The sequence below is a fragment of the Gardnerella sp. DNF01159 genome, assembly GCF_049244215.1.
In the GTDB taxonomy this organism is placed as follows: Bacteria; Actinomycetota; Actinomycetes; order Actinomycetales; family Bifidobacteriaceae; genus Bifidobacterium; species Bifidobacterium swidsinskii.
Genome location: NZ_CP058387.1, coordinates 980,415 through 1,038,085, shown reverse-complemented (window position 1 = coordinate 1,038,085; position 57,671 = coordinate 980,415). Strand labels below are relative to the sequence as shown.

Below are 57,671 nucleotides of genomic sequence, written 5' to 3'. Positions count from 1 at the left end.
AAGTACGTAAAGCGGCACATGCACAGTTACGCCGTCCAAAGGATTAGCTGGATCATACACATAACTTAAACGCAACCTTATAATCTGACCATCTGTACCAACTGTATCCCAATGGTCAGGGTAGTCAGCTAAATCAGTACTTTGCGTAGTTTGTAAACGTTCAACTTCATCGGGATTAAAGTCTAACTTGTGTGGATTTTCTTCGCGGTTATCTTTCCACCATTTTGCAAGAGCTGCAATAGTAGTTGCTTCTTGAGGAATGCGAGTGTCGTAAAAAGTAAATAAATCTTCGTCGTTTACAGTTTCGCTTATTTGACGAGTGCGATTTGCTTGATTATCTGCATCTTCAAGCACATTGTGATTATTTAAAATAAACTCATCGTGTGCAAAACGCTGTTGCACATCTGCTTCAACTAAGCCTTGACGAATCATAATCGTTCGAGCTTCGTAAGGATTAATTCTAGTCCATTGAACTGTGCGATCTTGAACAATAGGCAATCCGTATAGTAATACTTTAGATTTTGCTACAGCAGCACCTTTAGAAGCACTCCAATGAGCGTCAGAATACGTGATTCTAGTAAGATTTTTAGCAAGAGGCTCGGCCCAAGCAGGATCGACTTGTGCGCAATATCTTGCCCAAAGTCTAGATGTTTCGACTAATTGCGTACACATAACCCATGAAGGAGTTGTTTTCGAAACAGATGAAGCTGGGAATATTGCGAATCTTCCTCCGCGTGCGCCTTGATAGTCGTTTTTAGCCATTTTTTGAGCGCGTTTCATAGCTCGAATTTTTGCTGATCCATGCAAATTAGCAAAATCTGAAGCTTTTGGTTCACGCACTACTTGCATTCCCAACATAGAAAGCAATCCTGCAAGCATCGACGAGTGTATTCCTTGCGAATCCCAAGAGCAGCACAAGCTGTGAGCAGCCTGTTGATTATTAGGAAGTTGACGAATTTCCAAAGATACTCTTTTAGATGGAATAGGCTCGCCAACTTTATAATGCAACTCTTTACACAAGTCTTGAAGTTGATTAACTAAATCTTTCCACTGTTTTAAACGCAAAAAGTGGAAGAATTCCGCTTTACAAAGTTTGCGAAGAGCATTATTGCTCATACTTCCGTCTGCTTGGAAAATATAATCCCAAATATTTAAAGCAGTTAAGAAATCGCTTGTTTCATCCGCATAACGATTATGAAGTCTATCCGCTTCTTCACGCTGTTCTTCAGGGCGCTCGCGAGGATCTTGCAAACTCAAAAACGCAACAATTACCAGCACAGCTGCAAGAGTATTCGGAGTTGTTTTACGCGCCGCTTCAATAATCATGCGTCCTAAACGAATGTCAATCGGCAATTTAGAAAGCTCGCGGCCAATATGAGTTAAAGTGATGAAACCTGATTTTCTACTTATTGCGCCAAGCTCATTAAGCTCATTAAAGCCGTCGCTTACTGCTTTCATATCAGGAGGGTCAATAAAACCGAAATTTGTAATATCTTCGCCAGTTTTAGCAACTCCTACTGAAAGCATGTGCAATACTACTGTTCCAAGCGAAGTGCGCAGAATCTCAGGATCGGTAAAACGAGGGCGAGTTTCGTAATCTTCGCGCGAGTAAAGTCTAATAGCAATTCCGTCCGCGATTCGTCCGCATCGCCCAGAACGCTGATCTGCGCTCGCTTGAGAAATTGGCTCTATAGGAAGTCTTTGCACTTTTGCAGACTTAGAATATCTGCTAATTCTCGCAAAACCAGGATCGACAACGTATCGAATCCCAGGAACAGTAAGCGAAGTTTCAGCAACGTTCGTAGCAATAACAATGCGTTGATGAGAGTGATGTTCAAATACTCGATGCTGATCTTTTGCAGAAAGACGCGCAAAAAGCGGCACTATTTCAATAGCATCAGCTCGCTTCATATCACTTGCTCGAGTGCCAAAATATGAGCGTAATCCTGCTTCAAACTCTCGAATATCGCGCTCGCCAGAAGCGAAAACCATAATGTCGCGCGCGCCTTGCTCGTGGCTTGAATGAATCACTAATTGAGCACATGCGCGAGTTACTGCAGATGTCATATCTTCATCTGTAATATCGTCTCGATTGCTTTCGTTAGATTGGCTTTCTGCAACAGTTTCCTCATCCATTGTTATGTCTGCAAAGCCGGGGACGTGTTGCATAAGTGAAGGAGCGGATCCAAGTGGTTCATAAAGAACTCGCACAGGGTAAGTGCGTCCAGAAACTTCAATAACAGGAACTTTTATGTGTAAAGCTTGCTCAAAATGTTCACGGAATTTTGCAGAATCTATTGTTGCTGAAGTAATAATCAGCTTCAAATCGCGTCTTTGCGGAAGTAAAGTCGTTAAATATCCTAGCAAAAAGTCAATGTTAAGACTGCGTTCGTGAGCTTCGTCAATAATAATCGTGTCGTATTTAGTAAGAAGAGGATCTCGCTGAATTTGCGCAAGTAAAATACCGTCAGTAACAATTCGAAGCTTTGTTTTAGGTGAACTTTCGTCGGTAAATCGCACTTGATAGCCGATTTCTTCGCCTAGTTTTACTTCCATTTCGTTTGCGATTCGCTCAGCAACAGTGCGTGCAGCTAAACGGCGAGGCTGAGTGTGCACGATTTGCTTACCTCTTCCGCCTCTTCCAAGCTCAAGCACCATTTTTGGGATTTGCGTAGTTTTACCGGAGCCAGTCTGTCCGGAAACAATCACGACTTGTGAAGACTTAATTGCTTCTATTATTTCGTCGTGTGCTGCGCAAATAGGAAGCTCAGCAGGGTAGTCGAATTTCATAGTGTATATTTCTTTTCGTAGATTTTTGCTTTTTAGTACTTCTCTAGTATTAGTACGTTTTATTATTTCGTTTTTATTACTTCTATAATTCGGTATCCTTTAGAACTTGCATATTTTTCAACTATGTAGTTTTCGCCAAGATTTTCAGCAAGCCAAGGAATAAGTGAGTCTGAGCCAAGATTTTTTTGCACAACTAAGTAAGCTGCTCCTCCTACTGTTAAACGCGGAATCCAAGTCATCAAAATGTCGTGCAGCATTTCTTTTCCAACGCGAATTGGGGGATTGGACCATATGAGATCAAAATTATTAAATTCCAAAGTATTATTTTCTTTTAAAGCGTCATCTACTAAAGAAGTGCGAATATGCTTTAAGCCAGCGTTTTTTGCGTTTAGTTCAGTAAGCTCTAGCGCTCGCTCATTTACATCTACAGCTACAATTTCAGCTTCTGGAGATTCTAAGCCCATTGCAATGCTTATAGGACCCCATCCGCATCCAATATCAAGGAATTTGCCATTTTCTGGTGGTTTTGGAGCATGTTTTAGTAGCACAGACGTGCCTAAATCAAGCTTAGAAGCACTAAATACTCCGTTTGAGACTTGTACAACAGTTTCATGATTTCTCAAAGTTACATGTAACGTTCTTCGCTCATCGCAAGATGATGGTGTTGCAGAAAAGTATTGTTCGCCACTGATTTTTTGCGTTTTTTCTGATTTTGGTGATTTGGTTTTATCGTATTGTTTAAATTGTTGATGACTGTCCATGATCTCGCTCAAAAATACCGTATTTCGCCTATAAATTTAGATTTATTAATATACTTTTTTCTATTGTATCTTTATTTACATATCATACATATATGTTGTGTTCATATATTGTCGTCTCAAGTTACCATAATAAGACAAACGTTGTAAAACGCTATTTACAATGAAATAGAGGAGGGACAGTTGGCGGATAGTAATGTGGCATCCGAGCGAGATGATGTGCTTAATTCAAACGATTTTTCCTCCCTCGAGAATGATTCTAATAATATGAATGAGCATAATCTCACCAATAATGCAGTGCTTTATGCTCATTCGGATGTGCTTCTAGACACTACTTCTGACAGTGAAAAGCATGATGAAGTTTGGCAGGAGCGTGAATCTCGTAATGCTTTAAAGCGAGTAGCTGGTCTTGGCGAATTACAAGATGTTACCGAAGTTGAGTATAGAAAGCTTCGTCTTGAGCGCGTTGTGCTAGTAGGAGTGTGGTCTAGCGCAAAAGGAACTCTTGCTCAAGCTGAAGAATCGTTGCGTGAGCTTGCAGCGTTGGCGCAGACTGCTGGTGCTGTTGTTTGCGATGGCATGTTGCAACAAAGATATAGGCCGGATGCTGCAACTTATGTTGGTTCAGGTAAAGCGCGTGAGCTTGCAGCAGTAGTTGCTCAGCATGATGCGGATACGATTATTGTTGACGATGATTTACCTCCTAGCCAGCGTAGAGCTTTAGAAGATGCAACCAAAGTTAAGGTTGTCGATCGCACTGCTGTTATTTTGGATATTTTTGCTCAGCACGCTACAAGCCGTGAAGGTAAAGCTCAAGTTGAGCTTGCTCAATTGCAATATATGCTACCTAGGTTAAGAGGCTGGGGTGCTGCTCTTTCTAGGCAGGCTGGTGGTAGAGCTGCAGGAGATGCTGGTATTGGTTCTAGAGGTCCTGGCGAAACTAAAATCGAAATGGATCGTCGAGCTATTCGCAATCGTATTTCTAAACTTCGTCACGATATTGCGAATATGGCACCTGCGCGCGATGTAAAACGTGGTTCTCGTAGACGACAAGATATTCCAACTGTAGCTGTTGTTGGATATACGAATGCTGGCAAGTCGTCTATTATAAATCGCCTTACTGGTTCACAAGAATTAGTAGAAAATGCACTGTTTGCAACTCTTGATACTGCAGTACGTCGTTCTCAAACTCAAGATGGTAGAAGCTATACTTTGGTAGATACTGTTGGTTTTGTTCGCAGACTTCCAACTCAACTAGTTGAAGCATTTAAATCCACTTTGGAAGAAGTTGGACAAGCAGATGTTATTTTGCATGTAGTTGACGGTTCGCATCCAGATCCTATTTCGCAAATTAATGCAGTAAACGAAGTTCTCGCTAATATTTCTGGTGTAGAAGATATACCTCAAATTATGGCATTGAATAAATCAGACATGATGAGTGATGCTGCGAGAGAACGTTTTTCTTCTCTTTATCCTGATGCTGTTATTGTTTCTGCATTTAGTGGCGAAAATTTGCAAATATTGCGCAATCGTTTAGAAGAATTGTTACCGTCTCCTCGTGTTCGTGTAGATGTAACTTTGCCGTACGAGTTTGGTGGATTATTATCAAAAGTTCGTGAAAATGGTGTAGTTGAAAAAGCAGAATATGTAGATTCGGGGGTTGAACTTATTGCTTGGGTTGGACCATCGTTAGCTGCAAAACTTATGAAAGTAGCGTTGTAATAATAAATTCCGGTGGTGCGATTAGAGTAAAGGTGTTCATACCAAAAGCTCTTAATGTGAGAGCAGCCCTTAGTAATGCATAAATCGTGGTATTTTGTGTGCTTATAAGGGTGTGATAGGTTGTTGAAAAGAGGTTTTTACTCATGGTGAGTTCGCAGGTTAAGCCAACTAAGCTTGCAATTATTGGTGCCGGCGCGGTCGGATCTACTCTCGCTTTCGCTGCTGCTCAGCGTGGTGTTGCGCGTGAGATTGTGCTTGAAGATATTGCTAAGGAACGTGTTGAAGCTGAAGTTTTGGATATGCAGCATGGTTCTAGCTTCTATCCTGCAGTTTCTATTGCCGGTTCTGACGATGTGGAAATTTGCCGTGATGCTGACATGGTCGTGATTACTGCTGGTGCTCGCCAGAAGCCAGGTCAGACTCGTTTGGAGCTTGCAGGTGCCACTATCAACATCATGAAGTCAATCATTCCGAACGTTGTGAAGGTTGCTCCTAACGCAATTTACATGTTGATTACTAATCCTGTTGATGTTGTTACGCACGTTTCTATGAAGCTTTCTGGTCTTCCAGCAAACCAAATGTTTGGTTCTGGTACCAACCTTGATTCCGCTCGTCTTCGTTTCTTGATTGCTCAGCACACTGGCGTTAATGTTAAGAACGTTCACGCATACATTGCTGGCGAACACGGTGACTCTGAAGTTCCACTGTGGGCTTCTGCAACCATTGGTGGTGTTCCAATGTGCGATTGGAACGCTCTTCCAGGTCATGAGCCACTTGATGCTGCTAAGCGCGAAGAAATCCATCAGGAAGTTGTTAATGCTGCTTACAAGATTATCAACGGTAAGGGTGCAACAAACTATGCTATTGCAATGTCTGGTGTAGATATTGTTGAGGCTGTTCTTCGCGATACTAACCGCATTCTTCCAGTGTCTTCTTTGCTCGATGACTTCCACGGCATTTCTGATGTGTGCATGTCTGTGCCAACATTGCTTAATCGCAATGGTGTAAACTCTCGTCTAAACACTCCAGTTTCTGATCGTGAGTTGGCTGCTTTGAAGCGTTCTGCTGAAACTTTGCGCGAAACTGCTGCTAAGTTTGGTTTCTAGTTTTAAAGAGTAATTTATAAATTATTAAACCGCTTCTTCTTTTAATTGAGGAGGAGCGGCTTTTCTTATTTAAAACAACAACATACCTCACAGAATTTTCTGTGAGTTCGATATATTATTGCATTATGGCTGATTTTTCTAACATTCTTGCTACTCGTCCTGATTTTAATGACAGTGATCGTGAGTGGCTTCACCATTTGGTGGTCGATTGGCAGGTTATTGCAGATTTGAGTTTCGCAGATTTGCTGCTGATTATTCAAAATGGTGACGGTGATTATGTTGTTGCTGAACAATGTCGTCCTTCAACAGCTATTACTTTGCGTACTGATGATTTGTTAGGTAAAAAATTAGATGATTCTTTAGTACCTGAGCTTAATGAGGCGATGAAATCTGAGACAAGTTTCCACTCTTCGACCTTACGTTCTATTGGTAGAGCTACTGTATGCTACGTTTATGCTCCAGTTCGTCATAGGGGTAAAACTCTCGGATTGGTTATGCGCGAAACTAATTTGGCAACGCGTGAATCTAATGGTCGTTATGAAACTGAAAGTATTAATGCTGGTAAGACTTTATTTGACATGATTCCTCGTGAACAATTCCCATATCGTGAATCTGTATTAAATCAACGACATAATGCTCGAGTATCCGATGGTTTTATTGTGCTAGAAGACGATGGAATAGTTCGTTATGCTTCCCCTAATGCCATTAGTTGTTTCCGCAGACTTGGCGGATTAAACACTATGCAAGGTGAATATTTAAGCGAATTTGGCACTAGGTTGTTGCATACGAACGATAATGTTCCCGAAAGTTTACCTCTTGTATTAACTGGAAAAGCTGATGTAGATTGTGAACTTGAAGCGAACCATTCTATAGTTTCCATGCGCTCCTTGCCTCTGTGGGGTCCAAATAATCGTGTTGGAGCTGTAGTATTATGCCGTGATGTTACTGAAGTTTTGCGGCGCGAACAAGAATTGCGTACTAAGAATGCCACTATTTCTGAAATACATCATCGCGTAAAAAACAATTTACAGGCTGTTTCTGCTCTTTTGCGTTTGCAAGCTCGTAAAACAAAATCTATTGAAGTTAGAAAAGAACTTGAGGAAGCTCAACGTCGTGTGCAAACTATAGCACTAGTTCATGAAGGCTTGAGTCAAACTGCTGACGAAATTGTTGATTTTGACAAAGTTATTTCGAGTTTGTTGAAGATGTCAATTGAGTTGGCGTCTCAGAATCAAAATATTGATATTGATTTTGTTGGAAAATTTGGCAGATTAGCAGCTCAGGATGCTACACCATTATCTCTTGTTTTAACTGAGCTAGTGACGAATGCAGTTGAACATGGTTTTGAAGGTCGTGAAAAAGGTCATATTCGTATTGCAGTTGGTAGGGGCGGAGACAATCTTAATATTGTCGTTGAAGATGATGGAGATGGTATAGATAGTGAGTCTTCTCATGGAATGGCTAAACCATCTGGCTCTGGCCTTGGAACGCAGATTATAAACACATTTGTCACTAACGATTTTGGTGGTACAGTTCGTTGGTCTCCTCGAAGAGAGGGCGGAACTAGGGTAGTGTTAGACATTAAATTGCGCGTATCTGGTATTGAGTAGCTTTAGTAAAAATTGTTTTCCAACGTGCATTAAATGTTATACATTTAGTGTAAAAAGTACAGGAACAATTAAAATTGCTAATAAAGATGCAAAATACCTTGAAAAAACTTTCTTTTCATGATTTCCTTACATTCAGGGGAACTTCTAAAGCTCACCGTTGTAGGTAAGAAATGAGGATAATAATTCATGAGCAACTCGTTTGATTGGCGCACAACAGCAGCATGTAGTGACAAAGATCCTGAACTGTTCTTTCCTCTTGGAAGTGCTGGTACAGCAGTTCAACAGCTTGAAGAAGCAAAAGCAGTATGTCGCTCATGTGATGTTGCAACAGAGTGTTTAAAATGCGCATTAGAAACTAACCAAGATTACGGTGTGTGGGGAGGATTAAGCGAGGATGAGCGTAGAACTCTAAAGCGTCGAGCAATGCGCGCACGTAAGAATCAAGATGCGTCACTATAGATAATTTTATTCTAGGTGCACTATTTGAGTTAAACTTGCTGATCCTGGAGTGATTAAAACACATCGTCCTGGAAGTTGATAGTCTTCAATATCAAAACTTTTAGATAAAGCAGAAGGTATTCCAAGCATTGTATCTGTGCCCACATCTCCTGTTGGAAATATTATCCTCACTGGTGCTTGCTCAGGTAAACGTAAGTAGCGAGAAGTGCTAGTGCTCATAATAACTGGGCATTGTTTACTATTTAATCTTTTTTGAAAAGCAATAGCAGTTTGTCTCGTATTTAGCGGATCAAGCAATTCATCTGCATCGTCAATAATGATTGGCGTATTTTCGTTGTAAATGTTATTAATGTTTTGTTCATATAGTGATTTTCCTGAATATATTGGCAGGTTTAAAGTTTTAGAAATTATTTTTAATATTGTTGTTTTGCCTTGTTTCCTACTACCAATAACAGCTATATTCCCAAGGTGAATTGGTAATAGAGCAGGATATAAGTGTATGGTATCGTCTTGTAACCCAATAATAATATGCTTCGTATAAAATTCTTGAGTACGTAAACTTTGAGATATTTTTTGCTCCGAATTTTTGTATTTGTAATTATTTGAATACTCTGCAAGTTGTTTTGCTGAAAGAATCGACGGCAATGGTTTGCTAAATAATTCTGGAGAATGATCATGATGGCAGAATCTACCAGCTAACTGTATTGCTCGTACTAAATGTGCAGGATTGCTGCTTTGAGCACATCGCAAAGCTTCTACTCCTTCTCCAATATTGTAATATGCGGCTCCTGGCGTATTTGGGCTTATTCTAGCTGCATGCGCTGTTCCTAATAATTCTTGCGATTGCATTCCGTCTCTAACTCTCAAGCAAATATTAATAGAAATATTAGCTTTCATATCTGCGCTTACTTGTGCGAGTGGATTTTGAGTTCCAGCAATAATATGCATTCCCAAAGATCTGCCTACTGATGCAATTCGTATAAGACGAGGCATGTAGTCGGGAAGTTGATCTTTTAGAGCATGAAATTCGTCAATAACAATAAGCAATGAAGGTTCAGCTGGGGTTACTTGTGCAATATTATTACATCCATGATGAGCTACTAGTCTTTCTCGTCTATTTAGTTCTAGTTCGAGACCTTTTAGAGCGCGTATTGCGTGTTTAAGATTTAGATCTCCTACGTTTCCCATAGTATGTGGGAGTTTAGATAGTATGTCAAAAGTTGCTCCTCCTTTAAAATCCATAAAAACAAACCGTAGCTGCTGCGGACCGTATTGAAAAGCCAAAGCTAAACACCAAGTCGTAAGAAGTACTGATTTACCAGAACCAGTTGTTCCAGCAACTAAAGCATGTGGCCCATTGTTAATTAAATCTAAATAGCAGTAGCCATTATTACTTATTCCAAGTGGAGCTATAAGGTGTTTAGTTTTTGAATTAGGCAAGTAGTTATAAATATTTGTATTTAGATTTTCCTTCATACTATTGGATTTGTTTTTTATGTCGTATGTTCCTGCATTTTTTAGCCATGTTTGCAATACTTCTTTCCAGTGATGTTGCGTATTAGAAATTGCATTTCTTCTCATAAGTAATGTTTCTAAACTTACTGGTGTAATAGTATCTGGCAAACTTTCTACAGTTTGTTGATTATAAGTTACGTTATTTGACGATTGCGTAGTGTTTAATAATTGAATTTGCTGATTTTGTTGAACATTTTGAACAGAATTTTTCTCAGATATGTATTGAAAAATTTGTGGAATAAGACTTGCTATGTACATCATAATGCTTGGAATAATCATGGTTAGCATCATCCAATTATCTTGCATCCATGCCATTATAGCCAATGCTACGTGAGCGAATATGGGAACTATACTCGCTGTCATCTGTACATGCATAAGTACTTTAGTTGTAGACATTCCTGTATTAGATTTGTTACTCATAAATGTATGAGACAATATTTTTGATTTTTGTGCAATACTTATGCAAGATTGTGGTTAAAAGATACGAGTTTAGTGCTTTCTAAGTTGTGGTATCTAATTGAAGTGTTGTTTACACAACAATACTTCGAAATTATTGTTGCTCTGCAAGAGTTCCAACTGATCCAGGTTTATGAGTTCCTGATGCAAGTTGGTTGAATAAATCTAAGTTTTTAGCATCATCGAGAAGCACGGATGAACCAACTCCTGGAACTTGATAATCAGGATTCGTCCAATATATTGTTCCGGATATGCCTGACGGTCCAGTTGCTTCTTTGAATGCTTGAGCCATTTCCCATAATGTTCCTGGATTGGTTTTCTCGTCAAAAATAACTGAAGCAAGTCCCGTTTCAGCAAGTTTTTTTACTTTTCCAAAATTCAATAAGGTATTGTGATCTAATGCTTTTTTCATAATAGCTGCAATAACCATTCGTTGACGTGCAGCTCGTCCAAAATCAGATTCTGGATCTGCGTATCGCATTCGCGAAAATGCCAACGCTGTATTCCCATCAACGTGATGGCATCCAGAAGTCCAATTTAACCCGCTAAACTTATCACTTACTGTACGGTTGTAGCATAAATCAATGCCATCTATAGCGTTAACAACATTAGTAAGACCGCCAAAACGTATTTCTGCAACATGGTCAATGCGATGACCTGTAATTTTTTCTATTGCTGCTGTTAATGCTTTATTTCCAGCTGCTTGCGCAACGCTATTAATTTTTACTTGTTCGCCATTTAAAGAAACAAGAGAATCTCGAGGAATAGAAATTAGAGAGCTGTGACCATTGCTCGGCTTTGTCAATACAAGAATAGTATCTGTTCTAAATCCTGTTATCTCTTTAGCTTCTTCGCCTTCTCGTTGATCAGAACCAAGAATAAGCCATGCTTTGCCTTGAGTGCTAGGAGTACTAGTAAGCCAAGTAGTGCGGTTAATTCTTGAGTCAACCCAGTTCCATGAATATACCCCAAAACCAGTTACACCTATTGCCAGAACAACAAAAAATGCAATAAATGCATGTAAAATTCTGTGCGGTTTGTGCGGTAGTATTTTTGCTGTACTTCCAACTGCTTTATTTATAGTTGTTGGAATACGCATTTGTGAAATAGAACTTGTGCGCGGTGCTGGTCTTGGTTGCAATTGCGATGTGTAAGAAACAGGTCTAGAAGAACATTGTTCTGGACTTTTTAAGATTCTTGTTCTTTGAGTTGTAGGCGCAAAAGACGGCGCTTGTGATGGAAGCGCATTAGACTCTATTTTGCCTCTTTTTACGCGTTTTGGAGTGAAACTAGGAGGCACGTTTGAGTTAGATGAATCGTTATTATGAGAAGGAGTGAAGATAGGTGGGTTTATATTATCTTCAGAAGGGTCCTCATACAATCTCGAATTCATTCATCCTCCAAAATAAGCATGTATCTTCAATGACTATGAATACATAATATATAAATTTTATGTTCGTACATTATATATTCATAGATTACATCTTGCTTAAGTGTTTATTTTTTTCTAGGCACAGCGCAAAGTACATTGTTTGCATACTTGTCTGCAAAGCCAACGTATTGTCCTGTTTGTGGATTGTGAATAGTTCCATTTTCAGGATTTACAATTCCTCCAGTATTTGGATCAATAAGTTGTCCTTGAGAATTTTTTATTAATCCTGTTTTTGGATCAACACGTCCCATCTTCTTTGGATCTGTAGTTTTATTAAGCTTGTCGTTTTCGTTTATATTGCTATCGTCATCCGTATCTTCATTGTCTTGATTATTCGTATTCTTAGACGAATTATTTGCATTCTTTTTGTTAGTGCCGTTAGTTTTATGATTTAGCGATAGCGGTTTATTTTCACGCATCAAATCCCAAATATTGTTTGCTTCATCAGACCACACAACACGATTTGGATCATAAGGATCTGGAATAACAGGAGTAGTACGAGCATAAATATGTGAAGAATCTAATTTACGCATGCTTAATGCCAAACCGACCAAAGTGGTAGGATTTGCCAAGCCTTCACTTATATTCAATGCTCCCAACGATGCTTTTGCAAGCTGGTAAAGCTCACTTGTCTGAGTAAATAAGTTTTTAGACAGTGCTTGATGTAAAAGCTGTTTAATCAAGTATTGCTGTCTTGTTGTTCGCATTATGTCAGAGCCATCGCTTGCTGTATCGTGACGCATTCTAGCGTATTGAGTAGCAAGTCGACCATTAAGATGCTGCATTCCTTGTTTGAAATTCACGCCCGTATAGGCATCGCGAGTTGCTGTTGGGATGCACACAGATACTCCACCAACTGCATCAATCATATTGCTTAATCCACTGAAATCAGCGACTATAAAATGATGAATATTTAAACCAGTAAGTGAATTAACAGCTTTTAACGAGCATGATGCTGCTGAAGCTAAATCTCCACCTTGCGCATATCCTAAGGCGAAAATTGAATTAAACATCACATGTTTTCTTGCAGGAATATGTCCTTTTGTAGTGTCGCATGCTGGTGCGTTTACCATAGAATCTCGTGGAATAGAAACGATATTCATGTATGATCTATCTGCGCTAATTTGAACTACCATAGTAGTATCTGACTGATGATCACCAGTTTCGCCGTCATGTGTAAAGCTCTGATTATTCCCATCTCGAGAATCTTGACCTAAAACAAGAAAAGTTACTGGTTTGCCTGCGTTAATATCAAGTGTTTGATTAGCTTCTGGATCTTTAGATATAACGTTTATGACTCTGTTACTTACAGCAGAAGAAAAATCTAACCACACTGCAGCTATGATTGTTGAAAAGAATGTAAGTACTGAAATAACAAACATGCACAGTATCTTGCGCGTGCGGTTAATCATTCTATAACCAAGACTATGATGAGGAGTTGAGTTCCAATCTTCGCCTGGTTGGTACCGCATGCCTTCAGGATACCGTGAAGTTGTCATCGTACCTTCTTTCTCAATAATGAGTAACCTTTTAGGTTGTGGCAATATCATTTCTTTTGTCATCAAATAAATCAATATTCAATGGACACATATAGCGTGTAATTATAGCATGCTGCAGTGAGATTTATGACATCTGGTTGTGTTGAATATTATTTGATATTTTAAAGAAAATTTTAATAAGTTTACGCAAATATTCTAATTAAATTTATATGAAGCGTACTGGTTAATATGAGCAAAAATAATTAATAAAATATGTATAAATTTATTTAGAATTACGACTTGTGTTTTGGCGGATACATACCCCCTGCGTAAACTGGTAAGTATGGATTCGATAACCGCTCATAATCTTACATTTGAAGACGAAGTTTTACAGGTGCTGTCATCTGCGAAAGATGCGCATCCTCATGATGTGGATTCGTCCATTATGGCAATGATGTGTGTGGAGCGAGATACTCGTTTTTATGCTGATACGTTACATGCAGTACTAAGTCAATCAATTCTTCCTGGAACTTTAGTAATAGTCGATTGTGCTAGTCGAGTAAAGCAGACTATGCAAACGAATTTACAAATAAAAATTAATTCATCTAAGCTTGCGGGAGCAATTAATACTAGGAAATCATTATTGCAGAATGCTAATAATATCGATTCCAATAATGCAATTGATAGCGATTCAAAATATAGACCAAATACTAATCGCGTAAATAATACTCGCGTAAACAATAGTGAAAATAAATCTGTACACATAATTATTATTCCTATTTCTTATGCTCATTCTTTTGGAGATGCAATAGAAAAATCTTTGCGCAAGATTTTGCCTTGTGCAGGAGTTTCTGCATTATGGCTTTTGCATGATGATTCTCGTCCTGCAGACTTCCATTGCTTAGAATATTTGCGTGAAACTTGGCGCAATACTCCGACTGCATCAGTATTGGGAGCTAAACAAGTTGATTGGCAAGGAAATATCTTGCATAACGTTGGAATGTATGCTTGGCGTCACGGTGTTCATACTCTTACTGTTGACGGCGAGCCAGATCAAGAACAGTATGATGGACGTGGAGATGTGTATGCAGTATCGCTAGCAGGTGCTTTAGTCACATTAACTGCATGGCAGACTTTACGCGGTACGCAACCATGGATGACAACTTTTGGCGAATCAAGAGATTTTTGTCGTAGAGTATGTCTATCTGGAGGTCGTGTTGTTGTAGTTCCTTCAGCTCGTATCGCACACAGGCGTGCAAGGTTAGAAGGTATCCGTACTCGTAACGGTGATGCTAGAAATCATAATAATTCAGGATCTAAGTATGGTGTAGCAGCTTCTCTCGTAGCTAAGCAGCGTTACAAATACACTGATATTAGTATTTTTTTGTGGCCTCTTATATGGATTCTTAGTTTGCCTGCTTGTTTCGTTGGCGCTTTGCATTCGCTGTTTGCTAAACATCCTTATATAGCGTGGATTCGTCTGCTTTTGCCATGGCTTGCTATTATGCAATTACCTAGAGCAGTTTTTGCTCGCAGAAGGGTTGCAAGGAATACTCGTGTTCCATTAAAACGACTTGTTCCTCTTATCGCAGATCGTCATCAAGTTGCACGTTGGCGTGATCGTAGTTCTGCTTTCCAAGCTCAACAGCATTTCGTGCTGTTGAGTCCTCTAGCGAAGCGGCATTTGCATATTCGAGTGTTGCGTAGGTGGAGTGCTGTTATTCTTGCGTCTCTTCTTCTTTTTGCAGTCATATTGAATTTATATGGCTCTCCATGGCGTGAAATTTTAAGTGGCGCTTCTTGGAATGCACAGCAATGGTTACCAACGGGTGCAGATTTCAATCAACTATGGAATTCTGCTATTGGTGCATGGGTTCCTGATGATGGTTTTGGACCTGCAATTCCTCCAGCACCATGGCTAAGTATTTGGGCAATCGCATCAATTGTGGTTGGTGCTAACCCGTTATTGGCTGTCACATTAATGTTCTTCTTAGCTGCTCCAGCTATGTGTTTAAGTTTTTGGGCTCTTGCTGGCGTATTTACGCGCTCGGATACTGTGCGTGTATGCGCTGGTATTTGCTGGACTATGATTGCTATTGCTTTTGGTTTGTTTGCACGCGGTGATTTGCCAATGTTAATGACTATGGCATTTTTGCCTGCAGCATTTGCTTTTGCGTTCCATGCTGTTGGAATGTACGTAACAGAAGATCCTGTGCGTCCTGTTAAATCCACTCAATGTGCAGCATGCGCAGCATTATGCTTTATGGTTCCAGTAGCTGCAGAACCGCAGCTTGTTTTGCCTCTTATTGTTATTTTTATTGCGTCGTTTATTATGGTGCGCTCTCATCGTATTATGTTCGCGCTTATGCCTATACCATCGATAATTGTTTTGCTTCCTACAATAGGAAGTGCTATTAGATATGGCGAATCTGGAATGTGGCGTCAATTGTTCTCTAGTATGGCTTTGCCATTGAGAAGTGTGCAAGGTGCTCCACGCGTAAGCGATTACGCTGATGTTTTGTTGCACGCTTTTAATATGGCTTCTCCTAATGTTGAAATTAATATGCCATTGATGAGCTTAAGAACAATAATAATGGTAATTTTTGCAATTCTAGCTGTTGTTATGGCTGTTACGTCATTAACTTTGCCTTTTGCTTTGCGAGTTTCTCGAATGATGTGGGTTGTGATTATTTCCGGAATGCTGTTATCTCTTATTGCCGCTCGTGTTGTAGTTGCATCCGATATTTCAGGACCTGTTGCTGCAAGCGTTTTGCCTGGAGTCGCATTATCTACTGTCGGCATTTTATCTTGTATGTGCATGGTTGCCGGTCAAGCTGTTCGACGCTTTGAGCCACTACGTACTTCGAAGGAATCTGAGTCTCAAATTTTTGATAACTATAAAACTCGTGCAAGTAGACGTGCTGCAATGCGTCGTTCTGCGGCACAATTGTTGCAGCGCATAATTCGCATAGCACGCGCTGTTCTTGCAAGTAGCATGTTGACTATGGCGGTTCTTTTGGGTCTTTTTGCTGTATTGAGCGGACCTGCTACATCTATTTGCGCAAATAACAATGAGCTCCCTATGGTTGTTTCTGATTATTTGCGAAAAGACGATACTCGGCGAATACTTGCTTTAAGAGCTCAAAGTAGCCATGATTTGTCAATCTCTATTATGCGAACATCTAAGGGAGATGCAATAGACGAATCTCCAGCACTTCGTGTTAGACAAGTAATGTTTGGTGATTCATCAAGCAATAAAGCAATATATCGTGCCTCAGCACAGTTGTTATCTCATGCAGATAATGGCGCAATTTCAACGTTAAAGCAACTTGGAATTGGTGGTATTTATATTGTTAATAGTTCAGAAAATAAGCAGGTTTCCCATAAAACTTCTATGTCAATACAACAATTGTTACATCCTTCTGTGCAAACTGTGAGTAATATTAACAAAGAAGCTACTGAACAATTAATTGCACACGTTAACGCTTCTGACGGTACACAATTGGTTGTTTCATCACCGCAAGGAACTTATTGCAGATTTGATGGTGTGCCTGATTCTAAGTCGTTGTCTTCTACATCTCCGTATTATCGATCTAGGCCTCTTGCGTGGAGAGTTCCTTGGATTATTGTTTCTTCTATGGTATTACTGCTGTACTGTATTGTTGCCGTGCCTCGATTTGGCAGACATGCAATGATAGAACGTTCAGATGACAGGCATGAGGAGGAATTAGATGAACTGGCATAAAAATCCTCATGAGGGCTCTAAGCATGGTGAAGTAAATGCGGATGTAGATATTAATCGCAAGAACAAAATAGTCAGTATTGTCTCACTTGCTATTTTTAGTGCAATAATACTTATTGCTTCTGCATGTGTTGTTGCATTATGCTTACCAATGCCTCACTTTGTAGACAATCCTAATACTCCATCTAGTGGCGTTATAAGTAGTGTTGGTTCTACTCGTTTGCAAACTATTTGTCCTATTCGATTGTCTCTTCCAGATTTGACTCAATATGGTGATAGCGAATATAACGAATCAGAAGGCGATTTACAATCTTCTGCTCGTTATGGTGCTTTTGGAGATGTGTATAGTTCTAGCTTGCGTAACATACGAGATAACAATGATCAATCTATTACGTTGAATTCAAAATCAACTGATGATGATACGTCAGCTTTTATTGCTAACAATAATGTAAATCATGACGCTCAAGTTCTAGAAGGACATTTGTCACGAGTTGGATCTGGCACTGGAATATCTGCTTCCATGGTTTCATGGGCTACTAAAGGTGACGTAAAAGGTTTATCTGCAACTACCTGTTCAATGCCGTCTATGAAACAGACATTCCTAGTTCCGGAATCTGCTGATGGAATTTCTATTCGTTTAGAAGCGTTTAATGCTGCTTCAAAATCCACTGTTGTTCGTGTTAGAGCTTGGTCTGCAGAGCATGGCAGTAATCAGTTAAATCTTTCTACAGGAAGTGCTTCTACTGTTCCTGCTCGTTCTCATGCATATTTTGATCTTGCTGCTGCCTCTCCTAAGACTTCTGGATTATACGTGCAAGTTGAAAGCGAGCAGACACCTATAGCATCATTTGTAAAAGTCATTCATATGAGTGGCTTATCTGTAAAAGGTGTAGATATTGTTCATGAATTAAGCACTCAATCTAATACAAATATTCTTTCAGGTATTAGTGAAGGCGATCAATCTAAGTTATATGTATGGCCAAATAAAGATGGTAATGTAACGCTTTCATGGATGAATGATACAGGTTCTAAAGAAGTAAAGAATTTGACGTTAAAAGCACACCATTTGCAAGTTGTCGATCTTGGAAAAGTTCCGGAGCATGCTAATGCTTTGAGCGTAAGTGGAGATGTTCCTACTCAAGTAATGATGTCCATTACTAAAGATGGCAAGGATAATCAATCAGATGTAGCTTTTATTACACCATCTAACGTACAAGGTAGTGGCGCAATTGTATCGCCTGTTTCTGCTAATGAAACAGCTCTATACCTTTCTTCTTCAAGTGATAAAGATACTGCTGTGCGTTTGCAAGGATTTGATTTAAATGGTGTATTAGCTGCTACAAAAAACGTAACGATTCCTGCGAATGCATCTTTAAGAATTCCTGTTTCAGAAATTTCGCACGATGCAGTTATGTTTATTGCGAAATCGCATAGCAAAGTTGCTTTGTCTGCCCGTATTCATAAAGATGAAATCGATAAGGCTGGTATAGCAGGTATTTCTTGGCTTTCTGCGCAATCTTTGGAACCGCAAGAAATGAAGGTATACGTTAAAACTGACAATCATATTGTGCAATAATACGAATAAAAATATTGCTATAAGCGACTATAAATTAATTAAAATACTTAATAATTTTAATTAATTTAAAAATTGTTTACAAACCCCAATCTGGATCAATTTCTTCTGGTCTGCGACCGTATAGTTCTGCTAAGCATTGCACAAGCTCATCTCTGATAGCATATTGAAGTTCACTTCTGCTGCTTACATGAGTGCATAGCGGAAGCCTATACAATACAATTCTAGATTGCATACCACGGCTAGCTGGAAAAGCTTGCGAAAGTATTCTGCGGTTTTGCTCCCATAACAGTGGTTGCGAAGGCGGCACATCTTCTACCGCGAATTGAACGTCTTTAGTTAATGCTTGCCAAGCACTGTTAAGGCGTCTAATTTGAGCTGCTACCATGGCATCAAACATTCCGCTAGCAGTTCTATATTGTGGAAGTCGAGTACCAAATATTGGTGCCCTAAGACCTCTACCATGCCTATTTCTATAGTGACGTTCTTCCCAAATTAGACCTGTCATGCTTCCACTTTACGAGAAGGCTAGGGCAATAATATGTAAATAATTAATATGCGGTGTGTGAAATACGCTCACACTATAGAATACTGTATATATGGTTTTAAAAGTCAGGAGGATTTGTAATGCTCAAACCAATAGTGCATGATTGGAATGAGTTTAATCTTGACTTGAGCATTGCTAAATCGTCTCTTATTGCTTTTGATTTAGATAACACACTGGCATGTTCTAAAAAACCTATGCTTAAATCGATGGCTGAATCATTAAGTAAGCTGATTGATATAATTCCTGTTGCTGTAATAACAGGTGGCTGCTTAGAGTTAGTTAAGAAGCAAATTTTAAATATGCTAACTATTGGCACTAATCTTAAAAATATTCACATAATGCCCACTAATGGAACTAGTTATTATCGTGTGAATAATGACATGTCATTGCAATGTGTTTATGAACATACTATCGATTTTAAGCAAGCGCAATGCGTTATTGATGCAATACACAAGTGTGCAAAAAATATAGGCGTTTGGAAAGAACCCGGCGATCCAATGCTGTGGGGAGAACAGATAGAGAACCGCGGTAGTCAAATTACTTTTTCGGCACTAGGACAACTAGCTCCTATTGAATATAAAAAAACTTGGGATCCTAGCGGTTGTTTGAAAGCTCAACTTGCACAAAGCATTTCTCAAGCTTTACCTAATTTTGCTGTACGCGCTGGAGGAGATACTAGCATCGATATATACAGGCGCGGTGACGATAAAGCTCAAGCTTTGCGAATGCTGTCTCAATATTGTGATGTTAATATTGAAAAAATTACTTTTATTGGCGATCGTATGTATCCTGGAGGAAACGATTATCCTACTGCCTTTACAGGAGCTTTAATTATTAAAGTAAGTAATCCTTCGGATACTTTAGAGCTTTGTAATAAGGTACTTAATATTTTAGAAATATAGAATTTTATTAATTTTTCATTTTAAGATACCTTTTATCCACAATAACATTTTTTATTTGCATAGCCAATAAGCTATCGCATATGCTGTCATTATGGTTGGGAGACGCAAGGTTATAAACCACCAAAACAAAAAGAAGTATAGAAGCGTGACATCTCATGGGGGATTAGCATGTCACGCATCTGTACCTTGTGGTGTATGTGAAAACAAGGATGTTGATTTTATAAATTGGCGTTTTGCTAGTTGGAAGAATGTAGCGATTGCTTTATTTAATTTATTTTTGCCTCGCGCATGTGCAGGCTGTGATACTCCAGATTATATATTGTGTGAAAACTGCAAGAAAGCGTTGCAATGCTGGAAACGTGCACCATTTGCCAGAACAGTATGTGGATATCGCTACGCGTGTGGTTCGTATTCTACGGTTGTTCGCCGCTCAATATTATTGTGGAAGGATCATTTCGATATTGCATGTGACAAAATATTTGGTGAACTTATTGGCGATTTAGTAGTAGAAGTTATATCTAAATTTTTGCGCTCGCATTCTTGTTATATAAGTGAAAAACCTATATTTGTTATACCAGTCCCGTCGTCTAAGCATTCATCAAGGCATCGTGGACGTAAGCATATGTTGCCTGTTGCAAATTGTGTTGCTAAACGATTGTGTAATAGTGGCATTAGAGCATACGTTTTAGATATTGTAAGTATGGATGCTAGAATTACTGCGAAATCAGTGCAAACTTCCGGTTTTCGCGGAAGGTCTAACAGAATTTCTAAGGCGTTTAGCATCGATTTTAAAGAATTGAGAAAGCAAAAGTTTGAAAATCAACGCGAGTACAAAGCTATTGTATTGGATGATATTGTAACTACTGGCTCAACTATGAATAGCTGCGTTTCAACTTTACAGAGTAGTGGAATTACTGTTTTGGCATGCTTTTCTTTAGCATGTGTATGCAATAAGGATGATCGTACAGCAGATTACGAATGTTAGTTTGCTATTGTATTGCTATAGTTTAGTGGAAGCGCAATTTCAAAGTTCGGACCGCGTTTATCGTCTACTACTTTTACAGTTCCATGGTGCAATTGTGCAGCCCAACGAGCAATTGATAATCCTAATCCTGTTCCTCCTGATTCTGTGCCAATTCGCTGATTTCCTTTAACAAATCTTCTGAAAATATCGGCGCGATCTTCTTGAGGAATTTGTTCTCCAAAATTCACAACATTGCATATTACAGAGTTTTGGCTGTGATTAATATGAGCACTTATAAGAACACGAGTTCCATCATCTGAATGTTTTAGAGCGTTAGAAATAATATTAGTAAAAAGTTGCGAAAGGCGAGCTTGATCTCCTGTTAATTCAATCTCATCATTAATTTGAACTTCAATATTATGATTATGACCTGAATCAGCTATTTCTAGTGGTTCGATAATTTCGTCAATAAAGTCTGTGAAATTAAATGAAGTTATATTAAGGCTTTCCGCGCCTGCTTCAACTCTAGATAAATCAAGAAGGAAAGTAATAAGATCAGCAAGTCTATGAGTTTGGTTTAATATAGCTTCCATATTAGATGGAGTAGGATCAACAACTCCATCTGCAAGATTTTCAAGCATCGCTTGTAAAGCAGAAACAGGAGTGCGCAGTTCGTGACTTACGTTTGCTATAAGCTCTCTACGCATTTGATCTGCATGTTCAAGTTCTTCTGCCATTTCATTAAATGCAAGAGTTAATTTACCTACTTCGTCACGACGATTTTCTACAGCAACTCGCACAGAATAGTCTCCGTCAGCCATAGCTTCTGCAGCATTTTTCATTTGACGAAGTGGTGCTGTAAGTCCTCTAGAAAAAATGTATGTAATTCCCAGAGCAACAATAAGTGTTAATGGCATTGCAATCCAGCCATTTAGACCAGTTTTAAGTAAAAACCATGCCATTACGAAAGCAATTGCTGTTGCAAAAACAATAATTGCCGAAAGTTCAATTTTTAGAGATGAAAAAAATCCGACAGGTCGATTTGGATAATTATGCTTTACAGAAGAATTCGTAAATCGCATTTTTGACTTATTTTTAAGTTGAGCATTTGAGTTTTTATTTAATAAATTACGTTGTTTAGTATTTTTATATTGCTCAGAATTAGCATTATCTATTTTATTTTCTAATACCATTTACGAATTTTCCGAAGCTAAAGTGTTGTAATTATTTACTATTTATGAAAGTAGTAATTATTTATGAAACTTGTGATTGCAGAACTTTGTCGTAATCACTAATAGGTGGCTCGAATGCGTATCCTATTCCGTGTACAGTACGAATCCATTCCGATCCAATTTTATGTCTCAAAGACTTAATGTGTGAATCTACTGTGCGAGTTCCAGAAGCATCCGGCCAATCCCACACCTCTTCAAGTAACTTTTCACGCTTAAATACAGTATGAGGATGACGAGCTAGAGTAGCGAGCAAGTCAAACTCAGTTGGTGTAAAATGTACCTCTTTGTCGTTTAAAGTTACAAGTCTTTGACGAGGTCTAATAATAAGTGACCCAAAATTAATTGTGCGTTCATGTTCCATTGTCTTTGCTATTTGCGATGCGCGTTCTACGCGTCTCAGCAATGCTGCGCAACGAGCAATTAACTCACGTGGCGAAAATGGTTTAGTCATGTAATCATCTGCGCCTGCGCTTAAGCCAACAATTTTATCGGCTTCTGCGTCGCGTGCTGTTAACATGAGGATAGGAACAGGCATTTTGGAGATAATTCGTCGAGTTGCTTCAATCCCATCCATAATAGGAAGCATAATATCCATAATTATGAGATCAGGTTTTAGTTGTTCGGCAGCTCTAACAGCAGACGCTCCATCTGTAGCGACTCTTGCTCTCCAGCCTTGTGCAGTAATGCGTTGTGCAATTGCTGTAGCAAGATCTGGCTCATCCTCAACAACGAGAATTGTACGAGCATTTACGCCAGCTGATGGAGCGTTTAGCATATTTTAAAAAGACCTTTCAGTGTTGTACTGGCTTCAAGAATACCGCACCTAACGCTGGAACAGTGATTCTTGCAGAGTATGGTCGAGAATGATACTCTTCAGCAGTAGCAGTGAATGTGCCGTTGTGAATATTAGATCCGCAATACTTTGCATCATCAGTTGTGAGTATCTCTTCCCACTGTCCGCCTTTTGGTAACGCAACCTGATAGTCTTGCCAAGCTTGACCTGAGAAGTTTACTACTACAACGATTTCTTCTCCGTCGTCGCCAATACGCATGTAGCTTAAAGTATTGTGATCGGAATCGTCGCTTGTAAGCCACTGGAAACCATCAGGAGTAAAGTCTTGACTCCAGAATGCACGAGAGCTCTTATATAGAGTATTCAAATCTGCAACAAGCTTTTGCACACCTTGATGGAACGGCCATTGCAGCTCATTCCAGTTAAGCGAAGTATTGAAGTTCCATTCGCTGGACTGTCCAATTTCTCCACCCATGAACAGAAGGTTCTTGCCTGGATGAGACCACTGGTATGCAAGCAATGCTCGCAATCCTGCGAACTGTTGCCATTCGTCTCCTGGCATCTTTCCAAGTAACGAACCCTTACCGTACACAACTTCATCGTGGCTTAATGGCAACACATAATGCTCAGAGTATGCATAAACCATTGAGAATGTAATTTCGTTATGATGCCAACGACGATTAATTGGTTCCTCTTTAAGATATTGCAAAGTGTCGTGCATCCAGCCCATATTCCACTTCAAGCCGAATCCTAAGCCGCCCATATCGGTTGGTGCAGTTACGCCTTGATAAGCAGTGGATTCCTCAGCAATCATCATGATGCCAGGATTATTCTTATATGCAGTTGCGTTTGCTTCCTTAATGAAGTCAATTGCTTCAAGATTTTCGCGTCCGCCGTAGATGTTTGGTCTCCACTGTCCTGCTTCACGGCTGTAATCCAAGTAAAGCATTGAGGATACTGCATCAACGCGTAACGCGTCAACATGGTATTCATCAAGCCAGAAGCAAGCATTAGCAACCAAGAAGTTACGAACTTCATGACGACCAAAGTTGAAGATGTAAGTACCCCAATCAGGATGCTCACCTCGCATAGGATCAGGATCCTCATATAATGCTGTGCCATCAAAACGACCGAGTGCAAAGTCATCCTTAGGGAAGTGAGCTGGAACCCAATCCATAATGACGCCAATGCCTGCTTTGTGGAGTTTATCTACCAAGTACTTAAAGTCATCAGGGGAGCCAAGGCGAGAATCTACTGCATAATAACCCGTTACTTGATATCCCCAAGATCCAGAGAATGGATATTGTGTCAACGGCATAAACTCGACGTGAGTAAAGCCTTCTCTTTGCACATAATCAACTAAATGATCAGCAAGTTCGCGATAATTACCCAAATCGCGATTCCAGCTGTTAGCTTGTACTTCGTAAATGCTTATTGGACCATTGTGAGCATCTGTTTTTGCGCGCTCATCCATCCAATCAGTATCGTGCCACTTAAACTCAGAATCAACAACAACAGATCCTGTGTTTGGTGGAACTTCATGAGAGCGCTCCATTGGATCGGCTTTCATAATCCAATTGCCAGATTGTGTAAGAATTTCGTACTTATATACTTCTCCTGCTGTAACTCCTGGAATAAAAAGTTCCCAAATGCCAGAAGAGCCGAGTGAACGCATAGCGTGGCGACGACCATTCCAGTAATTAAAGTTACCAACTACGCGTACTGCACGAGCATTTGGTGCCCACACTGAGAAAGCAGTACCAGTAACTTTCTTTACCATCTTTCCAGTTTCAGGAGATATAAGTCCCCATGAATCTGTTATCGTTTTGACGTGTGCGCCTAATGCTTCCCAAAGACGCTCATGACGACCTTCTCCAAATAAGTACATGTCAAGTTCGCCAACTTGAGGCAAATAACGGTAAGGATCATCATCTGTGGACTCAGAACCGTCTATTTCCACAGTGTAAACGCGATAACTAGGAACAGACCAAGACTTTGTTTTTGTATGCTTTACTGCAGGAATAACAGCTGTAAAGATGCCGTTATATTCGTGTTTAGCTTCGTATTCACCGTTCTTAGTAAGAATAACAACTTTCTTTGCCATAGGGCGCAATACGCGGACGGTTACAGTGTCGGCACCTTTGCCAGTTCCAAGGTGACCTCCAAGAACCTCATGTGGATTGTAATATTCTGCATTGCTCACCGCAGCTAATACGTCCTGTCGGACTGGAACTGCGACTGCATCTTCATTGATGTTAGTAACTGTACTCATGTTGACTATCATACATGCTTTATTGCTGTAAGTCGCGTGTGTTTCGCGCTATTGTGAAAAAAATATGAAAATTTTTTCAAGTCGTGACCTTATGGGAAACTGTTATGAGTTTTTCTGTGCATACGGAGGGTTCTGTGGAATATCAAGTCGGCGATATGGTCGTCTATCCTCGTCATGGTGCGGCTCGTGTTGAAGAAATTAGTGAGCGCACCGTAAAAGGTGTAACTCGTCAATATTTACGATTGGTAGTGTTATCATCTGATGGTTTAGAAATTAACGTACCTGTCGATAATGTTAAAAAAGTTGGCGTGCGAGACATTGTTGGAGCGCAAGAAGTTGCAAAAGTTTTTGAGATTTTGCGTACTCCAATAGTTGAAAAAGAGATGAATTGGTCTAGACGCTACAAGCTTAATGTAGAGAAGATTGCTACTGGCGATGTTAACAATATTGCTGAAGTAGTTCGTGATTTATCTCAGCGAGATGTTGATGAACATGGTTTATCTGCAGGAGAAAAGCGAATGCTTGCTCGCGCTCGCAGTATTTTAATTTCCGAAATTGCTTTGTCTGAAAAGATTGATGAGATTGAGGCGGAGCGACTTTTAGATGTGAATCTTGGATACAAGGAGCCTCAAGAAGGCGATGAAAATCACCATACTGTAGCTCCAGAAGAGCCTGCATCGCGAACTTTAGCGCTGTTAGAAGAGCGTAGCAAGAAATCTAAGAAAAAATGATTTGCGATATGCAAAATAAATAAATATTAATTGTTCATATTATTTAAGCCCTTCTAAATGTCGGTATATCGGCGAGTTAGAAGGGCTTTTGCTTATATATTTGCTTACGTATTTATTGTATGTTTTGCTTTTGTTCTTGCTTAAAACAGATAATAAAAAATCCTTGCATTTGTAAAATACAAGGATTTTTATGTTTATAGATTCACCTAAATTTACTTGCCTGGATCTTGCTGACCTTGGTTAGAATTTTTAGGATTAGTATTCTTTGCTACATGTGGCTTCTCAGTGATTGGCTTTTTTTGAGGCTCTTTATCATCAATGTCTTTACGCATATCCTTTGTTGCTTTTACAGCATTATGTAGGTCGTCACAAATCTTCATAATCCATTTATCAAGCTGATCTGCGTATTTTGGCATAAGTTCGCTTACTCGTACTGTAGACGTGTAGCTGCGTCCTGCGATTCCGCTTAGCAAGTTCAGAACATCGTTTCCTTGCTGGCTATCGCTAATCAACACATCAATTTTGCGACCTTCAATAAGCTTCTGAAACTCCTCAACGCTTGAATGTTCTGGTTCATTATTGTTATTTACTGAGTCAACATATTCTTTAGGTGAGCTATCTTTCAAATTGGCATCAGACATTAGCCAGAAAAGAATAGGAGATATAGAAGCATACTTTGCGTTACCATTTTCTTTAGAGAAATCACTTAAGTAGGTGGTTAATTTCTTTTCCTTTTCCTGCCATTGTGCTAGTCGCTTAGAAAAAGCTTGCTTTTTTGATGGCAAAACTTTGGAGAAGGTGTCAGCCATGGCAGATGCCATAGCATTCCTAGCATCGTGAGAAAACCAAAGATATGGATTGTCTCCGTTAAGTGCTCCTACAGTACCTGCTGCACTAAGCACTTCAGCTTTAGCTGGGTGTACTTTGTTTGCCCAATCATCGTAGCCTGCACCATTTGTAACTAATACTTGTGCATTCTGCATATTTTTTAAATCTTTTGAGCTAGGTTTAAACGACGATATGTCTGTATCTGAACCAGTCATAACTGATTCAACTTTGACGTCAGAGCCACCAATCTCTTGAGCTAAGCTACCCCAGGTGTCAACAGTGGATACAACAGAAATATTTGTTGCAGCTTTTGGTTTTTCTTTTGGTTTTTCCTCAGTTTTTCCACAAGCTGCAAATCCAAGTATTACTGCAGAAGCAATAAGGCATGTTATGGCAGTTTTTCCAAACTTCTTTACTGCACAAAGAACGGTACGCATCACTGTGACTCCTCCCGTGATAATGGTGCGTCGGCGCACGTAAAATTGTTAGTCGACCCATATCTTCTATACTTCACGATAGCCTATCCTTACGAATTGTGCGAGTTGGGAGGAATTTTTTATGACTATTGTGCTAGATGGTAAGGCTTTAGCTAGTAAAATTAAAAAAGATTTGGCAGCGCGCGTTGCTATTTTACATAAAAAAGGCATTAATCCAGGTTTGGGTACGTTGCTTGTAGGTAGTGATCCTGCTTCGTTGAAATATGTTGCTGGTAAGCATCGTGATTGCGAAGAAGTGGGGATTAATTCTATTCGTTGCGATCTGCCAGAAGATGCTAGTGAAGATGAGATTCTTGCTGCTTTACAGAAATTAAATAATGACCCTCTTTGTACTGGATTTATTGTGCAACTGCCATTGCCAAAAGGTATTGATGCTCAAAAAGTTATTTCTTCTATTGATCCTGCAAAAGATTGTGATGGAATGCATCCATATAATTTGGGTGAACTTGTTACGCATATTTCCGGTAATATTACAACACCTTTGCCGTGCACGCCGCGTGGAATTTTAGCTTTGCTTGATGAGTATGGTATTGAACTTTCTGGTAAGGAAGTTTGTGTGCTTGGTCGTGGCATTACGGTTGGGCGTACTATTGGTCTTCTGTTAACACGCAGGGGAGTAGATGCAACTGTTACGTTGTGCCATACTCATACTCGGAATGTTCAGGAGATTATGCGCCGTTCTGATGTAATAATTGCAGCAATGGGTTGTGCTGGTTTTGTTAAGCCTGAAGATATTAAACCTGGCGTTGTTCTTGTTGATGTTGGTGTATCTCGTGTTTTTGATGAAGAGGCTGGCAGATATCGTGTAAAAGGTGATGTTGATTCAGCTTGTCGAGAAGTTGCTGGAGCGTATTCTCCGAATCCTGGTGGGGTAGGTCCGATGACTCGAGCTATGTTGCTGGCGAATGTTGTAGATATGGCTGAGCGAGCAGCTAATTGCAAATAAAATGCGACACGCCCGAAGTAAAACGTAAATTTTGGCTATACCTGTATATAAAATCGACAAAGCGTGTGCATAGTATGCACACGTAGCATAAATACATAATTAAATATCGAGTAATATCCACCCCAAGAAGAAACCACTAATAACTAATGGCAGAGAATAATAACGAAGTCGCCAAGGTTGCGATTAATGATATTGGCACCGAAGAAGACTTCATCAAGGCAGTCGATTCAACCATCAAGAATTTTGATGATGGTGATTTAGTTGAAGGTACAGTCGTAAAGATTGATCACGACGAAGTATTGCTGGACATCGGCTACAAAACTGAAGGTGTAATTCCTTCCCGTGAACTTTCCATCAAAAAAGACGTTGATCCAGATGATGTTGTCGAGGTTGGCGACACCATTGAAGCCCTTGTTGTAACTAAGGAAGACAAGGAAGGACGTCTTATTCTCTCCAAGAAGCGTGCACAGTATGAGCGTGCTTGGGGTGACATCGAGAAGATTAAGGGTGCAGACGGTATCGTTGAAGGTACCGTTATTGAAGCTGTTAAGGGCGGCTTGATTGTTGATATCGGTCTTCGCGGCTTCTTGCCAGCTTCCTTGGTTGAGATGCGTCGCGTGCGCGATCTTTCTCCATACATTGGCCAGAAGATTAAGGCTAAGATTCTCGAGCTCGATAAGAACCGCAACAATGTTGTGCTTTCTCGTCGCCAGTTCCTTGAGGAAACCCAGTCCGAAGTTCGCGAGACCTTCCTCTCGCAGCTTAAGAAGGGTCAGATTCGCGAAGGCGTTGTGTCTTCTATCGTAAACTTCGGTGCGTTTGTTGATCTCGGCGGAGTTGACGGTCTCATTCACGTGTCTGAGCTTTCTTGGAAGCACATCGATCACCCATCTGAGGTTGTTAAGGTTGGCGATAAGGTTACCGTTGAAGTTCTCGACGTTGATCTCGATCGCGAACGTATTTCCCTTTCCCTTAAGGCAACTCAGGAAGATCCATGGCAGCGCTTCGCTCGCACTCATGTTCCTGGACAGGTAGTTAAGGGCAAGGTCACAAAGATTGTTCAGTTCGGTGTGTTCATCTCCGTTGAAGATGGCATTGAGGGCTTGGTTCACATTTCTGAGCTTGCAAACCGTCACGTAGAGAACCCAGAAACTGTTGTTAAGGGTGGCGAAGAAGTATTCGTGAAGGTTATCGACGTTGATCTCGATCGTCGTCGCATCTCCCTCTCCTTGAAGCAAGCTACTGAAGCTGTAGATCCAAATTCTGAAGATTTTGATCCAGCTCTCTACGGTATGCCAGCTGAATATGATGCTGAAGGCAACTACAAGTACCCAGAAGGCTTCGATCCAAACACTAACGAATGGATGGTCGGTTACGAGCAGCAGCGCGAAGAGTGGGAAGCTCAGTATGCTGCAGCACACCAGCTTTGGGAAGAGCACAAGGCATTCGCTGCTAAGGAACTTGCGGCTGCAGCTGAATCTGCTGCTGCTGACGGTCAGAGCGAAGAAGCTGAAAAGAAGCCAGCTAAGGAAGAAAAGAAGGAAGAAGTTGCTTCCAACTATTCTTCTGAAGCAACTAGTGAAGGTGCTTTAGCTGATTCCGATCAGCTCGCAGCTTTGCGTGAACAGCTTTTGAACGAAAAGAAGTAGTTTCTACTTTCTACTAGAAGCTTGTAAATAAAACAGTAAGATGCCCTCGGTGACTAATCATCGGGGGCATCTTGCGTATTGTTGTTCATAATGTTTTACGAGTATCTTGAGTATATTTGACAAGTATTTTATAACTCAAGTTTTGTAATTAAATATAGGTACAATCAATTTTCTTTTAATAATCGTGATTATATGATGTAAAACGTCAATCGTATTTACTAATCGTATTTACTAAAAGGATGGTTAAAATATGAACACTTTGGAAAACAACCAGCAAAATGCTCAGTTCCCTTCGTACGATGGAAATAGTGAGGAGAACACTAAAGCAACTTTAGTAAGCTCGCGCAAGAAAATTGTTGCAGGTTTGCTAGCGATTTTCTTAGGCACATTGGGTATTCACAATTTTTACCTTGGTTTTAAAGGAAAGGCGATTGCACAGCTGCTTATTTCTGTTCTTTCCTTTGGGTTCCTGTTGATTATTACGGGAATATGGGCATTGGTTGAGGGTATTTTGATTCTTTGCTCAAAGCCTGGAAGTAAGTGGCACAAAGATGCTGATGGTGCCGAGTTAAAGGATTAGTGTTTTATAATTATTGTTAATAAACAATGCCCTGGTAATTATTTGCTGGGGCATTATTTATAATTCATATATGACAATGATGCGGATTGCGGTAAAGGGCGGAATTGCAGCTGGAAAATCTACAGTAGTAAATCATTTGCGTTCCCTTGGCGCGTTTGCTATAGATTACGATGTTTTAGCGCGTGAATGAAACTTCTATCGAAGGTGCTTTAGCTGATTCCGATCAGCTCGCAGCTTTGTGTGAACAGCTTTTGAGCGAAAAGAAGTATTTTTCTACTAAAAGCTTATAAATAAGATGCCCTCGGTGAGTAATCATCGGGGCATCTTTTAATATCTTTAGTAATAACGCTTTGATTTATTAATTTTTTATTATACAGTTTTTAAGAAAATAAATTTCTTACGAGAGAAAGTGTGATTATTGTGAGTGATTTAGAGAATCAAACTGGAGATTACTCCGGCTCTGACGGACAGACTCAGTACGGACAGCCACAGTACAATGATCAGTCCCAGCAGTATAACCAGGCTCAGCCACAATATAACAACCAATCTCAGTACGGTGCTCAGTCTCAGTACAATGCTCAGCCACAGTATGGTCAGACTCAGTATGATCAGAATTCATATGCTCAGCCGCAATACAATGCTCAGCCGCAATATGGTCAGTACTCTCAGTCTACTCCTCAGTACAATCAAGCATCTTCATACTCTAACTATGGGTCTAATTATTCATCAAACACATACAGAAGCTCTCGTAACAAGATTGCTGCAGGCCTGTTAGCCATTTTCTTGGGTGCTTTGGGTGTGCACAATTTCTATCTTGGTTTTAAAGGCAAGGCTGTTGCTCAGCTGCTTATTTCTATTCTTTCTTTCGGCTTGCTGGCTTTTGTTTCTGGAATTTGGGCATTTATTGAAGGAATTTGCATCCTTTGCTCTCAGCCTGGTTCTAAGTGGCATAAGGATGCCGATGGAGCTGAACTTCAAGACTAATTTTACAATTATTATTTAGCGTATAATGCTCCGGTAATTAGTTACTGGGGCATTACTTATAATTTATATATGACAATAATGCGTATTGCGGTAACGGGCGGAATTGCTGCCGGAAAATCTACAGTAGTAAATCATTTGCGTTCGCTTGGCGCTTTTGTTATAGATTACGATGTTTTATCGCGCGAGGTTGTGAAGCCAGGAGGTTACGTATTTCAGCAAATCGTAAGCATTTTTGGGGAGAATGTCGTTTTGAATGATGGCTCTTTAAATCGCGAGTTTATTGCAAAGCATGTTTTTGGGTACTCCGATGAGAGTTGTGCAAATCGTAAGAAGCTTGAGTCGCTTATTCATCCTGCTATTTATGATTGCGCAAAGCTCTTAGAAAGCAAGTATGAAAGCGAGTATATTAGTAAAATTTCTAAGGAAAATCGCAACGTGTTGGACAGTATAAATTCAGTTATTGTGCACGATATTCCGCTCCTTGCGCAAGTAATCGACAGCATTCCATTTAGTTTTGACCATATTATTACTGTTGAAGCGCCTCAAGAAATTCGCGTTAAACGAATGATAAGCGAGCGAAATATGACTGAGGATCAGGCTTTGGCGCGCATAAATAGTCAGCTTCCTAGTAAAATGCGAAAAAATATCGCAGATTTTGTAGTTGATTCCACTAAACCAATGGAATCGATGCTTAACAGTGTTGACAATACGCTAAAATCATGGTTGTGTGACGCAAACAATAAAAGTGCTGAAATGACGAAACTGGGGAAGTAAAAAACTGGGGAAGTAAAAAACTGGGGAAGTAAATACATGTCGAATAAAATTCAGCGCACAAACAAGCCTTTTGTAGTAAAAGCGCCATACAAGCCTTCAGGAGATCAGCCGCAAGCAATCGACGAGCTGGCTAATCGCATTGAAAACGGCGAAAACGACGTTGTTTTAATGGGTGCTACAGGAACTGGTAAAACCGCTACAACCGCTTGGCTTATTGAGCGTTTGCAAAGGCCTACCCTTATTATTGAGCCGAATAAAACTTTGGCAGCTCAGCTTTGCGCAGAGTTTCGTGAGCTTATGCCAGATAATGCTGTGAGCTATTTTGTGTCTTACTACGATTACTACCAGCCAGAAGCGTATATTCCGCAAACAGACACGTATATTGAAAAAGACTCGAATATTAACGACGATGTTGAGCGTCTTCGTCACGCAGCTACAGCAAATTTACTTACTCGACGGGATTGCGTTGTTGTGGCTACTGTTTCTTGCATTTACGGCCTTGGTACTCCAGAGGAGTATGCCGAGCGAATGCTTATGCTAAGCGTTGGTGATCAGCTTGAGCGAGACGATTTATTACGCCAATTTGTGAGCATGCAATACAAGCGCAACGATATTGCGTTTACGCGCGGAACTTTTAGAGTGCGAGGTGACACAGTCGAGATTATTCCAGTGTACGAAGAATTAGCTGTGAGAATTGAGTTCTTTGGCGACGAAATTGACAGAATTACCATGTTGCATCCGCTTACGGGGGAAGTAATTCGCCAGGAGAGTAGCGTTCATATTTTCCCAGCATCTCACTATATTGCAGGACCTGAGCGCATGGAGTGCGCGTTAAAGGCGATTGAAAAAGAGCGTGATGAAAGAGTAGCGCAGCTTAAAAAGCAAAATAAATTGCTGGAAGCTCAGCGTTTAGAGATGCGAACTACGTATGATTTGGAGATGCTCCGCCAGGTTGGAGTGTGCCAAGGAGTGGAAAATTATTCTAGGCATTTTGACGGCCGTGCAGCTGGCACGCCTCCGCATACTTTGCTTGACTTTTTCCCAGATGACTTTTTGCTTGTTTTAGACGAGTCACATGTAACAGTTCCGCAAATTGGAGCCATGTATGAAGGCGACGCTTCGCGCAAAAGAACGCTTGTAGAGCATGGCTTTAGGCTGCCTTCTGCAATGGATAATCGCCCGTTAAAGTGGAAAGAATTTTTGGAGCATGTTGGTCAAACTGTGTATCTTTCTGCAACGCCTGGAGATTACGAGCTTGGGCTTTCGGATGGCGTAGTTGAGCAGATTATTCGCCCAACTGGCTTGCTTGACCCTAAGATTGAGGTTCGACCTGTGGAAGGGCAGGTTGACGATTTGCTTGCGGAAATCAAGGCGCGAGTAGCAAAAGATGAGCGCGTTCTTGTTACTACGCTTACGAAGAAAATGGCGGAAGACTTAACTGATTACTTCCTTGAGCTTGGTATTAAAGTTGAGTATTTGCATTCGGATGTTGATACTTTGCGCAGAGTGGAGCTTTTGCGCGAGCTTCGCGAAGGAAAAATTGACGTGATTGTTGGCATTAATTTACTTCGTGAGGGTTTGGATTTGCCGGAAGTTTCGCTTGTTGCGATTTTGGATGCAGATAAGGAAGGTTTCTTAAGATCTTACCGTTCGCTTATTCAGACGATTGGTCGTGCTGCTCGTAACGTTTCTGGAACTGTTCTTATGTATGCGGATACTGTTACTGATGCTATGAGCAAGGCGATTAGCGAGACAGAGCGCCGTCGTGAAAAGCAAATCGCGTATAACAAGGCTCATGGAATTGATCCTAAGCCTTTGCGAAAGAAGATTAGTGATGTGAACGACATGCTTGCTAAAGAGGATGTTGATACTCAAACTTTGCTAGCAGGCGGTTACAGGAATGCTAATAAGGCTGGGAACTCGCATTATGGCGTGCCAAAAGAGCCAAATCTTGGGCAGCAAAGCAAAGAAAAGCGTATGGCGAATGTTTCTGAGTTGCCGCAAGACGATATTATGTCGTTGATTAAAAATTTGAATGAGCAGATGCATGTTGCTGCAGAGCAGTTGCAATTCGAGCTTGCAGCGCGTTTGCGCGACGAGATACGCGATCTAAAGAAAGAGTTGCGTCAAATAAGCGATGCTCAAAGTTAGAAAATAACTATTATTCTCAATTATTATTCAACTATTGTTCAAGCATTATCTGAGCGTTATACAAGTATTTTCTGCGATTTTATGTTATTTTTTGTGAGCGTTCACAAAACGCCGAATAAATACAATAAGCGGTCACAATACGTTGATACACTGGAAAGCGGAATTGGGCGTTTTATGGTTTCTATCATTAAATCGCTCATAAAAAATAAACAGAAATAGAAAATAGGTAGGCATTATGCGTAAAGCCAAAATCGTTGATACTATTGGTCCAGCTACCGAATCCTTGGAAGGTATTACCAAGCTTGTTGAAGCCGGTATGGATGTTGCTCGTTTGAACCGTTCTCACGGCACTCCTGAAGATCATTTGCGCGTTTACAACAACGTTCGTGCAGCTTCCAAGTCCACTGGCCGCAATGTTGCTGCTCTTGTTGATTTGCAAGGTCCAAAGATTCGCTGCGGCTGGTTCGAGAAGAACGCTGAAGGCGAAGATAAGGTTTATTTGGAAGAAGGTCAGGAGTTCATCATCACTACTGATGATGTTGAAGGTGACGAGCACCGCACTTCTACAACTTTTAAGGGCTTGCCAGGAGATTGCCACGCAGGCGACCCAATCCTTATCGATGACGGTAAGGTTCGTCTTGAGGTAACCAAGGTAGAAGGCAACGACGTTCACACTAAGGTTATTGTTGCTGGTCCAGTTTCCAGCCACAAGGGCATTAACCTCCCAGGTGTTGCAGTTTCTCTTCCAGCTTTGACTGAAAAGGATGAGGCTGATCTTCGTTGGGCTATTCGCACCGGCGCTGACATTATTGCTATGTCCTTCGTGCGTTTCGCTACCGATATTGATCGCGCTCACGAAATCATGGACGAAGAAGGTCGTCGTATTCCAATCGTCGCCAAGATTGAAAAGCCACAGGCTGTTGAAAACTTGGAAGAGATTGTTAAGACCTTCGATGGCATTATGGTTGCTCGTGGTGATATGGCTGTTGAAATGCCTCTCGAAGAGGTTCCACTGGTCACCAAGCGTTGCATCGAGCTTTCTCGTCGCTATGCAAAGCCAGTTATCGTTGCTACTGAAGTTCTTGGCACAATGGTTAACTCTCCAGTTCCAACCCGTGCAGAAGCTTCTGACTGCGCTAATGCTGTTCTCGACGGTGCTGACGCAACAATGACTTCTAACGAAACTGCTGTTGGTAAGTACCCAGATGTTACCGTAAAGACCATGTCCCGTATTTCTCAGTACGCAACTGAGCACGGCTATGATCGCATTCCTGCTGTTGAGCTTGATATGTCTAGCACCGGTGCTGTTTCTTCTGCAGCTGTTGACTTGGCAGATAAGCTTAATGCTAAGGCTATTGTTGCTTACACTCAGACTGGTCGCACAGTTCATCGTATTTCTCGTGAACGCCCAACCGCTCCAATCTTTGGCTTGACTAACAATGAGCACACTTATCGTTGGTTGGCTTTGAGCTGGGGCACTGAAGGCTTCTTGATTGATGAAGATTACCATGACATGAATCGTCACGATTTGATGATCTTCACCGACAAGGTTCTTCGTGAAGCCGGTAAGGTTTCCGATGGTGATCAGATTGTTATCTTGAGCACTGCTCAGGGTGAACGCCAGGCTGGTCGCACTGACTCCATCTACGTTCACACCGTCGGTGCTTGCGACTAATTGCTTGATTCTGCGTTCTTGTACTAATACGCTAGTTCTTCTAGTTTAAGTGCATTTGCGCAGTAGTATAGTTTGCATAATGCGCGCTAGCTGTTTTTGCAGTTTGCGCGCATTATGTTATGTATGATCAATATTGTTGATTTGCGACACGCGCAAAACGCTTTAACTATTTGCATGTGGCTTAAAGTGTGCTATAGTCAACAAGTCGCAAAAAAATGCGGAAAATTAAAAATGCCCCTGTATCCCAATTGGTAGAGGAAACAGCCTCAAAATCTGTGCAGTGTGAGTTCGAGTCTCACCGGGGGCACGTGCACGACGTCGCTTAGCTTGCTAGGCGACGTTTTTATTTTGTATTTTAATGTTTTGTACATAAACAATGAGCGTATAATAATAAAAGTATTCTCGCACAATGAAAAGTGCTGTACGTATGTGAAAGGAACAACGATGATCCACAGTGCACAATTGCAAGTAAGTGAGCGTAAAAAAAGTAATTATGCTTGCGAATTAATCGATAATTACAAGCGCAATGTAATGTGCTCTTTTACTGCAATTGCTGCAATTGCTGCTGTAGCAACAGTATTAATGTGTATTTTTGCTATTGTCCCAAACTCTTCGGCATTTGCTTCAACTAAATCAACAGACGGTCTTCCGCCAAAAGGTGTGATTGTTACTGCTTTTCAGCAAAATTGGAAAAGTATTGCAAAAGAGTGTAAGCAAACTTATGGTCCTGAGGGTGTGAGTTATGTACAGGTTTCGCCGCCGCAGGATCATATTAAAGGTACAGCGTGGTGGACTTCTTACCAGCCAGTTAGTTACAATCTAAATTCAAAGCTTGGCACTGAAGACGAGTTTAAAAATATGATTATTACTTGCAAGGCTGCTGGTGTTGGAGTTGTTGTTGATGCTGTAATTAATCACACAACCGGTGATAGCAATAAAGATACTGTAGGTGTTGGCGGTAGTAAGTATGATGCGGCAAATCAAAGCTATCCGGATGCTGGTTACACAAAAGATGATTTTCACCAAATAGATAAAGATATTTACACATATAAAGATGCGCAAGTCGTTTGGAATTATCGTTTAGTTGGTTTGCTTGATTTGGATACTTCTAAGCCTCATGTACAAAAAATTCTTGGTAACTATTTTGCAAAATTGCTAAAAATGGGTGTTACAGGCTTTAGAGTTGATGCCGCAAAACATATGTGTCCTGAGGATGTAAAAGGTATTAAAGAAGCTGCTGCTAAGGCTGCTGGAATGAAGCCTGAAAATATTTGGTGGATGCAAGAAACAATTGGTTTCCCTGAACAAGATCCTAAAATTCAGCCGGATCAATATGTTGGTACAGGCGAAGTAGATGAGTTTGAATACTCGTATCGCTTGCGTAATTATTTCTATGGTTCAATTGAGAATTTGTCTCATATTACAGATCAGCTTATTCCTAATAAGAAAGCCGCTATTTTTGTGACTAACTGGGATACTGAGCGTGACAATTCGACTCGAGTTCTCACTTATAAGGATGGAGCAAAGTACGAGTTAGCTAATGCTTTTATGCTTGCTTATCCTTATGGAACACCAAATATTTATTCTGGATATAAGTTCACGCAGCGCGATGATGGTGCTCCTGGTGCAACTGATACGCACATTCCAGATGTAAAGTGCGGCAAGAATTCAAAGTGGCAATGCGCTCAGCGTTGGACTTCGATTCGTGGAATGATTGGATTCTACAATGCTGTTAAGGGCACGAAAGTGACTCAATGGCAAGATGACAACGATAATAACATTGCTTTTAGTCGCGAAAACAAGGGATTCTTGGCGATTAACAATACTGACAAGCCTAAAAATGTGAGTTATAAAACTGATTTGCCTGATGGTGAGTATTGCAACGTGTATGCTTCACGTAAATGCTTTAGCACAGTTACTGTAAATGGTGGGAAAGTAGAGACAACTATTCCAGCTTATTCTGCTATTGCTTTGCATGTTAAGGCTGTAGAGCATTTTGGAAGTACTTCTGTGCTGACTACAGTGTTGATGATTGTAGTTGTTTTCGTTGTTCTGTTGATTGAATTAGTGCTGATTCTGTGCAAGAACAAGGCTGATTCTAATAAAAAGTTAGGTTCTGGTAAAAATTAGATTCTAACAAGTAAGCTGATTTTAATAAATAAGCTGAAAGCAGGTACTGATTGTAAATAAATTGGTATTGTAGTGTTTGAATGATACAATTTTCTCCGCTGATTATACACATTATGGGCGATGGTTAGCATCATGGTTGTGCTAGCCATCGCTTGTGTATTAAGGCTATTAATGCATCCAAGGAAGAAGCGCGTTAATACCAATGGAGGAAAGGATAATGATGACTCGTCATAGACATCTTGCATCGAAGATTGTTTCTATTGTTGCGTCTGTTGCAATGCTTGTAACTGGTTTTGCTGTTACCAGTAGTGCAAATGCTGAAAATACTGCCGGGGGGGGGTCTGCCAATAGCAAAGAAACTTCTACTAATGTAACTCTTAAAGGTAAGGGAGTTATTGTTACTGCATTCCAGCAGAATTGGAAAAGTATTGCTAAGGAATGTGAGCAAACTTATGGTCCTGAAGGTGTGAAGTATGTGCAGGTGTCTCCGCCGCAGGATCATATTAAAGGTACAGCGTGGTGGACTTCTTACCAGCCTGTGAGCTACAAATTAAATTCTAAACTTGGCACTGAATCTGAGTTTAAGAATATGATTACTACTTGCAAGGCAAAGGGCGTTGGGATTATTGCTGATGCTGTGATTAATCACATGGCTGGCGTTGATAATAAGGATACTGTTGGCGTTGGTGGTAGTAAGTATGATGCTGCTTCGCAGACTTTTGAAGACGCTGGATACACTAAGGATGATTTCCATAAGAGCACTGAAAATATTAAAGATTACACGAATGCTGAAGAAGTTTGGACTCACAGACTTGTTGGTTTGCTTGATTTGGATACTTCTAAGCCGCATGTTCAGCAAGTTTTAGGTAAGTATTTTGCAGATTTGTTGAAACTTGGCGTTGTAGGTTTCCGTGTGGATGCTGTAAAGCATATTTCGCCAGATGATATGAGAGGTATTAAAGCTTCTGCTATAAGGCAATACAACGAAAGTGTTGAAGATAGCAAAAAGATTCATGACATCTGGTGGATGCAGGAAACTATTGGTAACTCTTCAGAAGCTGCACAAATTCAGCCGGCTGCACATTTAAGCGAAGGCGAAGTCAACGAATTTGGCTACTCTTACCAGCTTAAGCAAAACTTTAAAGGCTCGCTGATGAAGGCAAGCAAGCCGTTGAACAAAATTCAAGACGGAATGGTTGAAAGCGATAAAGCTGCTATTTTCGTTACGAATTGGGATACTGAGCGCGGTAACAGCGTGCTTACGTATAAGGATGGTCGGCGTTACGCTTTAGCAAACACGTTCATGCTCGCGTGGCCATACGGCACTCCAAACGTGTATTCAGGATACAAGTTCGATGCTCATGATGAAGGTGCGCCTGGTGCAACTGATGCGTCTGTTCCAGATGTAACTTGTGGTAAGGATTCCAATTGGCAGTGCGCTCAACGTTGGACATCAATCCGCGGCATGGTTGGATTCTACAATGCTGTTCAAGGTGCGAAAGTCACTGATTGGCAGGATGATGGCGATAACAACATTGCTTTTAGCCGTGAAGGCAAGGGCTTCTTAGCAATCAACAATTCGCTTGACGAAAAAGAAGTTTCTTATAAGACTGATTTGCCTGATGGTGAGTACTGCAATGTGTATGCTGCAGGAGACTGCTCTAAGACTGTTAAAGTTGAAAAAGGTGAAGTTAAGACCAAGATTGGCGCTCGCGAAGCAGTAGCATTGCACGTTGATGCAACAAAAGCTAATCATCCAAAAGGCTCTGCCGCTGATCCATCTGATCCTAAATATGGTGAAGAAAAGCCTGATGCAGGTATGCCAGAAGATCCTACAACGACCATTTACTTTAAGCCAGATGAAAAGTTTAACGGTAAAAAAGTATATGTTCACTACGGTATAGGCTCAAGCTGGACTCAAGCTCCTGGCGATGAGATGCAAAAGGCTTGCGATAGTTGGTATAAGAAGACAATTAGAACCAATGGCAAAGTTTATGAAGCAGTGTTTAACGATGGCAAAGGTTACTGGTATCACGAAGGAGATAATAATAACTTTAAGATTCCAGCTCACACTGATTCGTATGTAGCTCAAGATCACAAGGGTAGCGTTGGAGTAAATCCTTGCCCAGTAGCATATAATCCAAAGACTACTGTTCGTATCCACTACAAGCCAAAAGCTGGTGATACTCGCGATATTGGCGTTTATTTGTGGGGCAAAGACAAGGATGGTAAAGATTTACCTGGAGCTTGGCATAAATTTAATGGCACTGATAAATTCGGAAAAGTTTTTGAAACTACGGTTGATGGTTCTTTTGAAAACAAGTCACTTTCCTTTATTACTACTACAAAAGATTGGAATAAAGACGGTGGCGATCGTGCTATTGAAAACTGCGCAAGTGGTCTTGCTGAAGCTTGGGTAACAGGCGGATCGGATACTACGCAGTTTGCTGCTCCAGACAACCTTAAGAAGAAGCCAAAAGAGCTAAAGGTAACAGTTCATTATCGCAGGAATGCTGGCGATTATGAAGGCTGGAACATGTGGACTTGGAATGACGGAACCGGTGGTACTGCTCGTTACTTCACTTCGCATGACGATTATGGCAAAGTTGCAACCTTTACTGCTAAGAATGATGCTGGTATTGACAGTGTTGGCTTCAAAGTTAGAAAATCTACGCCAATTAACGCTTGGGATCAACAAGATCCTAGCAATCGCAGTATTCCAAACAATGCGATTAAGCTAGATGCAAATAATCCAAACAAGGGTAGTGCTGAAGTCTGGTTAATGCAAGATGACATGACAGTGTACTTAAACGCTACTATGCCACAACTTACAGCTCACGTGATGTCTGCTGATATTGCTGGCTTAAAGAAGTTAGTTGTAAAAGTGTCTGGTGACGTGTCTTCTGTAAAAGATTCTGACGTAACACTTTTGGATACTAGTGAAAATCCTAGCAAGAAAGTTGAAATTGCTTCTGCTAAAGCTAATGGTTCAGAGATTACTATCGAAACCAAGAATGACCTTAATATTAAGCATAAGTATGAGTTGAGTATTAAAGGATTAGCTACAGGTATTAAGCTTTCTGCTTCCTCAAAAACTGGTGCTAGCGTAATTCGTACCGATGAGTTCGATAAGAAATACGCGTACAATGGTGATGATTTAGGTGCTGTGTATTCTGCTTCTTCAACTACTTTCAAGCTTTGGGCTCCAACAGCAACTGAAGTAAAGCTGATTACTTATAAGTCGACTGCTGAAAAAGCTGAAAAAGACAAAGAAACAGCTATGAAAGCAGAAGATCGTGGCGTATGGTCTGTAAAGCTTGAAGGTGACAAAGCTAATACAGCTTACGCATATGAAGTTCATTTTGCTGATGGCACAGTGAATGTTTCTGCTGATCCTTATGCGAAAGCTGCAGTAGTAAACGGTGAGCGTTCTGTTGTATTAGCAGATAAAGACGCAGGCAGTGCTGGAAATCGTATGCCAAAGTTTACGAATCCAAGTGACGCAACAATTGCAGAAATGGATGTTCGTGACTTTTCGATCAATCCAAACTCTGGTATTAGCGATGCTCATCGTGGCAAGTATCTTGGCGTAGTAGAAGAAGGCACTAAGACTAAAGATAAGCAGAATGTTTCTGGCTTTGATTATTTGAAGTCGCTTGGTGTCACTCACGTACAAATCATGCCAATGTATGATTTTGGTTCTGTGAATGAAACTGGTGACTTGAGCTATGGAAAGCAAGGCGCTCAAAACTGGGGTTATGATCCGCAAAACTACAATGTTCCTGAAGGATCTTACTCTACAAATCCTGCCAATCCAACAACGCGAGTTCAGGAAGCTAAGCAAATGATTGCTGGCCTTCATAAGGCTGGTTTGCGCGTGATTATGGATGTTGTTTACAACCATGTTTACAACGCACAAAATCATTCGTTTAACAAGACAGTTCCTGGATACTACTTCCGCTATAAGGATGGTGCTCTGAATGGTAATTCTGGATGCGGTAACGATACTGCGTCTGAACGTCAAATGATGCGCAAGTATATTTTGGATTCTGTGAAGTATTGGGCTACGCATTACAACCTCGACGGCTTCCGATTTGATTTGATGGGCTTAATTGACCTGAAGACTATGCAAGAAGTGCGTGCTGAGCTTAATAAGATTGATCCTTCAATTATTGTGCTTGGTGAAGGCTGGGATATGAATGAACTGCTTCCTAAGAGCGAGTCTACTATTCAACCAAATGCTTATAAGATTCCAGGAGTAGCGTTCTTTAACGATTCATTCCGCGATTCTGTAAAAGGTTCTGTGTTTGCTGCTAAGGGTACTGGTTTTGTCAATGGCAATACAGATAAAGGTGTTAAGGCTTTGCTTGAGCATAATTTGCTTGGTTGCCAATTTGGCACGAGTAGTACTGTTAAGTGCTGGAATGGTAATGCTGAAACGCACTTTGCTGATGCAGGTCAAATTGTTCAGTATGTTGAAGCTCACGATAACTTGTCGTTGTACGATAAGCTAAAGGTCTCTGCTCCTAACGACACTGAAGACGTACGATTGAAGAGAGTAAAGCTTGCAAATTCAATGATTTTGCTTTCGCGCGGCATGCCGTTTATTCAGCTTGGTCAGGAATTCTTGCGAACTAAGAATGGTAACGATAATAGTTACAATGCTGGCGATAAAGACAATGCTCTTGATTGGAATCGTGCTGCTGACAAGTCTGATTCCGTGAACTATTTCAAGGGATTGTTGAAGCTACGCAAGAGCATTAAATCTCTTCGTGATTTTGATTATGCAACAATTAACAAGAACATGAAGATGATTGATGGCACTCCTGATGGTGTAATTGCTTACACACTTAACGATGCAGATAAGCAATATGTTGTAGTGTTCAATGCTAATAATGCTGAAACTCAAGTAAAGATTCCAGCAGGAAAGTATTCTGCACTTGTTGCTAATGGCAAAGTGAATGATACTGCTCAAGACGCAACTGTTGCTGATGATGGCACATACAAGATTGCTCCTGTTTCTACAGCAGTATTGCTTAGTAAAGATAAGGAATCTAAGCCAATTCCTCCGGATGCAAAGCCTGGTGATGAGCCTGGCAAACAGCCTGAGAATCCGTCTGAGCCTGGTGAAAAGCCTGGTGAAAAGCCAAAGCCTGGTGAGGATCCTAGTAAGAAGCCTGAGAAGCCAAAACCTGATCAGCCTGGCACAAAGCCAGCTCCAGCTCCAAAACCTGGTGAGCATCAGCAAGTTCCTGCTCCTGCTCCGAAGCCGACTCCGTCTGAGTCCAGTGAACAATCAAAGCCGTCTAAGCCTTCTGTTCCGTCGGAAAAGCCAGTTCCGTCGGAAAAAACAGAAAAGCCGGCTCCAGCTGATTCTGCTAAACCAGCTCCAGCTAAGCCAGCAGAATCTACTCCTGTACCTGTTGCTCCGAAAACAGTTCAGCAGCTTAATCCAGAATTAAAGGGAACTCTTAGCGTTGGTAACAATAACGTTGCAACTGCAGGTGTTGTTAACAGTGTGAGAATTAATGTTGTAAACAAAGAGTTCACCGAGCGTTTGCAGCGTGATGGAGTAGTTTATGCTTACGCGTATATCTATTCATCTCCACGCTTGCTTAAGGGTGCTGATGGTTCAAAGTTTGTGACTGTTCGCATGGTTAATGGCAAGCCTCAATTTGATGCTCAGTTCCCAGCTGGATATACCGGAAAGCATACGGTTGTTTTGGTTGACGAAAAAGGTAATCAAGTTGCTTGGACTGAAATAACAGTAGTAAATAATGCTGTTAAGAAGAATGTTCATGCGTTAAGTTCAACAGGCAGTAGTGTAGCGCAAATCGCATTTATTATTGCAATATTGTTGCCTGTTGCAGGTGCTTTCTTGATTAAAGTAAGGCGTTCTAAGCATCTGTCTTGCAATTATTAAAATCCAAAGTGCTTTTCGCATAATTTTGTGTTTTGTGATTAAGTACTGAGGTTTTAATAAAAAATGAGGGTAGTAGCAATTGCTAAGCTATTACCCTCATTTTTTATTTTTGCTTGCGTGTTGCGCTTATTTTTAGAAATTTTTTGCTTTGAATAATTTCGGGCGTTTTTTAAAATTATAGTAGCTGTTTTCCTTATGTAAGAATGGTTTATAGGAGATTTTTAAAAAGTAATGTTTTGCTTATATTTTTGAAAATATGATTATATTTTACGAATCAATATTTGCATTTGTACTTTTGCAGTGTTAGCATCATTTCCAACACAAATAAATATCGAATACTTCGGTTGAGGTTTGTGTGTGAGCCACAGTCAGCTAATGAGCTTAAGGAGGCAGTTATCATGCGTAACATGAACATGAATGCTGAATCTCACAATGCTCTTAACGCTGCTCGTATGTGGTGGTGGCAGTCTTCTCTTTGGTGTGAGTTTACTCTGAAGTTTTAGAAGCTGCGTATAAAAGCTTATAAAAGACCTCCGGGGTAAGCCCGGAGGTCTTTTTGTATATAAGCTTAAATTTTAAAAAATAACCAAATCACAAATCACAAATAACAACAAAATATTCGATAGCTTTGTATTCAAATAATATGAAGCTTAAACAAGGAGAGAAATCATGGCTCAAGAAATTAACGAAACCGTTAAGGAAGCTTACAACAATGGTGCAAACGCAACTACAGATGCTGCAGCTGCAATGATGCAAAATGTGAAAGTTAAGAATCACGCATTAGATATTACTTCACTGGTGTTAGTTGCAGTGCTTTTTGCTGCAGGATGCATTCTTGACTTTACTGTTGCAAAGTCTCTTTCTATTGGAAATATTCAGCCTGAGTTCGTTATTGCTTCATTCTGCTTGTCGATTTTGCTTGTTAGACCGAAGATTTACCAGGGTGCTATTATTGGTGCTTTGGCTGCAACGTTAATTCAATTTAATACTTCGATTCCGTTCCTTGAGTATGCTTGTGATATTCCAGCTGCAATCATTATGACTGCAATATTAATTGGTTATATTCGCGTGTTCCCAAAGGATGCAGCTCGTAAAGTAAGCGTATTCCCATTTATTGCTACTTTCATTACTACAGTAATTTCCGGTTGCATTTTTGCTCTTATTGCAGCTTTCTTTATTCTTCACTCTCCAAATATGGTAATGGTTATGTTGCCAATTATTTTGGGAACTGCAGTATTTAATGCAGTTGTTGTTGAAGTGCTTTACGCTCCAATTCGACTTGTTTTGCACAAGTAAAACAACATTGAAGAATAAGTAAATAAATTAACTTGAATAAACGCAAACAAATATAAACAAACATAAATGAATGTAAGTAAGCATAAATAAATATCAAAAGTCGATAATTAAAATTTGATTATCGCATTATGAAGGAGAAGATTATGAATCAGGAAATTAGCGAACATGCAGATAGCATGATTAATGCTGTAAGCATTAAAAAGCATGCTTTAGATATTACGTCTTTAGTGTTGGTTGCAGTTCTTTTTGCAGCAGGATGTATTCTTGACTTTACTGCTGCAAAAGCACTTTCAATTGGAAACATTAAACCAAACTTTTTAATCGCATCATTCTGTCTTGCAATCTTGCTTGTTCGTCCAAATGTTATTCAGGGCGCGATTATTGGTGCTTTGGCTGCAACTTTGATGCAATTTAACGCATCTATTCCTGGTCTTAATTATGTTTGCGATATTCCGGCAGCGATTGTTATGACTTTGATGATTATGGCTTATGTTCGCGTTTTCCCTAAGGATGCTGCTAGAAAGTTCAGTATTTTCCCACTTATAGCAACTTTTATAACTACAGTTGTTTCTGGTTTAATATTTGCTTCTACTGCATCTTTCTTTGTTCTTCATTCTCCTAAGACGATTTTTGTTATGCTTCCAATCATTTTTGGAACTGCTGTGTTTAATGCTGTTGTTGTTGAAGTGCTTTACACCCCAATTCGACTCGTTCTGCATAAGTAAGTGTTTGAATTTGTTTTGGATGATTTATTTTAGATGATATGTATTTTGGATAATATGTATTTGATGATTTTGTTGAATAGTTTGTGCTGGATAATATGCAGCAAGTCATATAATCATCAAAGAATATAATCGCAGAATAAATATAATCGTAAGATATCATTAGTAATTGTAATTGTTAGGTTTCTAAGAGTTAGGAATTATTGTGCCTTTGCTTGAGCTAAAAGATGTGTCTTTTAAGTATGTGAATCGGAATAAAGATGATTCTTTAGACTCTTCAGAGGCACAAGATTCCACTTTTGCACTAAAAGATGTAAGTCTTAGCGTAGAATCTGGCGAATTTGTGGGAATTATTGGTCCTTCTGGCTCTGGAAAAACAACTCTTGCTTCGCTTTTTTCTGGCGCGATTCCGCATCATTATTCTGGCGAACTTTTAGGAAGCGTTAAGATTGCGGGTCAAGACACTAACAATCTTGCTTTAACTAACATTGCTTGCTTGGTTGGATCTGTTATTCAAGATATTGATGCGCAAATGGTTGCCGCAAATGTTGAAGATGAGATTCTTTTTGGCTTAGAAAATTTTGGCGTTGCGCATAGCGAAATACCAAGTCGAATAGATGAAGCTTTGCAAATTGTTGGCATTAGTGATTTGCGTAACCGTGATTTAGACACTTTGTCTGGAGGTCAAAAGCAGAAGGTTGCAATTGCTGCTATTCTTGCGCTAAAGCCTAAAGTTATGGTGTTAGATGAGCCGACGTGCGCTTTAGATCCTGTTTCTTCTAAAATGATTTTTTCGATTCTTAAAGATTTGAATAAGAATTTTGGAATAACGGTTGTTGTAATTGAGCAAAAAGTTGCGCTTTTAAGCGAGTATTGCAAGCGTTTAGTTGTGCTTTCTAATGGCATTTTGTCGCTTGATTTGCCTGTTAGCCAAGCGTTGAAAAATATGGATTTGCTTTATTCTATTGGAATAAATTATCCGCGTACTACGCATTTGGTTAATGATTTACAGCGTGAGAATATTTGCTCTAAAAGCGATTTGCCTGTGTCTGTAGAAGATACAGTAAATACTATTGTTAATACGATTAATAGTGAAAAATCTTTGACTTCACATGTTGATTCACATAGTGAATTTGATAATCGTGAATGCGATTCAAATAAATCGGCGCTTGCTTGCGACTTTTCACACGAATCGCAAGTCTCTACACAATCTTACGCACAAAATAAATCGAAAAACGATTCACCATGTCTTTCGCTTAAAAACGTCAGTTTTTTGTATCAAAGTGGCGTTAGTGCGCTAAAAAACGTGTCTTTTGAAGCTTACGCTGGAGAGCTCGTAACTCTTGTTGGTAGAAATGGTGCTGGCAAAACAACTATTACCAAAATTATTAATGGTTTATTAAAACCAACAGAAGGCAACGTAACAATTGATGGCGTTGACACTAAGTCTCTTCGTATTAGTCAAATAGCAAAATATGTATCTACCTTATTTCAAAATCCTGACCGACAATTATGCAAAGAAACGGTACTTGAAGAAGTTACTTTAAGCTGTATTTTGATTGGTCAGAATGAGGACGAAGCTAAAGCTCACGCAATGGAAATTATTGATGAGTTGGAGCTGGATTCTGAAGCTAGCCCGTTTATGCTCTCTCGTGGCCAGCGTCAAATGGTTGCTTTAGCTGCAACAGTTGTAACAAATCCTAAGATTCTTCTTCTTGACGAGCCAACTTGCGGTCTTGATTACAAGGAATGCATGAGAATTATGCAAGTTGTAGAGCGTTTAAGAAAAAACGGTTGTTGCGTGATTATGGTTTGTCACGATATGGAAGTTGTGCTTGATTATGCAACTCGACTTATAACAATTAATGATGGAAAGCTTATTATTGATGGTTCAGCGTACGATGTGTTTGAAAAACCGGAAGTGTGCTCTGCTGCAGCATTGTATCCACCATTATTGTGTTCCGTTTCTCAAGGCTTGGTTGCGCATGGATTTAATAAGTGCAATGGCTTGTATGTGCGCGAAGAATTAGTAGAAGCGTTGCGCGGCGAAAAAATCACAAAACAGACTGTACAGAATCAGCAGAATTAACAGAAGCAATAGCAAATAAAAGTAGCAAATAAAAGTAGAAGTAAAGGCGTCTGATATTTATGAAAACGAGATTATTAACTTACCAGCCAGGTAACACTTTTCTTCATCGCACTAATCCTATTGCAAAACTAATTCTTGCTACGAGTGTTGTAATAAGCGTGTTTATTGCTAAACAGTATTCCGCGCTTATTGCGCTTGCAGCTATTATTTTTATTGGCATGGCTTTTACTCGTGTTGTTAAAACATTATCTGGTCTTATTAAAGCTATGTTAATAATTTCTTGCGTAATGTTTTTGCTGCAGACTGTTATTGCTCAAAGTGGCAACTATATTTTCTTGTGGTTCACATTGCACGGCATTGATATTGGTGCAAAAGCTGCTTTGAGATTGTTCTGCTTTGCTTTTCCTCTTGTTACCGTACTAACAGTAACTAAATTAAACGATCTTGCAAATGCTGTAGTCCAATATTTGCATATTCCATATTGTTACGCTTTTACTATAACTACTGCGGTTCGTTTTGTGCCTATTTTTGCGCAAGAAATGTCTCAAATCACAGAAGCTCAAATGGCTCGCGGAGTTGAATACGATAGTAAAAATCCATTTAAAAAATTAAAACTTATGATGCCTCTTATTGTGCCTCTTTTGGTTTCTTCAGTGCGTAAAGCAGATAGTTCTGCACTAGCAGCGGAAGAGCGCGGTTTTTATTTGCGCACACGCAAGTCTTCGTATTACAAATACCCATTCGGATGGCGTGGATTCTTGTCTCTAGTTATTTCTGCACTTATTATTGCTTTACCAATATGCACTTCAATCTTTTTGCCAAATTTAGTATAAAATATTTGTGTAAATCATAAATAAATAAATCATAAATAATTTATGAGGCTTTTGATGAAAAGTGTAAAAATTTGGCTTAAGGGTGCAAGAATTTACACGCTTCCAATAGGCTTAGTTCCTGTTGTTATGGCGTTTGCGGTTTCATTTAGAATGATACGATTTTCGTATTTTGAAGAACCAGTTATGCATCTAGAGCAATGTTTTATACAATTTTTCTTGTGCTGCATGGTTGCTGCGTTTATACAAATCGCCGTCAATTATGCCAATGATTATTGTGACGGATTGAATGGCTTGGATGAGAATCGTAGTTTGCGTGCTTTAAGTAGCAATAATTCAAAACCTTTGTGCGATGTATCTTGGCGCCTTGCAAATGCTGGAATTTCCGCGAAATCTGTGCTTAAAGCCGTAATAATTTCTGCTTTTATTTCTTGTATTTTTGGTTTGATTATTGTTTTGCGAACTGGAATATATTGGTTTATTTTACTTGGAATTGCGTGCTTTGCTGCAGCATGGTTTTATGCAGGAGGTAAACATCCTTACGGTTATAAGGGTTGGGGAGAAGTAAGTGCGTTTGTATTTTTCGGCCCTGTTCCTTTTATTGGTTCGTTATGCGCAATTACATATGGAATTGGTATTCCAGAAACTAGCATATTTATCAATAACAGGCAAAGGATTTTGGCTTGTGTGCTAATATCTTGCATTCCTGGTGCTTATTCGGCTTGCTTAATGATGGTAAACAATCTTCGAGATATTAAAAGCGATAAAGAACATGGAAAAATAACTGCTATGGTTAAAATTGGCGAGCGCAATGGCAGACGTTTATGTGCTGCTATGAGCATTGTTTCTGCTGTTCTTTTGATTGCATATTCTGTTTTGATTATTGCGTTACCTTCAGCAGTGCCGTCAATATGGCGCTTTTATAGTGTTGAAATTTTCCTCAGTTTTAGTGCAATTGTATGCAATTCTTCGTGGCATTTATTTTTTGCTACTTTTCAGTGGATTTTATTGTTGGTTATTATTATTAAAGCCTATAAATTTACTAAATGTGTGCTTATGGGTGACTATAAGGATGCTTTTCCTATGTGCGTTGCTCAGGCAATACTTGGTGCGTTGGCTGTATTATTATCTGCGATTATATAAAATAAGCAAAATAGTGCTAATTGTATGTGCTTGTTCGCGCGTCTTGCAATTCTTATGATATTATTAATTGACACGAACATGGTGCGCATGCGGTATTTTAATGACTTGCAGATTGTGTTATGATGCGCAATTTTCGCTAGTGTTTGTGAGTGTGCCGTTGCGCGAACGCCATGTTAAAGATGCATGGCGATGTTGCCCTGTGAATGTGTGGCAATGAAGTGAGGTTTTGGATATGCCAGGTATGGATGAAAATGAAGGGACAGAGCCAGCAATGCCTGAGGTACTTACTGATGATGAGCTGCGCAAAGCTGCAGATGATGAAGCTGTTCAGCGAGAAGCTAAAGAAAAAAAGGCCAATCATATTCGTACTGTAGTAGTTGCAGAAGATGAATCAGTTAATCGTATGGATTTAGTTGCAATGCTTGAAGATAACGGATATCAAGTTATAGGTCAGGCTGCTAACGGTCAAGAAGCTATTGAGTTGACTCGTGAAAATCATCCAGATGTTGTATGCATGGATGTTAAGATGCCTGTTATGGATGGCATTACTGCCGCTGCAACAATCTGTGATGAGAATATTGCTCCTGTAGTAATGCTCACTGCTTTTTCACAGTCAGATTTAGTAAAACAAGCAACTGGTGCTGGAGCGATGGCGTACGTTACTAAGCCATATGAAGAATCTAAACTTCTTCCTGCTTTGGAAGTTGCTATGGGTCGCTTTAGTGAAATCAACGATTTATTAGATAGTGTTGAGCGTGCAGAAAACAAGTTACACGATGCTGAAGATCAGTTGAAGAAAACAGAAGAAAAGTTGAAGAAAGCTGAAGATACTTTAGAAGAACGTAAGCTTGTAGACCGTGCTAAAGGTCTTCTTATGGATAAGGCTGGATTCTCTGAGCAGGGTGCTTTCCGCTGGATTCAAAAAACTTCTATGGATCAGCGTATCCCTAAGAAGCGTCTTGCAATGGCTATTATTGCAAAGTATAGCGATGATAAAGTAGAATCTTCATCTGAAAATTAGTAGGGTTATATTTATTCATTTTTATATAAGTGCATAGTTATTTATTAGTAATTTACGGAACGTGGGTGAGTAGTCAACAGTGAATACCGACATCGTTGAAGAACATTCTTCGGAACTTAAGAATGAGAAAGGAACGTTGTTGGTTGTCGATGGCCATTCTCTTGCGTTCCGTGCTTTTTTTGCAATATCTGCGGATAATTTTTCTACTCGCTCTGGGCAAGCAACAAATTCCATTTGGGGATTTATTACTATGCTTTCACAGGTTGTAAAAAAAGAGAAGCCTGACCGCTTAGCTATTGCTTTTGACGTTAAAGGTGGAACTTTTAGAAATACTATGCTGCCTCAATATAAAGGTACTCGTGATGCTGCTCCACAGGAGCTTCTTTCGCAGCTTCCTATCATTCAACAGATGCTTAAAGCTCTTGGTGTCACTTATATTGAGAAACCCGGTTATGAAGGTGATGATGTTATTGGCACTCTTGCAGTAATGGGTTCGAATGCCGGTTATAGAACTTTAGTACTTTCTGGCGATCGTGATGCATTCCAACTGATAGATGACAATATTACTGTTTTATATCCAGGACAGCATTTTAAAGACTTAAAAGAAATGGATAAGAATGCTGTTTATGAAAAATATCATGTTACGCCTAAGCAATATCCTGATTTAGCAGCGTTAAGAGGAGAAACTGCAGATAATATTCCAGGAGTTCCAGGTGTTGGAGATGGGTACGCTGCTAAATGGATTAATCAATTCGGCAGCCTAGAAAATATTATTGAACATTCGAATGAGATTAGCGGTAAAAAGGGAGAAGCTTTAAGAGAAAATATTGATCAAGTTCGTTTAAACCGTAAAGTTAATGCTTTAGTTTGCGATTTGGATTTAGGCGTAACTGTAGATGATTTGTGCTTTGGTGATGTTGATGCTGCAAAATTAGGAATCTTGCTGTCTCAACTTGAATTTGGCGAATTAAAAAAGAGAAAGATTCTCAAAACTTTTAGCAACGGTATGCAACAATCTATCGAAAATAATATGCGTATAATGTTTTCGTCTACGTATGAAGGTGACGTTAATGACGATAAGCTAGCTCAAAGTGCTCAATCAAATATTGACGCAGAAAATTTTCAAGAAATGCTAGCAGGCATTGACTTACATCATGTTAAAACTGTAGAGGACTTTATTGATTGGGAGAATTCAGTTTCTTCTTTGCTTTATACAAAAATAAAGAAAGATTCAAAAAATACTGAAGATACTTTCGATCAAGTAAGTTCTGAGGAAGAGAATTTTGAAGAATTAAATTCCGAAAAAATTATAAATAATTCTCGTAAATGTGCTGAACCTATACTGAAAAATCAAGAAGTAGTGATATACGCTCATGAGTGCAATAAGAATTCAAAACATCATTTTGAGTTGATTGCAGATTGTTTAATAATTCTTATTGCTAATAAAGCTGCAATATTATATACGACTGATTTGCAATCGTCAGATCAAGCTTTGCTTGAGATGTTGCGAAAGTTCTTGCAAAAAAATTCCTCAATAACAGTATTGCATGACTATAAAAAGCATTTGGGATTGCTAAAATCGCTAAAATTATTCGATTCGAATAATTCATTTGGCACTCCACTTCTTGATACTCGATTGGCATCATATTTATTGGAGCCAGATTTTCGAGCTGAGACTTTAGAAAATATGGCTGAGCATTATTTAGATATTCAGTCAGTTGAAGATAATTTGGGTGAAAATGAAGCTAAGCAAGGTGAGCTTGATCTTCTTATTGACAATGAAGTGTCATCTAGTGAAGAAGAAACTAATGAAAAGCAAACTCAAGCACGTGAAGCAAAATTCTTGAAAACTGCGCTTCTTATTCGTCTTTTGGCTCTTCATTTTGCTTCAACACTTGACGATAGGAAACAAACTGGTTTGATGACTGATTTGGAAATGCCTATTTCGCGAGTTTTGCGTGGCATGGAAGACGTCGGTGCTGCAGTCGATATGCAACGTTTAAGTGGTATGCTTAAGCAATTTTCTGCAGATGCTGAGTTTGCGCAAAATATGGCTTGGAAAGTTGCAGGTAGTTCTGTTAATTTACAAAGCCCTAAGCAGTTGCAACAAATACTTTTTGAGCATTTTGGTCTTAAACCTACTCGTCGCACAAAGAATGGCTCGTACACGACTAATGCCGAAGCTTTGCAAGCTATGTACGTTAAACTCGATCCCGAAGAACCTGCAAGTCAATTCTTGGGTGCTTTACTTAAACATCGCGAAACTAATAAATTGAAACAGATTGTGCAAAGTTTAATTGATGCAGCTCATTATGACGATAGGCGCATCCATACAACTTTTGAGCAGACTATTGCAGCAACTGGTCGTTTAAGTTCTGCTGATCCTAATCTTCAAAATATTCCTAATAGGAATGCTGCTGGTCGTGAAATTCGTGCTGCTTTTATTCCAGGAGAAGAATTTGAATATTTAATGAGTTGTGATTATTCACAAGTTGAGCTTCGTATTATGGCCCATGCATCTCATGATAAAACTCTTATCGAAGCATTCCGTTCCGGCGTAGATTTTCATAAATATGTTGCTAGCTTAGTTTATAAGATTCCTGTTGAACAAGTAAGTCCGGATCAACGTTCTCACGTAAAAGCTATGAGCTATGGATTGGCATATGGATTGAGTACTTATGGGCTGGCAAAACAGCTTTCTATTAGTCCGGCTGAAGCTGAAATGTTAAAAAATAAGTATTTTGATACTTTTGGCAATGTTCATGACTATTTGGAATCTCTTGTGTCGAAGGCAAAAGAACTTGGGTACACAGAAACTATGTTTGGTCGACGTAGGTATTTCCCGCAACTTTCTTCCAATAATCGTGCATCTCGTGAAGCTGCTGAGCGCGGAGCTCTTAATGCTCCAATACAAGGTACTGCCGCAGATATTATGAAACTTGCTATGCTTCGTGTTGATTTGGGATTGCGTGAAGCAAAAGTGCGCAGCCGCGTAATATTGCAAATACATGATGAATTGATTCTGGAAATTTCACATGGTGAGCAAGCGCAGGTAGAAAATATTGTGCGTAAAGCTATGGAAAATGCTGTGCATTTAGACGTTCCTCTTAATGTTTCTACTGGAGTTGGTGTAGATTGGCAACTAGCAGCGCATTAGCACTGCTTAAAGGTAGAAGAAATGATTAGATTAAGCAAAGTAATTGAAGCTATAGAAACATTGTACCCATTAAGCTTTGCTGAAGAGTGGGATGAGCCTGGTCTTATTGTTGGAGACTTGAATTCCCAAATTCAGCGAATCGTATGTGTTAGTGATCCTACGATTAGCGCAGTTGATCGAGCGTTATCAATGGGTGCAAACCTATTAGTGACTCATCATCCGCTATTTTTCAAAGCTGTGCATGGAGTTTCAAACGAAACTGTTCGTGGCGAAATTGTGCAACGCTTAATTAGTAATAATTGTGCGCTATGGGTTGGTCACACTAATGCGGATGTCGCGTGGCGCGGAGTTGCTCATGCTGCGGCAGAGTATTTTGGTCTTCATAATTTGCGTCCAATTGTTGTTTCTAAACAGATTGATTCTGCTGGACGTAACATTGGCTTAGGCAGAATTGGTGTTTTGGATGTGCCAATATCATTGCGTGATTTTGCGCAAAATGTTTTTAACGTTCTTCCTCATACAAAAGTTGGTGTTCAAGTTGCTGGAAATCTTGATGCGAAAGTTAGTACAGTAGCTGTTTTGCCTGGTTCTGGGGAAAGCTTGTTAGATGAAGTTCGCAGGGAAAAAGTTGACGTATATGTTACAAGCGATTTGCGTCATCATCCTGCACTTGATGCAATTGAGCGAGCTAAATATGAATCGAAACTGCGTCTTTCTTCTGGTGAAGATTACATTCAACACACATATCCTATGATTATTAACACTTCTCATAGTGCTATTGAATCATTGTGGTTTACTTATGCGATTAATGATATTGCTGATTGCATAGAAGAAATGTATGGAGAGCGTCCAGAAGTTGCTTGGTTAGGTGAAGCTTGCGATCCATGGAATTACGTTATTAATTGAGGCTTTCATTTAAATTCAATCTTTTTTTAAATAACGTCAACATGACGTGAAAACTACTCGAATATATGAGATACTTATATTATGCATATACGACCAGGTTCCATGTATCCGCTTGGCGCAAACTATGATGGCGCTGGCGTGAATTTTGCGCTGTTTTCCGAAGTTGCAAAGCGCGTTGAATTATGTTTATTTGATGAGCATGATAACGAAACACGTATTGATATGACTGAGCAGAACTCATACGTGTGGCATAACTATGTTTCAGGCATACAGCCTGGTCAGCGTTATGGTTATCGTGTTCACGGACCTTATGATCCTTCTCATGGTTTATGGTGTAATCCTCATAAGTTGTTGCTTGACCCATATGCCAAGGCGATTGAAGGAAATATAGACGGTGATGAGAGTCTTTTCTCGTATTGGTTTGATAATCCAGATGATATTTCAGCAATGAATACTTTGGATTCTGCAGACCATACGATGAAGGCTGCAGTTATTAACCCGTATTTTGATTGGGGTAATGATCAGCATCCTATGATTCCGTATCATGATTCTGTTATTTACGAAGCTCATGTTCGTGGAATGACTAATCTTGATAAACGTGTTCCTCCAGATATTAGAGGCACTTATGCTGGACTTGCACATCCAAGCGTTATTTCTTATTTAAGGAAGCTTGGTGTTACTGCAATAGAATTGATGCCTATTCATCAGTTTGTAAATGATTCTTTCTTGCAAAATAAAGGATTAAGTAACTACTGGGGATACAATACTATTGGTTTCTTCGCTCCTCAAAATTCTTACTCCAGTTCTGGTCAGCGCGGAGAGCAGGTTAACGAATTTAAATCAATGGTTAAGGCATATCATGCTGCAGGTATGGAAGTTATTCTAGACGTGGTTTACAATCACACTGCTGAAGGCAATGACCGTGGTCCTACTTTGAGTTTCCGTGGTATTGATAATCGCGCATATTATCGCCTTGTAGATAATGACCAGCGTCATTATTTTGATACTACCGGTACTGGTAATTCCTTACTTATGCGTTCTCCAAAAGCATTGCGGTTAATCACAGATAGTTTGCGTTATTGGGTAACTGAAATGCATGTTGATGGCTTCCGTTTCGATTTAGCAGCAACTCTTGCGCGTCAGTTCCAAGAAGTAGATAAACTTTCTGCATTCTTTGACATTATTGAGCAGGATCCTATTATTTCAAGTGTAAAACTTATCGCTGAGCCTTGGGATATTGGTGTTGGTGGATATCAAGTTGGTGGATTCCCTCCAAGTTGGTCCGAATGGAATGGAAGATATCGCGATTGTGTCCGCGACTTTTGGCGTTCACAACCATCTACATTACCTGAATTTGCCAGTAGACTTATGGGTAGCTCAGATTTATATGAGCAAAATGGACGAAAGCCTGTAGCTTCCGTGAACTTTATTACAGCTCACGATGGCTTCACTATGAACGATTTAGTTAGCTATAACGAAAAGCATAATGAAGCTAATAAGGAAGGCAATTGCGATGGTGCGAACGACAATCGTTCGTGGAATTGCGGTGTTGAAGGACCTACTAATATTCACGATGTTAATGAATTGCGTGAACGTCAAATACGTAATTTGTTCTCAACTCTTTTGGTGAGCCAGGGTATTCCTATGATATGCGCTGGTGATGAAGTCATGCGTACGCAGAAGGGCAATAACAATGCTTATTGTCAAGATAACGCTATTTCGTGGATAAGCTGGGATTATAACGAAACTCAACGAGATATGTTCGATTTCGTTTCCAAGCTTATTCACTTGCGATTAAAGCACCCTGTGTTGCATCGTCGTCGTTTCTTTACGGGTCGTTCTGCTGGAGATGATGTAAGCGATATTCCACAAGTTGAATGGCTTGATCATAACGGTACTGTTATGGATATGGAGGACTGGTCAAATACTCATGCTTTATCTGTGATGATTTATTTGAATGGTTCGGATATTCCAGAAACTGACTGGTATGGAACGAGAATGGTTGATAATGACTTTATTCTTATTTTTAATGCGCATTATGAACCTATTACTTTTACTTTGCCAGATAAACGTTATGGTGAGAAGTGGAAGTTGATTGTGGACACATATAATCCAAAGGGTCCAGAATTGTTATATGAGGCAGGATTTAATATTGTTGCACAATCTCGTAGTTTCTTGCTTCTTATGAGTGAGCATAAACCAGAACATTAAATATTATGCTTTATTTGTAAAGAATTTCGTGACTTGTAAAAACTAAAAGCAGCGCAGAAATTTAAGTTTCTACGCTG

37 protein-coding genes, 1 tRNA gene and 1 pseudogene (1 of these 39 only partly in view) are annotated in these 57,671 nt (G+C 39.8%); 29 read left to right on the top strand and 10 right to left on the bottom strand.

Annotated elements, in window-relative coordinates; all coding sequences use genetic code 11:
* Both hrpA and HXT39_RS04035 read right to left on the bottom strand, forming a co-directional pair.
* Positions 1–2,790, bottom strand: partial view of an ATP-dependent RNA helicase HrpA gene (hrpA, locus tag HXT39_RS04040; protein ID WP_103013968.1) — the 5' portion only. It extends 1,296 nt beyond the left edge of the window; only the first 2,790 of its 4,086 coding nucleotides appear in the window; the start codon lies at positions 2,788–2,790; its stop codon lies off the left edge, out of view.
* A gap of 62 nt (positions 2,791–2,852) precedes the next feature.
* Positions 2,853–3,551: a class I SAM-dependent methyltransferase gene (locus HXT39_RS04035; RefSeq protein ID WP_103013969.1), complete on the bottom strand. Its 699-nt coding sequence runs from the start codon at positions 3,549–3,551 to the stop codon at positions 2,853–2,855.
* Between the two features lie 264 nt (positions 3,552–3,815).
* On the opposite strand from HXT39_RS04035, the gene hflX reads away from it, so the two are divergent.
* The 4 genes from hflX to HXT39_RS04015 all read left to right on the top strand — a co-directional run bounded on the left by hflX (position 3,816) and on the right by HXT39_RS04015 (position 8,445).
* Positions 3,816–5,270 (top strand): GTPase HflX, encoded by a 1,455-nt coding sequence (gene hflX, locus HXT39_RS04030; protein WP_102704535.1) that lies wholly within the window; start codon positions 3,816–3,818, stop codon positions 5,268–5,270.
* 143 nt (positions 5,271–5,413) lie between these two features.
* Positions 5,414–6,376 (top strand): L-lactate dehydrogenase, encoded by a 963-nt coding sequence (locus HXT39_RS04025; protein ID WP_004107125.1) that lies wholly within the window; start codon positions 5,414–5,416, stop codon positions 6,374–6,376.
* Positions 6,377–6,501: 125 nt separating this feature from the next.
* Positions 6,502–7,986, top strand: coding sequence for a sensor histidine kinase (locus tag HXT39_RS04020; RefSeq protein ID WP_004110792.1), 1,485 nt, complete (start codon positions 6,502–6,504; stop codon positions 7,984–7,986).
* Positions 7,987–8,172: 186 nt separating this feature from the next.
* On the top strand, positions 8,173–8,445 hold the full coding sequence (locus tag HXT39_RS04015) for a WhiB family transcriptional regulator (RefSeq protein ID WP_004110789.1): 273 nt from the start codon (positions 8,173–8,175) through the stop codon (positions 8,443–8,445).
* A 6-nt stretch (positions 8,446–8,451) separates the two neighbouring features.
* Here HXT39_RS04015 and HXT39_RS04010 read toward each other — a convergent pair whose 3' ends face one another.
* The 3 genes from HXT39_RS04010 to HXT39_RS04000 form a co-directional block, all read right to left on the bottom strand.
* On the bottom strand, positions 8,452–10,275 hold the full coding sequence (locus tag HXT39_RS04010) for an FtsK/SpoIIIE domain-containing protein (RefSeq protein ID WP_103013970.1): 1,824 nt from the start codon (positions 10,273–10,275) through the stop codon (positions 8,452–8,454).
* 235 nt (positions 10,276–10,510) lie between these two features.
* The gene (locus tag HXT39_RS04005; RefSeq protein WP_064621658.1) at positions 10,511–11,809 is read right to left on the bottom strand and encodes an LCP family protein; all 1,299 of its coding nucleotides are present in this window, start codon (positions 11,807–11,809) and stop codon (positions 10,511–10,513) included.
* Positions 11,810–11,913: 104 nt separating this feature from the next.
* Complete coding sequence (locus tag HXT39_RS04000; RefSeq protein WP_033888681.1) at positions 11,914–13,347, bottom strand: LCP family protein; 1,434 nt, start codon at positions 13,345–13,347, stop codon at positions 11,914–11,916.
* 322 nt (positions 13,348–13,669) lie between these two features.
* Between HXT39_RS04000 and HXT39_RS03995 the strand changes: the two genes are divergently transcribed.
* The gene (locus HXT39_RS03995) at positions 13,670–17,071 is read left to right on the top strand and encodes a glycosyltransferase family 2 protein (RefSeq protein WP_102703017.1); all 3,402 of its coding nucleotides are present in this window, start codon (positions 13,670–13,672) and stop codon (positions 17,069–17,071) included.
* A complete protein-coding gene (locus HXT39_RS03990) occupies positions 17,058–18,644 on the top strand; it encodes a DUF5719 family protein (protein WP_004110770.1) in 1,587 nt (528 codons plus the stop codon). Before HXT39_RS03995 ends, HXT39_RS03990 begins: the two co-directional genes overlap by 14 nt.
* Before the next feature lie 76 nt (positions 18,645–18,720).
* Here HXT39_RS03990 and HXT39_RS03985 read toward each other — a convergent pair whose 3' ends face one another.
* A complete protein-coding gene (locus HXT39_RS03985; protein WP_012914044.1) occupies positions 18,721–19,149 on the bottom strand; it encodes a metallopeptidase family protein in 429 nt (142 codons plus the stop codon).
* Positions 19,150–19,268: 119 nt separating this feature from the next.
* Between HXT39_RS03985 and HXT39_RS03980 the strand changes: the two genes are divergently transcribed.
* Together HXT39_RS03980 and HXT39_RS03975 are read left to right on the top strand one after the other, a co-directional pair.
* Positions 19,269–20,090: an HAD-IIB family hydrolase gene (locus HXT39_RS03980; RefSeq protein WP_033888683.1), complete on the top strand. Its 822-nt coding sequence runs from the start codon at positions 19,269–19,271 to the stop codon at positions 20,088–20,090.
* A 91-nt stretch (positions 20,091–20,181) separates the two neighbouring features.
* Positions 20,182–21,075 carry a ComF family protein gene (locus tag HXT39_RS03975; RefSeq protein WP_004110765.1) on the top strand — a complete coding sequence of 298 codons (894 nt, stop codon included), beginning with the start codon at positions 20,182–20,184 and terminating at the stop codon, positions 21,073–21,075.
* Here HXT39_RS03975 and HXT39_RS03970 read toward each other — a convergent pair.
* The 3 genes from HXT39_RS03970 to glgB form a co-directional block, all read right to left on the bottom strand.
* On the bottom strand, positions 21,072–22,247 hold the full coding sequence (locus HXT39_RS03970; RefSeq protein WP_004110763.1) for a sensor histidine kinase: 1,176 nt from the start codon (positions 22,245–22,247) through the stop codon (positions 21,072–21,074). The two genes, HXT39_RS03975 and HXT39_RS03970, sit on opposite strands and share 4 nt — an antisense overlap.
* Positions 22,248–22,308: 61 nt before the next feature.
* The gene (locus tag HXT39_RS03965) at positions 22,309–23,061 is read right to left on the bottom strand and encodes a response regulator transcription factor (RefSeq protein ID WP_102155265.1); all 753 of its coding nucleotides are present in this window, start codon (positions 23,059–23,061) and stop codon (positions 22,309–22,311) included.
* A gap of 16 nt (positions 23,062–23,077) precedes the next feature.
* Positions 23,078–25,351: a 1,4-alpha-glucan branching protein GlgB gene (gene glgB, locus HXT39_RS03960; protein ID WP_033888684.1), complete on the bottom strand. Its 2,274-nt coding sequence runs from the start codon at positions 25,349–25,351 to the stop codon at positions 23,078–23,080.
* A 134-nt stretch (positions 25,352–25,485) separates the two neighbouring features.
* Here glgB and HXT39_RS03955 point away from each other — a divergent pair, with 134 nt between their 5' ends.
* Entirely contained in the window at positions 25,486–26,082 is a 597-nt protein-coding gene (locus HXT39_RS03955) for a CarD family transcriptional regulator (RefSeq protein WP_012914048.1), read from the top strand.
* A gap of 212 nt (positions 26,083–26,294) precedes the next feature.
* Here the strand turns inward: HXT39_RS03955 and HXT39_RS03950 are convergent, their stop codons facing one another.
* The gene (locus HXT39_RS03950; protein ID WP_103013971.1) at positions 26,295–27,347 is read right to left on the bottom strand and encodes a metal ABC transporter solute-binding protein, Zn/Mn family; all 1,053 of its coding nucleotides are present in this window, start codon (positions 27,345–27,347) and stop codon (positions 26,295–26,297) included.
* Between the two features lie 121 nt (positions 27,348–27,468).
* Between HXT39_RS03950 and HXT39_RS03945 the strand changes: the two genes are divergently transcribed.
* From HXT39_RS03945 to glgX, 20 genes and pseudogenes are all read left to right on the top strand, one after another.
* Positions 27,469–28,353, top strand: a complete 885-nt coding sequence (locus HXT39_RS03945; protein WP_004110747.1) for a bifunctional methylenetetrahydrofolate dehydrogenase/methenyltetrahydrofolate cyclohydrolase — start codon at positions 27,469–27,471, stop codon at positions 28,351–28,353.
* A 146-nt stretch (positions 28,354–28,499) separates the two neighbouring features.
* Positions 28,500–30,002 (top strand): 30S ribosomal protein S1, encoded by a 1,503-nt coding sequence (gene rpsA, locus HXT39_RS03940; protein ID WP_103013972.1) that lies wholly within the window; start codon positions 28,500–28,502, stop codon positions 30,000–30,002.
* A gap of 250 nt (positions 30,003–30,252) precedes the next feature.
* Positions 30,253–30,582: a TM2 domain-containing protein gene (locus HXT39_RS03935; RefSeq protein ID WP_012914052.1), complete on the top strand. Its 330-nt coding sequence runs from the start codon at positions 30,253–30,255 to the stop codon at positions 30,580–30,582.
* Positions 30,583–30,652: 70 nt separating this feature from the next.
* A pseudogene (locus tag HXT39_RS03930) lies at positions 30,653–30,769 on the top strand (dephospho-CoA kinase); the annotation flags it as partial.
* Between the two features lie 224 nt (positions 30,770–30,993).
* On the top strand, positions 30,994–31,566 hold the full coding sequence (locus tag HXT39_RS03925) for a TM2 domain-containing protein (RefSeq protein ID WP_199172890.1): 573 nt from the start codon (positions 30,994–30,996) through the stop codon (positions 31,564–31,566).
* 69 nt (positions 31,567–31,635) lie between these two features.
* The gene (gene coaE, locus HXT39_RS03920) at positions 31,636–32,340 is read left to right on the top strand and encodes a dephospho-CoA kinase (protein ID WP_103013973.1); all 705 of its coding nucleotides are present in this window, start codon (positions 31,636–31,638) and stop codon (positions 32,338–32,340) included.
* Between the two features lie 36 nt (positions 32,341–32,376).
* Complete coding sequence (gene uvrB / locus HXT39_RS03915; RefSeq protein WP_103013974.1) at positions 32,377–34,491, top strand: excinuclease ABC subunit UvrB; 2,115 nt, start codon at positions 32,377–32,379, stop codon at positions 34,489–34,491.
* A gap of 235 nt (positions 34,492–34,726) precedes the next feature.
* A complete protein-coding gene (pyk, locus tag HXT39_RS03910) occupies positions 34,727–36,166 on the top strand; it encodes a pyruvate kinase (RefSeq protein WP_103013975.1) in 1,440 nt (479 codons plus the stop codon).
* Between the two features lie 233 nt (positions 36,167–36,399).
* Positions 36,400–36,473: transfer RNA gene (locus tag HXT39_RS03905), tRNA-Leu, on the top strand.
* Between the two features lie 224 nt (positions 36,474–36,697).
* Positions 36,698–38,296, top strand: a complete 1,599-nt coding sequence (locus HXT39_RS03900) for an alpha-amylase (RefSeq protein ID WP_369827475.1) — start codon at positions 36,698–36,700, stop codon at positions 38,294–38,296.
* A gap of 220 nt (positions 38,297–38,516) precedes the next feature.
* A complete protein-coding gene (gene pulA / locus HXT39_RS03895) occupies positions 38,517–44,219 on the top strand; it encodes a type I pullulanase (RefSeq protein WP_233186363.1) in 5,703 nt (1,900 codons plus the stop codon).
* Positions 44,220–44,888: 669 nt separating this feature from the next.
* On the top strand, positions 44,889–45,515 hold the full coding sequence (locus HXT39_RS03890) for a hypothetical protein (RefSeq protein WP_004111317.1): 627 nt from the start codon (positions 44,889–44,891) through the stop codon (positions 45,513–45,515).
* Positions 45,516–45,658: 143 nt separating this feature from the next.
* Entirely contained in the window at positions 45,659–46,240 is a 582-nt protein-coding gene (locus HXT39_RS03885) for a tryptophan transporter (RefSeq protein ID WP_012914058.1), read from the top strand.
* A gap of 202 nt (positions 46,241–46,442) precedes the next feature.
* Complete coding sequence (locus tag HXT39_RS03880; RefSeq protein ID WP_103013977.1) at positions 46,443–48,326, top strand: ABC transporter ATP-binding protein; 1,884 nt, start codon at positions 46,443–46,445, stop codon at positions 48,324–48,326.
* Positions 48,327–48,385: 59 nt separating this feature from the next.
* Positions 48,386–49,159, top strand: a complete 774-nt coding sequence (locus HXT39_RS03875; protein WP_004111322.1) for an energy-coupling factor transporter transmembrane component T family protein — start codon at positions 48,386–48,388, stop codon at positions 49,157–49,159.
* Between the two features lie 54 nt (positions 49,160–49,213).
* Positions 49,214–50,299, top strand: a complete 1,086-nt coding sequence (menA, locus tag HXT39_RS03870) for a 1,4-dihydroxy-2-naphthoate octaprenyltransferase (RefSeq protein WP_033888750.1) — start codon at positions 49,214–49,216, stop codon at positions 50,297–50,299.
* A gap of 232 nt (positions 50,300–50,531) precedes the next feature.
* Positions 50,532–51,320 carry an ANTAR domain-containing response regulator gene (locus HXT39_RS03865; protein WP_004111325.1) on the top strand — a complete coding sequence of 263 codons (789 nt, stop codon included), beginning with the start codon at positions 50,532–50,534 and terminating at the stop codon, positions 51,318–51,320.
* A 79-nt stretch (positions 51,321–51,399) separates the two neighbouring features.
* Complete coding sequence (polA, locus tag HXT39_RS03860) at positions 51,400–54,477, top strand: DNA polymerase I (protein WP_103013978.1); 3,078 nt, start codon at positions 51,400–51,402, stop codon at positions 54,475–54,477.
* Positions 54,478–54,498: 21 nt separating this feature from the next.
* Entirely contained in the window at positions 54,499–55,383 is an 885-nt protein-coding gene (locus HXT39_RS03855) for a Nif3-like dinuclear metal center hexameric protein (RefSeq protein ID WP_103013979.1), read from the top strand.
* A gap of 81 nt (positions 55,384–55,464) precedes the next feature.
* A complete protein-coding gene (gene glgX, locus HXT39_RS03850) occupies positions 55,465–57,594 on the top strand; it encodes a glycogen debranching protein GlgX (RefSeq protein WP_103013980.1) in 2,130 nt (709 codons plus the stop codon).
* Positions 57,595–57,671 lie beyond the last annotated feature (77 nt).

What these genes read in the sequence shown, in the direction of transcription:
- HXT39_RS04035 (WP_103013969.1), bottom strand. Translation starts at nt 3,551, where the DNA reads ATGGACAGTCATCAACAATTTAAACAATACGATAAAACCAAATCACCA.
- hflX (WP_102704535.1), top strand. Translation starts at nt 3,816, where the DNA reads ATGAATGAGCATAATCTCACCAATAATGCAGTGCTTTATGCTCATTCG.
- HXT39_RS04025 (WP_004107125.1), top strand. Translation starts at nt 5,414, where the DNA reads ATGGTGAGTTCGCAGGTTAAGCCAACTAAGCTTGCAATTATTGGTGCC.
- HXT39_RS04020 (WP_004110792.1), top strand. Translation starts at nt 6,502, where the DNA reads ATGGCTGATTTTTCTAACATTCTTGCTACTCGTCCTGATTTTAATGAC.
- HXT39_RS04015 (WP_004110789.1), top strand. Translation starts at nt 8,173, where the DNA reads ATGAGCAACTCGTTTGATTGGCGCACAACAGCAGCATGTAGTGACAAA.
- HXT39_RS04010 (WP_103013970.1), bottom strand. Translation starts at nt 10,275, where the DNA reads ATGGCATGGATGCAAGATAATTGGATGATGCTAACCATGATTATTCCA.
- HXT39_RS04005 (WP_064621658.1), bottom strand. Translation starts at nt 11,809, where the DNA reads ATGAATTCGAGATTGTATGAGGACCCTTCTGAAGATAATATAAACCCA.
- HXT39_RS04000 (WP_033888681.1), bottom strand. Translation starts at nt 13,347, where the DNA reads ATGACAACTTCACGGTATCCTGAAGGCATGCGGTACCAACCAGGCGAA.
- HXT39_RS03995 (WP_102703017.1), top strand. Translation starts at nt 13,670, where the DNA reads ATGGATTCGATAACCGCTCATAATCTTACATTTGAAGACGAAGTTTTA.
- HXT39_RS03990 (WP_004110770.1), top strand. Translation starts at nt 17,058, where the DNA reads ATGAACTGGCATAAAAATCCTCATGAGGGCTCTAAGCATGGTGAAGTA.
- HXT39_RS03985 (WP_012914044.1), bottom strand. Translation starts at nt 19,149, where the DNA reads ATGACAGGTCTAATTTGGGAAGAACGTCACTATAGAAATAGGCATGGT.
- HXT39_RS03980 (WP_033888683.1), top strand. Translation starts at nt 19,269, where the DNA reads ATGCTCAAACCAATAGTGCATGATTGGAATGAGTTTAATCTTGACTTG.
- HXT39_RS03975 (WP_004110765.1), top strand. Translation starts at nt 20,182, where the DNA reads ATGGTTGGGAGACGCAAGGTTATAAACCACCAAAACAAAAAGAAGTAT.
- HXT39_RS03970 (WP_004110763.1), bottom strand. Translation starts at nt 22,247, where the DNA reads ATGGTATTAGAAAATAAAATAGATAATGCTAATTCTGAGCAATATAAA.
- HXT39_RS03965 (WP_102155265.1), bottom strand. Translation starts at nt 23,061, where the DNA reads ATGCTAAACGCTCCATCAGCTGGCGTAAATGCTCGTACAATTCTCGTT.
- glgB (WP_033888684.1), bottom strand. Translation starts at nt 25,351, where the DNA reads ATGAGTACAGTTACTAACATCAATGAAGATGCAGTCGCAGTTCCAGTC.
- HXT39_RS03950 (WP_103013971.1), bottom strand. Translation starts at nt 27,347, where the DNA reads ATGCGTACCGTTCTTTGTGCAGTAAAGAAGTTTGGAAAAACTGCCATA.
- HXT39_RS03945 (WP_004110747.1), top strand. Translation starts at nt 27,469, where the DNA reads ATGACTATTGTGCTAGATGGTAAGGCTTTAGCTAGTAAAATTAAAAAA.
- rpsA (WP_103013972.1), top strand. Translation starts at nt 28,500, where the DNA reads ATGGCAGAGAATAATAACGAAGTCGCCAAGGTTGCGATTAATGATATT.
- HXT39_RS03935 (WP_012914052.1), top strand. Translation starts at nt 30,253, where the DNA reads ATGAACACTTTGGAAAACAACCAGCAAAATGCTCAGTTCCCTTCGTAC.
- coaE (WP_103013973.1), top strand. Translation starts at nt 31,636, where the DNA reads ATGACAATAATGCGTATTGCGGTAACGGGCGGAATTGCTGCCGGAAAA.
- uvrB (WP_103013974.1), top strand. Translation starts at nt 32,377, where the DNA reads ATGTCGAATAAAATTCAGCGCACAAACAAGCCTTTTGTAGTAAAAGCG.
- pyk (WP_103013975.1), top strand. Translation starts at nt 34,727, where the DNA reads ATGCGTAAAGCCAAAATCGTTGATACTATTGGTCCAGCTACCGAATCC.
- HXT39_RS03900 (WP_369827475.1), top strand. Translation starts at nt 36,698, where the DNA reads ATGTGCTCTTTTACTGCAATTGCTGCAATTGCTGCTGTAGCAACAGTA.
- pulA (WP_233186363.1), top strand. Translation starts at nt 38,517, where the DNA reads ATGACTCGTCATAGACATCTTGCATCGAAGATTGTTTCTATTGTTGCG.
- HXT39_RS03890 (WP_004111317.1), top strand. Translation starts at nt 44,889, where the DNA reads ATGGCTCAAGAAATTAACGAAACCGTTAAGGAAGCTTACAACAATGGT.
- HXT39_RS03885 (WP_012914058.1), top strand. Translation starts at nt 45,659, where the DNA reads ATGAATCAGGAAATTAGCGAACATGCAGATAGCATGATTAATGCTGTA.
- HXT39_RS03875 (WP_004111322.1), top strand. Translation starts at nt 48,386, where the DNA reads ATGAAAACGAGATTATTAACTTACCAGCCAGGTAACACTTTTCTTCAT.
- menA (WP_033888750.1), top strand. Translation starts at nt 49,214, where the DNA reads ATGAAAAGTGTAAAAATTTGGCTTAAGGGTGCAAGAATTTACACGCTT.
- HXT39_RS03865 (WP_004111325.1), top strand. Translation starts at nt 50,532, where the DNA reads ATGCCAGGTATGGATGAAAATGAAGGGACAGAGCCAGCAATGCCTGAG.
- HXT39_RS03855 (WP_103013979.1), top strand. Translation starts at nt 54,499, where the DNA reads ATGATTAGATTAAGCAAAGTAATTGAAGCTATAGAAACATTGTACCCA.
- glgX (WP_103013980.1), top strand. Translation starts at nt 55,465, where the DNA reads ATGCATATACGACCAGGTTCCATGTATCCGCTTGGCGCAAACTATGAT.